Raw genomic sequence first — 57,671 nt, forward strand, 5'->3', positions numbered from 1 at the left:
CGCCCGGGCCCGCATCACGGAAGGCTGGCGATCGGTGGGCACGGTCACATCGCCTGACAGCGCCGCGGCGATCCCGGCGTTTTTCTTGCTGCTGGTTTCGATGCCCTGCCGCGCGGTCTGCGCCTCCAGCAAGGCACGGTCATACTGCGCCTGAGAGGAAATGCCTTCGGTCATCAGCTGTTTCTGGCGCGCCGCTTCACGAACCGCATAATCGAGCCGGTTGCGCGCCGCGCCCAGTTCAGCCTCGCCCTGCCCGTAATTGGCGCGCAGTGCCGCCACCTGCGTGCGGGCATCGGCCAGATTGGCCTCCGCCTCATCCACGGCGGCCTGATAGGGCGCGGGATCGATACGGAACAGCACCTGCCCCTGCCGGACACGCTGGTTGTCATGCACCTCGACAGCCACCACCGGGCCGCTCACATTGGCGGCCACCGACACCAGACCGGTCTGGAAATAGGCGTTGTCGGTGCTCTCATAGCGCCCGCCATGCAGGTAGAAAAAGAGCGAGGCGGCCAGCGCGGCCACCACCCCTGCCGCCAGCAGCGGAGCCCGCAGACGCTGGCGTCGCGTTGCGGCGGGCTGATCCTTCGTATGGTCTTGCAATCCCCGTTCCACTGTCATGGCTTCCGTATGTCGCGGCGCTTCAATCTGTCCTTGCGCTCTAAAGCCATGGCGTCATAAATCGAATGATCATTCATCAGCTTAATCATGAACAGAATTCATGTCGGACCTCGATCTCAATCTGCTGCGCGTCTTCGATGCCTTGATGGAGCTGCGCTCGGTGACGAGGGTGGCGCAGCGTCTGGGGCTGACCCAATCGGCGGTGAGCCATGCGCTGGGCCGGTTGCGACGGATGCTGGACGATCCGCTGTTCGTGCGTGGACCGCGCGGCTTGCAGCCATCGGCAAGGGCCGAGCAGATCGCACCCGGGATCAGCGTCAGCCTGCAGCAATTGCGCGATGCGCTGGCCCCGGCCCGCTTCACGCCCGCCACGGCGGTGCGCAGCTTCACACTGGCTGCCGGGGCCTATTTTTGCCGGCTGATCGTGCCCGGGCTGGTCGAGCAGTTGCGGCATGAGGCGCCCCAGATCAGCCTGCGGGTCGTGCCGCTGATCGAGGATGGCGCGGCCATGCTGGACCGGGGCATCATCGACCTCGCGCTTGGCGCGGTGCAGACTTTGCCCTCGCGTTTCGTGATCGAGCCCCTGTTCGATGACGATATGGTCTGGATTGCGGCACGCACCAACCCGCTGGCCAGCGGCAAGCCCGACCCTGCGCTTGTCCTGCGCGCCCCCCGCATCCGGATCGCCACCCAGCGCCCCTTTCTGACCCCGCGATCGCCCGATGGCGAGGCCGCGCCCTCACCGGATCAATTCGTGGAATGGGACCCGCAGCCGGTCGAGCATGCACCGGCCACCGTCTATGACTCGCAAACCGCAGCGGCGATCATCGCCCGGACCGATGCCGTGGCCTGCGTGCCCCGCCGCATCGCGGAGCGAGAGAAATTGCGCGAAGATATCCTGATCCTGATGCCGGCGGCCCGCTCACAGATGATCAGCCTGGCCATGATCTGGCATGGGCGGCACCGGTCTGATCCGGCCCTGACCTGGCTGCGCGCCTTGCTCCTGCGCATTGCGGAGGCATGAGCCCAGCCTGAAGGCCGGTCGCTTAGCCAGACTCGCGCCAATGTGATCGCAACCATAGCAGCCCCGCCGCTTTGGGATTGTGGCTTTCCGCGCAACCGGCAAGGCACAATCCGCCTTGCCAGCCTCCACAAACACTGCAATGATAGCGCTATCAAAAAAGACATGGGTGAGCGCTGAGGATGAGGCCTTTCTATCGACTGTCGCGCAGGCAGCTGCTCTCGGGCGTTGCCAGCACAAGTGCCCTGCTGCCTGTGGTTCCGGCCCTCGCATGGGGCGCCGGATCGGGCAAGGCTGCCGACTTCCCCCTCATCGCGGCGGGCGTTCCGGCAACCATCGTCGTGGAAGACAGCGCCAACTCCGCCGTGCGTTACGCGGCGCAATGCCTCGCCAGCGATATCAAGCGCAGCTGCAGCACATCGCCCCCATGGCGTGCTGACCCACGGCAGGCCGGCGGCCCGATCCTGATGGTCGGCGTGCTTGGGCAAAGTCCTGCCCTTGACGCTCTGGTTGCAGCGCGGCGGATCGATGTGTCGCGCCTCAAAGGGCAATGGGAAAGCCATCTGCGGCTGGTCGTCGAACGGCCTTATCCGGGCGTGTCCGAAGCCCTCGTCATCATCGGCTCGGACCGCCGGGGCGCAGCTTTTGCCCTTTACGATTTGTGCCAGCATGTCGGCGTTTCGCCATGGCACTGGTTTGCCGATGTGCCGGTGCCGTTCAGACAGAATGTCTTCGTCTCAAGGCATCCCCATCTTGATGGTCCGAAGGTGCGCTATCGCGGTTTCTTCATCAATGATGAAGACCCATGCTTCAGCGGCTGGGCCAAGAAGGCATTCGGCGGCATCAATTCTGCCATGTATGTGCATGTCTTCGAACTTCTTCTGCGCATGAAGGGCAATTATCTCTGGCCCGCCATGTGGGCGCCCAAGGCTTTCGCTGCCGATGACCCGCAGAACATGGTGATCGCCGACAGGATGGGTGTGGTGATGGGCAACTCCCATCATGAGCCGATGCTGCGGGCTCAGTCCGAATGGCACCGCAATCAGGAGCTTGGCGTCACCGGCGGCCCCTGGGACTATGCCAGAAACGCCGACAATCTGCGCCGTTTCTGGCGCGGCGGCATCGAGCGCATGGTCTCCAAGGGCCATGGGGAGGCTTATGAATCCCTTGTCACGGTGGGCATGCGCGGCGATGGCGACGAGGCCATGGCCGAAGGCACCGCCACCGATCTGCTTGAGCGCATCGTGACCGATCAGCGCAGGATCATCGCCGAGGTCACCGGAAAGCCGGCCAGCGAGATGCCGCAATTGTGGGCGCTCTATAAGGAAGTTCAGGATTACTATGATCACGGCATGAAGGTGCCGGACGATGTCACGCTGCTGTTTTCGGATGACAATTGGGGGCAGATCCGCCGTCTTCCCAAGCCGGGTGCGCCGCCGCGTTCGGGCGGATACGGAATCTATTATCATTTCGACTATGTCGGCGTGCCGCGCAATTACAAATGGATCAACACCAACCAGATCGAGAAGACCTGGCAGCAGATGGATCTGGCCTACCAGCGCGGCGCGCGGCAGATCTGGATCGCCAATGTCGGTGACATCAAACCCATGGAATTCCCGCTCGGCTTCTTTCTGGCCATGGCCTGGAATCCCGAGGCCATGACGCCTCAGGCCCTGCAGGCCTATCCGCGAGACTGGGCAGAGGCCACTTTCGGTCGCGATCACGCCGATGCCATCGCCCGGATCATCACGGCCTACAGCCAATTCGCCGCACGGCGAAAGCCCGAACTGATCGATCAGGACAGCTTCCCCATCGGCAAAGCGACCGCAGAGGCGCTGGACGGCGGCGAATTCGGACAGATCGTGGACGCGTGGGACGAGCTGGAAGCGCGCATGCTGGCCGTGCGTGACAGACTTCGCCCGGACCAGATGGATGCCTATTACCAGCTGGTGGAGTTTCCCGTCTCTGCCATGGCCAATCTTTACCGGCTCTATTACGCCACGGCCTGGAACCGCGCGCTGGCGACAACCAACGATCCGCGCGCCAATTATTTCGCCAACGAAGTCGAGACGGCCTTCGCGCGCGACCGCGCCCTGACCGAGCGCTATCACACGATCCATGGCGGCAAGTGGGATGGGATGATGAATCAGGTGCATATGAACTATGTCACCTGGAACGACCCGACCCAGCAGACGATGCCAAGCATCATGCGCGTCGGCGCCGACACGCCGGATGACCAGCGCCACACAAAGCCCGCCTTTGTAACGCCCGCGTTGCGTCAGCCCGGTATCGTGGCGCGGGACGCGGGAAGCTTCGATCGCGCCCACCATGGGCCGAACCTGCGCTGGACGGTCATCCCGCACCTCGGGCGAACAGCCGGTGCGGTGCTTGCTCTGCCACAAGGTCAGGGCGCCACGACCGGGAAGGATGGCGTTCGCCTGGACTATGACATGATCGTGGACACCCCCGGCCCGGCATCTCTCACACTGTTCACCACGCCGACGCTCGACACGCTGGGCGAGGGCGGCGTCCGGATCGGGGTTTCTGTCGATGACAGGCCGATGCAAATCCTTACAGCAGACCTCGAAGCGACCGGCGGGGGACAGAAAACACCGGGCCAGAAACGCTGGGCGCAGGCGGTCGAGGATAACATTGTGCGCCTGACGGCCGATCTTGGCCCCATGGCGGCTGGCAAGCATGTGGTGACCTTGTGGCGCCTCGACGACAATGTCGCGGTGCAGAAGCTGGTCCTGAGCACCGTCCCCCTGCCCCCCTCCTATCTTGGGCCTGACACCGCCTGATCACCGGCAAGCCCCGCAAAATCCACGGTTGTTCTGGCGATCCACAGCTTTGGCTGGAACAGGCGGCCTCCTCAAGCGCTTCATCTCCACAGGGGCCGTGGACGCCGCCTGCGCGGCATCGTCGGCCCGGATGGAACGGCATGGAGCGAGACGATGGCATCAGCCCCCCCTGTGGTCCTTGTTGTCGAGGATGAACCGATCCTGCGGATGGCAGCGGTCGAGATGGTCAAGGACAGTGGTCTGACGGCGCTGGAGGTGCCCGATGCGGAAACGGCGCTGGCCGTGCTGAAAACCCGCCCTGACATCAGGCTGGTGTTCACCGATGTGAAGATGCCCGGCAGGATCGACGGCATGCGGCTGGCCGGGCTGGTGCATGATCGCTGGCCGCTGATCGATGTGATTGTCACCTCCGGCGAACTCGCGCCCGGAGAGGTCCCTCTGCCTGCCGGCGGGGTTTTCATCCCCAAACCCTATGATCATGGCAAGCTGGTCCATCTGATGCACCGGCTGGTGGATTGATGGGCGGGATTCCATCCGTAAATGTGATGAGTATCCCCTTTCCCCGGAACCTTGCATGGCCCAGGGGATTATCGCTTTTACGGGGTACGCCAGCTGTCGCCGTGCCGGAAGGGAAACGAGCGCCATGGTCCACGCATCACACAGCACTCAGGTGCTGCCAATCACCGATCTGTCCGATAAGGACTCCGGTGAGCTTTCCGACATCGACCTGCTGCACCGGATCAGCGTGGCCCTGATCGGCGAGCAGGACCGTTTCGAACTTTATGGCAAGATCGTCGAGGCGGCGGTGACGATCACCGGCTCGCAATTCGGGACGATGCAGCTGCTGTGCCCCGCAGGCGATCCCTCCGGTCACGGCGGTGAGTTGCAGATGCTGGCACATCGCGGCCTGCCGCCCAAGGCTGTCGCCTTCTGGCAATGGGTCAGCCCGGCGGCCTACAGCAGCTGCACGCTGGCACTCAAGCTGGGGCAGCGGGCCATCATCCCCGATTTCGAGGCATGGGCCGACATTGCCGGCACGCCCGATCTGGAAGCCTTCCGCGCGGCCGGGATTCGTTCGGCCCAGACCACGCCCCTGCTCTCACGCCGGGGCAAGCTGCTGGGCATGATCTCGACCCATTGGTGCCAGCCACATCAGCCCTCGCAGCGCGATCTGCGCATGCTCGATATTGTGGCCCGGCAGGCCGCCGATCTGCTGGAACGCACGATCGCCGAGGAAGAGCTGCGCCGCCTGAACGAAACGCTGGAGGTTCGGGTCGAGGAACGCTCACGCGAGCTGCTGGCCACCGAGGATCAGCTGCGCCAGCTCCAGAAGATGGAGGCGATCGGCCAGCTGACGGGCGGCGTCGCGCATGATTTCAACAATCTGCTGACGATCATCCGCTCCTCCGCCGAACTGCTGGCCCGCCGCGAACTGCCGCGTGACAAGCAGAAGCGCTACATCGACGCCATCATGGACACCTCCGACCGGGCAGCACGGCTGACCGGCCAGCTTCTGGCTTTCGCCCGCCGTCAGGCGCTCAAGCCGGAGGTGTTCAATGCCGCGCTCAAGGTCGCCACGGTTGCCGATATGCTGCGCACGGTGGTGGGCTCGCGGATCGATCTGACCGTCGATCCGATCTGCCCGGCCTGCTGTGTCGAGGTCGATACCAGCCAGTTCGAGACCGCGCTGGTCAATCTGGCGGTCAATGCCCGCGACGCGATGAACGGGGAAGGGCGCATCACCATCGCGATCGAGGCCGCCGGATCGATCCCGGCACGCGGTGGGCGCAAACCCGCGACGGGAAACTTCGTGAGGGTTTCGGTCAGCGACAATGGCTCGGGCATGCCGCTCGACCAGATCGACCGCATCTTCGAACCTTTCTTCACCACCAAGGAGGTGGGCAAGGGCACCGGCCTCGGCCTCAGCCAGGTCTATGGCTTCATCAAGCAGTCGGGCGGCGAGATCGATGTGGACAGCCGCCTTGGCGAAGGATCGACCTTCAGCCTCTACCTGCCTCGCGCGGAAGCCACGGTGGCTCTGGGCGGCTCCTCACCGGACGAGCCGCTTGCCGCCACGCAGGCCAGCGTCCTGATCGTGGAAGACAATGCCCAGGTCGGGGAGTTTGCCTCCCATCTGCTGACAGATCTCGGCTTCATGACGCGGCGGGCCTGCAATGCCGGCGACGCGCTCGCCATCCTCGAAGAGGATCACGCCAACATCGACATCGTCTTTTCCGACGTGATCATGCCCGGCATGAACGGGGTGGAACTGGGCGGGGAAATCCGCCGCCGCTGGCCGGATCTGACCATCATCCTCACCAGCGGCTACAGCCATGTTCTGGCCGACGATACGGGGCACGGCTTCGCGCTTCTGCACAAGCCCTATTCCGTCGATGGCCTGTCCAGGGTCTTGCGCAGCGCCTGACCATGGCGGCCATCCATAGCGAACCGCTGGTTCTTGGGGCCCCGGCATCAGGCTCCGGTTGATACCCAAGGCTCCACCGTGTTCCCGCCAAAGATGCGGTCGCGCGGCAGGTCGAAGATGAAATAGGGGTTGAGCATGGGCAAGGCACCGGCAGCGTCAAGGCGCGCCTGTTGCTCGGGCGAGATCACGATATCGAGCGAGGCGATGTTCTCCTCCACCTGCTCCGCCCGGCTCGCGCCGATCAGCACGGACGACAGGCCCGGCCGGCCCGCCAGCCATGCCAGAGCAACCTGCGCCATCGGACGCCCGATCTCCGCCGCCACCGTCCTGAGCACATCCGCAATGGCAAAGTTGCCTTCGGTGAACAGCATACCGCCATAGGGATTGTCGCCGTTCAACCGGCCATCGCTGCCACCCTCAAGCGTCTGTGCCGAGCGGTTGGGCAGGCTGCCCGCAGGCCCCGCATCGGCGAGTTTCTCCCGGCCATATTTGCCGGTCAGCATCCCGGCGGCCAGCGGGCTCCACGCCACCAGCCCCAGTCCCAGCGCATTCCCCGCCGGAACGAGGTCCAGTTCAACGCCGCGATCGATCAGCGAATAGGAATATTGCAGCCCGATCGGCTGCGGCAGGCCATGCGCCCGTGCCAGCGTGGCGATCTGCGCCACATACCATGCGGGCGCATTCGAAAAGCCGTAATAGAGGATGTCCCCCCGGCGCACCGCATCGCTCAACGCCCGCAGCACCTCCTCGGGCGGCGTGGTGCGGTCCCACACATGCGTCCAGTAGAGGTCGATGAAATCGGTGCCCAGCCGCCGCAGTGATCCCTCGATCCCGTCGCGGATGTTGCGCGCGCCATTGCCCCCGGCCAGCGGCGTATCCTGACGGCGGGGAAAGCCGGATTTGGTCGCGATCACCAGCCGGTCGCGCGCGCCGCGCTCGGCCAGAAAGCGGCCCAGCATCGCCTCGCTCTCACCGCCCGAATAGACATCGGCGGTATCGAGGAAATTGCCGCCGGCCTCGACATAGGCATCGAAGATCGCGCGGGACCTTGCTTCATCGGCGCCCCATCGCCCGGCTCCGAAGGTCATGGTGCCAAGTGCAAGCGGGCTGACGACCAGCCCGGAGCGACCAAGGCTGCGGTAATTGGTGAGGCTCATTGCTGCATCTCCTGCTATATCCGCGTCAAGATAGCGGCGATGAACCCGGGCGATTAGGCCCTTTGGGCCGCAAGGGCTTGTGAAGGATATGCAGCAATGAAGCGTGGCGAGTTGGACGATCTGGCAGCCTTCGCCGCCGTGGCCCGCGCCCGCAGCTTCACCCGCGCCGCCGCCGAGCTGGGCCTCTCACCCTCGGCGCTCAGCCATGCCATGCGGGGGCTGGAGCAGCGCCTTGGCGTCCGGCTGCTGGCGCGCACCACCCGCAGCGTGGCCCCCACTCCGGCGGGAGAGCGGTTGCTGCGCTCGCTCGATCCGGCGCTGGAGGAAGTGGCACGCGGCCTTTCCGCGCTGGCCGACTGGCGCGGCGAACCATCCGGCCACCTTCGGCTGACCACCTTCTCCTCGGCGGCCCGCATGGTTCTGGCCAACAGGCTGCCGCAGTTCCTGCGCGATCACCCCGAGGTCTCTGTCGAGGTGAATGTCGACAGCCGGTTGGTCGATCTGGTCGCGGAAGGCTATGATGCCGGCATCCGGCTGGGTGACAATGTCGAGCGCGATATGGTCGCGCTCCGCGTCGGCCCGGATATGCGCACGGTGGTGGTCGGCACGCCGGGCTATTTCTCGCTCCATCCGCCTCCCACCGTCCCGGAGGAGCTGGAAAGCCATAATTGCGCCAATTACCGGCTGGTCGGCGGCGGGCTGCTGCCATGGGAGTTCACGCGGGAAGGCCGCGACATCCGCTGCCGCCTCGGCGGCCAGTTGATCGTCAATGATGAGACTGTGGCCGCTGCCACCGTCAGGGCGGGCGCGGCGCTGGGCTATATGTGGGAGAGTGACGTGGCGCAGGACATTGCCGAGGGGCGGCTGATCCAGGTGCTCGACGCTTATTGCCCCGTCAGCCCCGGCCTGTTTCTCTATTATCCCAGCCGTCAGGTGACGCCCGCGCTGCGCGCCCTCGCCGACAGGCTGAGATGGCGGGGTGAATGACGGCGCATCGCGCGCCAGGGACGATCCCCTCGGGCGATGGCCAGCTGTCAGGACAGGGCATTGGTGGCGCAAGCCATGGCGAACCAGTCAGCTTTTGGCGCGAGATGTCCGCTTCTTGTCCCTCCCGGGCATTTCGCCTTGAAACAGGGCGCCTAGGATGGTTCACCTTCACCATCCATGGAGACAGCCATGTCCGACACCGCACTGCTCGTCATCGATGCCCAGGAATCCTTTCGCCATCTCGACAGCTGGCAGGAGGACCAGCTCCCCGCCTATATCGAGCGCCAGCAAAGGCTGATCGACGGGGCCAGGGCCGCTGGCCTGCCCATCCTCCAGATCTTCCATATCACCGACGCGGGCCCATTTTCCGAAGCCTCCGGTCTGGTCGAGACCCTTGCCGACCTGAAGATCAGCCCTGACGCCATCTTCAAAAAGCGCCGCCACAGCGCGCTGGTGGCCTCGGGTCTGGATGTCTGGCTGACGGAACATGGCATCCGCCGCCTGATCGTCTCGGGCCTGCGCACGGAGCAATGCTGCGAAACCACCACGCGCCATGCCTCCGACCTTGGCTATACGGTCGATTATGTCGCCGAGGCCACGCTGACCACCCCCATCACCGACGCCACCGGCCACACTTGGAGCCCGGCGGAGCTGCGCGCCCGCACCGAAGCCGTGCTGGCCGGGCGCTTCGCGCGCATCGCCACGGTGGAAGAAGCGCTGGCCGCCGTCCGGGACAGGGTGGCGGCGTGAAACAGGCACCGCATCCTGTCGCGGTGCCGGTCTTTGTCGTGGTGCCGCCGCATGTCCTGCTGCTCGATATCGCCGGGCCGATGGAGGTGCTGCGCAAGGCCAATCTCGAACAGGACGCGGTGCGCTTTGCGGTGACCTATGTCGGCCCGCAGCCCGCCACCGACAGCTCGATCGGCCTTGGCGTGTCGGGCATTGCGCCCCTGCCCGCTCATCTTCCCGATGATGCGCTGGTGGTGGTGCCCGGCAGCGCCAACACGCCGCCCGATGACCGCGAGGCGGCCCGGCAGGGCGCGGCGATCATCGACTGGCTGAGGCAGGTGGTGCGCCCCGGCATCCGTCTGCTCTCGATCTGCGCGGGGGCGCTGATGGCGGCACGCGCGGGCCTGCTCGACGGTTATGACTGCACCACCCATCACGCCTGCACACAGGATCTGGTGCGGCTGGCCCCCCGGGCGCGGGTGCGCGAAAACCGGCTCTATGTCGAGGATCGCGACCGGCTGAGCAGCGCGGGGATCACGGCGGGCGTCGATCTGATGCTGCATGTGGTAACGCAGCTGGCCGGGCATGGCGTGGCGCTGAACATCGCGCGCTATCTGGTGGTCTATCTGCGCCGGGGCGGCGGCGATCCCCAGCTCTCACCCTGGCTGGAGGGGCGCAACCATATCCATCCGGTGATCCACCGCGTTCAGGATGCCGTTGCCGCCGATCCCGCCGCACCATGGTCCGTTGGGCGGCTGGCGGATGTGGCAGCGGCCAGCCCGCGCAATCTCTCGCGCCTGTTCAACGAGCATACCGGCATGAGCGTGGGCGATTACGTCAGCCGCATGCGCGTGGCGCTGGCCCGCGACATGCTGGCCGGATCACGGCTGGACATGGAAGGCGTGGCCGAACGCAGCGGCTTTGGCTCGGCCCGCCAGCTGCGCAGGGCATGGGGGCGTTTCCATGACCTGCCGCCCAGCCGGATGCGTGCGCAGACACAGGTCTGACGGGGCGCAAAACCCCAGCCTCACGGAGCGCCGCGATCTCAATATGACAGTCTGGGATACCAATCCGTGCCCCGCCCCTGCGGGGTCAGATCCAGCACCGACCAGAGGCTGGCAATATCGGGATAATCACGCGGGTCCTGCCCCGGGTCAGCCATCTCCCGCCGCATCTGGCTCATCCAGAACAGGCGAATGGCTGAGCCGTCTTTCCTGAAAACCACCAGAGCGGGATTTTCCGTGCCATCCTCGTTCAGCAGGCCCAGATCACGGGCATAATCATCGCCGACGGTCTGCACGAAATCGAGATGCCGCCAGCCGCGTTCCTGCGCGAAGTCATACTGCCGGGCAACCGGGGAGCGACCGAAAATCTTCAGCGCGACACGCTGTTTGATATCGGCCGCATTGCCATTCACCGCGCCAAGCCAGTTGGTGCACATCGGGCAAGGCCGCTCCCGCTGGGGGCCATACATCCAGAAATAGGCGACCAGCGTGTCGTGATCGCCGAACAGATCGGCCAGCGTGGCATCGAAGCCCTGCTCGTCCTTGAAGCGATAGGGCGCGGTGATGACGGGCCCCGGCGGCAGAGCCTGCCGCTGCTGCGCCAGCCGGGTGGCATGCCGACGCAGCTCGATTTCTTCAGCCAGCAGCCCCTTGCGGGCCTGCAGGTAATCCGGCGAGGCGCCGGGGAACGCCATTTGCATGCCCTCGGCCAGGTCCCTTGCGGGTGTCAGGCCGTCAGATGTGTCGGGCGCCTTGATCGCCATGATGATGCTCCTCTCGGCAGATCAACCCGGCGACACCCAAGCGGTTCCAGCCGCCTCCCACGGCGCCAAACTTCGGAACTTTCCGATCGAGGGCAGCCGATCTGTTTCAGCGGGCGCCGAAAGCCTGATCCGCATAGCCGCGCGCGCGCTGGCCCTCTTCCTGCGCATCGGGGGGCAGCAACCATCCCTGCGCCTGCAACCGGGCCAACCGCGCATCGAATTTGGCGAGATAGTCCGCCTTGCCGCCCGGATAGGTTTTCGCCAGCAGCGCCGGATCGACCGGCAGGCGCTTCAGATTGCGGATCGGCACCACCCCGCCGCAGGCCGAGGCAGGCGCTTCGGCATAGGTCACCAGCGGCACGTCGAGCTGCGCCACCCGCACGCCCCCCAAGGGGTTGCCGAAAGCATCGCGGACATAATCCTTGCCGTCGCTCTGAACCTGCATGCGGCTGGTGCGTGGCGGCGCCTTGCCGGTGCTGACCCATATGTCGATGTTGGCCATGGCGGCCTGCGCCACATCGCGCATCGGCACATCGGTGTCCTCCACGGTGCAGACCGGCGCCTCCTTGGCGGCGGGGTGATGGCGGGCGATCAATTGCTCCGTGGCGGGCTTGAACTGGGCGTGTGTGCCCTGATCCAGATGGCTGACCCCGCCCAGCTCATAGATGCGATGGCCGCCCTTCACCGCGTCGCTTTCGGGCGCCTGAGGAAAGACATTGGTGATCGCCTCCATGGATGAGGTCAGTTCGATCACCGGCACGTCGATCTGGCGCAGCATGTCACGGCGATGATCGACATGCGGACCGGTGGAATTCAGGGGGACATGCCCGGCCTCCACCGAACCGGCGGAAATGCCGATCAGATAGCCGTCGATCACCGGCGAGCCATCCTTGCGGCGATAGCGGTCATGAAAGCCGAAGTTGATCCAGCTGCGGATCGTGCTGCCAAGGAAAGACCAGCCCGAGACATAGACGCGCCTCACCTTCAGCCCGGCGAGCGGCCCTGTGCTGCCGGGGTCGCGCAGCAGGCTGGCGGTCTGGCCGATGATGTCCCAGCGGATGCCGTCATCCTCGGGCACGTCGAAGGCCTTGTAGCGCACCGGATCATACCAGCGCGGCAGATAGGGCGCCGAGACCGGGAATTGCGGCGAGCCCAGCTTGCGGCTCGGCGCATCGCCACCATTGATCACCACGGCATAGGCAGAGCCCGTGCGCAGCACCAGCGTATCGATCCGGCCCCATTGCGTGCCGGCAAGGCTGGGATGCTGGAAGGCGAATTGCACGATGCCGTTGAAGTTTTTGGGGTCGCGCGGGCGCACGATCACCACGCGGGTGGTGTAGGGCACGCCTGATTTCGCCACGCTGATCGGGCCGCCTTGGGAGCCCTCGGCATAGATGTTGCCAGTGCCGGAAAGGAGATACTCCTCCTGCACGTAATCGGCCTTTTTCAGCGCCTCTTCATCCGCCGAGCCGGGCAGGACGATGGGGGCGAAAATATGCGAGTTGGCGGTTTCGGGCAGTTTCTGGCCCCAATGGGCGCCTTCGGCATGGACGGGCAGCGCGCAGGCCAGCGACAGGCCTGCCAACAGAAGGCTACGTGTGAAGATCGTCATCGTCATCATCTCACGAAAAGCGGGCCGGGAAGCGTGTCGCCGCCCGGCCCGGAATGGATCACTGCGCCACCACCGGCAGGCTGACGGTGGAAGGATGCGCCTTGTCGCTGATCAGCGTGATCGTCCGGGGCTGAGCCTGAGGATCACGCGCCCGCTCGCGATGGTCCGAACCGGTGAAGGTGAACTGCACCTTGTGGCCCGGCAGGAAAACGTAAGAGGTGGGCATGATGTCGAACTGCAGACGCGTTGGCTCATTGGGTGTGAGAGGCTGCGCATCCTCGGCATAGGCGCGGTGCCAGGGGATGCCGGGCAGCGCCCAGGGCGCCTTGTCCAGCTTGCGCAAGGACGCCTTCAACCGCCCTTCCGTCACCACGCGGACCTTGCCATCGGGCGCCACATCCTCGACCAGCAGGAAGAGGTTGGCGTCCTTGGTGTCGGCGGCGATCCAGACATCGGCCAGCGCATGGCCGGTGATCTCCAGCGGCTGCGCCAAGGGTTTGCCCGCGATCGAAAGCCCTTTGCCCGGCAGATGGCAGGGCTGCACCGTCGATCCCGAACCGCCCTCGGGGCAGGTCACGGTGTAATCGACCGGGAAGGCCTGATGCAGCGGTTTGGCAGGCGCCGTGCCCGCCAGCAGACCGGCGGGGCTGATGACATAGGGCGTCGGCTTGCTCTGCGGCAGGGGCCAGTCCTTCGCCTCGCGCCATTCGCCCTTATGATCCGCGCCCGCGTTCACCACGAAATAATGGATCGGCGCCTGAGCCTCCAAGCCCGTATCGATGCCTTTCAGATAGCGGTCGAAGAAGCGATGGATTTCCTCCACCAATGCGAAGCCGTCATTCTGGCAATGCAGCCAGTCGCCGATCAGGATGCGCGTGCCCGGGATGTTCATCCGCGCAATCAGCCCCTGATCGCGCAATTCATCGCGCCAGCCGCCCATGATGTAGAGCGGTGTACCCGAACGCCGCACCTGCTGCGCATAGGAGGACACGCTGCCCTCCTGCCAGAAGGTGGACTGCACCGAAGGCGCCCAGCTGTCGCGATAGGGCATGGACTTCCACAGATCGAACAGCGGCGTGGCGCGTTGATGCTCCAGCGCGGCGGCGTGGAGCAGGGTCTTGTCCTTGTCCTCATCGACCGGGGCGATGGCCATATCCTGCGCCACGGTGCGCGTGGGGCCGGTGCCCCATTGGGCAAAGATGCCGCCCCGGCGCATGGCATCATACTTGTTCCAGGAGAAGCACCCGGCAAACACCGCCTTCAGGTGAGGATTGTCCCCCGTCAACGCATGCATCGCCGCATCGCCGGTGTTCGAGCAGCCATATTGCCCCACGATGCCGTTCGACCAGTCCTGTGTGCCCAGCCAGTCGATCATTTCATAGGCATCGGCATCCTCGTTGCGCTCATGATAGCCGCGCATCGTGCCGAAGGACTGCCCATTGCCGCGCCGCGCCACCTGCACCACCACATAGCCGTAATCGGTGAGCGAGGGGATCGAGCGGAACCCCGCCGCGCGCGGACCGGTGCCATCGGCAGCCTCCTGCGTGGCGGAAAGCGTATGATGCCAGATCACCGGAAACTTGCCCGGAGCCGCCTGCCCGTTCACCGCCGGGCGCGCCACCGTCACCCCCAGCCGCGTGCCATCGCGCAGGCGGACATAGAAGGTGGCATGCACCTGCTCGGTAAACTGCTTCGGAGGCTGATAATGGCCGAAGCTGGAAGGCGCCGCCGCAGCCTGCAAGGCAGGAGCAGCGGGTTGGGCTTGCGCCTGCCCTCCGCCCATCACGGCGACCAGAGCAGCAAGGCTGGCACAAAGCTTGAGAGGCACGCGCATCAGAACGTCTTCCTTGCAGAGACAGCGATCAGACGGCCCACCGGATCGGTGGCGGTGGCATCATAGCCGCCGCCGCCATTGCTGCTGGGCGCCACATTCACATAGGGCGGGTTCACATCGAAGAGGTTGCGCACCTCCAGCCCCAGCGTGAAAGGCTTGGCCTTGTCACCCACGCGGAAGCTGAGGTTGAGGTCGATCGGCGTGTAGCTGGCCACCTTCTGCACCGGCGTGGCGGCGGTGTTGGCATAGCCGCCCAGATGGTTGGCCCGCACCATCGCGGAAAAACGCCCGATATCCCAATTCACACTAAGCCGCGCCTTGAACTGCAACGGCTGATAGATCTGGTTCAGCAGATTGAGGAAGGGCGCCGTGGGCGTCTGCTGCGAGAGATATTGGGTGAGATAGGTGCCCGCCAGATTGAAGGTGAAATTACCGATCCTGTCGGTGGGCAGCAGGTAATTGGCCGAAAAGTCGAAACCGCGCGTGATCGAGCGGCCCAGATTCTGGCTGCGCCCATCGACAAAGGTGGTGACATTGGCCGCGCTGCCCCCCGGCAAAGCGCCCGAAACCGCCATGCCGCCAGCGATATAATTGGCCACGATCTGCGAGGCCTGCGTGCCCTGCACAATCAGCCCGGTGCCATTGTACTGCGCGGCGCGCGTCAACACCGAAAGGTCAGACAGCAGCGCGATCACCTGATTCTTGTAATCGACATTCCAGTAGGTGAGCGACAGGCGCAGATTGCGCACCGGATTGTAATCCGCACCCACCGACCAGGTGCTGGCGGTTTCCGGCTTCAGCCCCGGATTGCCGCCCGACAGCGCCACACCCGTGATCGGCGCGCCGCCTGTGGGGTTCTGATAGCTCTGCACATAGAGCTGGCTGGTGTTGCCATAGATCTGCGGCAGGGTGGGCGCCCGGAAGCTGGTGCCATAGCTGCCGCGCACCGTCATCCGCTCGATGGGTGACCAGTTGACGCCGAACTTCGGATTGGTGGTGGCGCCCACATCGGAATATTTGTCGTAACGCACCGCGCCGTCCAGCTCCAGCTTGCGCAGGCCGGGGATGGCATTGGCGCCGCTGAACACCGGCACCACCAGCTCGGCATAGGCGGAATCGACGCGGCGACCCGGATTGGTCCAGCGATAGGCCACGCCCGGCACGCCATTCTGCGTGCCCAGCGACATGTTGAACTGCTGCCCTTCATAGCCCAGCGCCAGCTTCACATCGCCGCCCGGCAGATGCAGCAGCGAACCGTTGAGCCGCGCCTCGTAACCGGTGAAGCGGCCAATGGTCGGGTTGATCGAGACCTGGTTGAAAATCCCCGCCAGTGTCGCCGCAGTGGTGCGCCCCAGCCCATAGGGATCGAAGGCCGTCGCCGCATTGCTGCTGGCCAGCGCGGCGGTGAGCGCCGTGTTGTTCAGCCCCGCCGTGGAGCTTGAGATATCATAGGTGCGGCCCTTGTCGAACAGCGCCTCGAACTGCCAGCCATGCGGCAGCTTCACCTTGAGGCCCGGCGAGATCTGCCAGCTTTCCGAATGGCCCCAGCTCATGTTGCGCTGGCTGTCATTCATGAAGTTGTAGTCGATGGTGTAGCTGTTGCCGGTGAAGCCATTGGGGCGCACGAAGAAGGCGTTGGTGGAGGGCACAGTGATCGTGGCATTGGCGTAAGCGGGCAGGCGCTGGAAGGCCCGATAGGAATAGAAACCGTCGGCGGTGAAGCTCAGCCAGTCATTGATGGCGTAATCGAAGGTGCCGTTCATGCTGTCATAGCGCTGGCGCGGGATCAGATCCTGACCCTGCAAATCGTTGCAGCTGTTCGATGTGCCCGCGACCAGACTTCCGGCATTGGCCTGCGTCAATTGTCCCGGCATGGCATAGGATACACCGCCTGCCTTCAGCGTTCCGGGCGCACATTTCGTCACCGAATAATTGTTACCGCCCGAGCTGGTCTGGTTGGAGCGGAAGAAGCTGCGGTCATTGCCGTTGAGATTGCTCTTTTCGACATGCTCATAGGCCAGCGTGAATTGCCCGCCGTTGAACTTGTGGCCGAAGGCAGCGCCCAAAGTCTTTTCGGTGTAGACGCCATCATCGGAAATACCGCCGCGCGCCACCATTTCCAGACCATTGAAATTGCGGCGCGGAATGAGGTTGACCACGCCCGCCACCGCATCCGAACCATAGATGGCCGACGCGCCATCGGCCACCACCTCAACCCGTTCCACGCCCAGCGTCGGAAGGATGGACGGATCGATCGAGCGGCCATTGTTGGTCACGCGATGCCCGTCAACAATGATCAGCGTGGCATTGGGGCCAATGCCGCGCAGGTTGATCGAATTGCCATAGACGATGTTGCCCGCGCCGCCCGTCTGGCCGCGCGACCCTTCCGAAACGCCCAGATTGAAGACCTGCGGCAGATCCTGAATCGCCTGCTGCAAGGTCACGCGACCGGCTTGCGCAATATCCTTGTTGCTCATCGCCACCACCGGCGAGCCAATCGGCGCCACACCGCGCACGCGGCTGCCGGTGACGATGATGTCGGCATCGGCGTGCGTTTCAGGGGCGGCGGGCGGCGGCACGGCAGCCGGAGTCGCTGCCTGATTTTGGGCCTGATCCTGAGCATGAGCCGCCGGCGCGATCAGGGTCAGCGCCAGTGCGGAACTCATCAGGGTTGCGGCCCGAAACGCGGTTATGTTCATGATTATCCTCCCGCTTGCAATGCATGCACGCGCAGATGGACAGCACGAGGGTAAGCGGAGGCCTTACACAGGCCCCCTATGGTCATCCTCTCCCGACGGCCGCATTCAGCCTATCGGCGCTGCACTCTGCTTCTGCCGGGAAAGATGCTGATAATGGTAGAATGAGTCAACCTTATTTTTTATCACCTATTTTACAGCCTCCCCACCATCCTCCGCCACACAGACAGCATACATGCGATCAAGCAGCTCGCTCAGCAGCAGCAATTCCGCCGGAGACAGCTGATGCAAAACGGCATTTTCCGTCTCGCTGACCAGTGCGAACATCTCTTCCAGCTGCGCCTCGCCCTCAGGCGTGACATAGAGCGCATGGCGCCGCCGATCAGTAGGAGAACGCTTGCGCTCGGCCCAGCCGCGCCGCTCCATTTCATCCACCAAAGTCACCGTGACCGACTTGTCCATGGCGATTTCCCGCGACAATTCGGCCTGAGACAGCCCCGGATTCGCGGAAATCAAAGCCAGCGAGGAAAACAGGCCAGAGCGCAGTCCACGCTCCGCCGTCACCGCCGCGAAATCGCGTGAGAGCTGATTCTGCACGCGCCGCAAACGGAAGCCGACAAAATCGCCCAGCCGCCCCAGTTTAACGCCCGTGGCGCTCTCCACAACGCGGGTCTGAGCCACCCTGCCGCCACCTGCCACCTTACTGGCCATAAACCGGCTCCGGCTGCAAATTGGTTGACATCATCAATTATCTTCCTAATCTACCATCTACTGGATAGGGGTATTAGACGCCTTGACGGCCAGCCTGTCAACGCCGCCCGCCAGCACCATGCGCCGCAGAGCGCCAGAAGGGAAAGAGGACATCATGCCCCCAAGCGAGGCCGGCGATACTGCGCCCGAGCGCCCTGCTCCATCACGATGGAGCCGCATGGCGATGCTGGCCGCCTATACGCCCGGCGCGCTGGGGCTGGTTCTGGCGGCGGGCTCCGATGCGATTGCCGTGGCCGGGCGCCATATCGGCCTGCATCTGCTGGGCTCGATCGAGATCACAGAGGCGGCGATTGTGCTGCTCTCCACCTCGGCCATGCTGGTGGCCACGCTCGATTTCCATCACGCCAGCGTGCATATGCTGACGGCGCGCCTTTCGCCGGAAAACGCCGGGCGTCTGGCCCGAGTCGCCGCTTTGTTCGGCGCGCTGCTGTTTGTGCTGCTGGCGCTGGGCACGGCACGCCTCAACGCCGAACTGTGGAGCGGCTTCGAGCAGACCGAATTGCTGCATATCCCCCTGCGCTGGCTGCGCGCCCTGTGGCTGCTGACCACCATCGCCATCGCCGCCCTGTTCCTGCGCCGCGCCATCAAGGGGCCGCAGGCATGATCGCGCCCGAACTGATCGGCACTGCCGGCGTCGCGCTTCTGCTGATCCTGCTGGCAGCGGGCGTGCCCATCGGCGTCGGCCTCGCACTGGTTGGCCTTGGCGGCATGGCCGTGCTGATCTCGCCCGAGGCGGCACTGACCAAGGGCGCCGTCACCTCCTTCGACATCATGAGCAAATATGAACTCGGCGTGCTGCCGCTGTTCCTGCTGATGGCGCATATCTGCTTTGCCGCCGGGGCCAGCCGCGATTTCTTTGAAGTCGCCGCCAAATTCGTCGGCCATCGGCGTGGCGGGCTGGCTCTGGCCTCCATCGCGGGCTGCGCGGGCTTTGGCGCGATCAGCGGATCGTCGCTGGCCACCGTCGCCACGATCAGTTCGGTGGCGCTGCCCGAAATGCGCAAGGCCGGATACCAGCCCGGTTTCGCTGCGGGCGCTCTGGCTGCAGGCGGCACTTTGGGTTCGCTGGTGCCCCCTTCTGGCGCGCTGATCGTCTTCGGCATCATCGCCGAGCAATCCATCGGCAAGCTTTTTGCCGCCTCGCTGATCCCGGTGGCGACTCAGGCGATCAGCTATCTGGCGACCATCATTATCCTCTGCGCGTTCAAACCCGAACTGGCGCCCGCCATCGCCCGCGCGCCCTGGAGCGAACGCCTGCGCGCCCTCACCAAGATTGCCGACATCGCGCTGCTGATCCTGTTCGTGCTGGGCGGGCTGATGATCGGCTGGTTCACGCCCACAGAGGCCGCCTCGGTCGGCGTGGTGGCGGCTCTGGTGATCCTGACGCTGCGCGGAGCCTTCTCGCTCGGCGCACTGGCCAAGGCCGCGCAATCCACCCTGCGCACGGCGGGCATGATCTATCTGGTCATCATCGGCGCGATGCTGTTCGCCACCTTCGTCTCGATCAGCGGCATCACCGAGGCGATGTCGAACGCCGTCATCGGCCTGCATGCCAGCCCGGTGCTGGCGATCATCGCCATGGCCGCCGTGCTGCTGCTGCTGGGCAGCTTCCTCGACGGCGTGGCGCTGATGCTGCTGACCACCCCAATCTTCCTGCCCATCGCCCATACGCTCGGCTACAGCCCGATCTGGTTCGGCATCTTTCTGGTGCGCACCATGGAGCTGGGCTTTGTTCACCCGCCGCTGGGGCTCAACATCTATGTGCTTCAGGGGGTGGCCAAGGATCTGTCGCTGGGCACGATCTTTCGCGGGGTGATCCCCTTCCTCGTCGCAGATTTCCTGCATCTGGCCTGCCTGATCGCCATCCCCGCGATGGCGCTGTGGCTGCCCTCGGTGGTGGGAGCCTGAACCATGCGCAAGCTTATCATCGCCATCAGCCTGATACTCGCCGCCTGCTCGCCCAAACCGGCAAGCCACGCCGAATACACGCTGACCTACGCCAGCCCCTATCCGCCCACCCATCCCTTCAGCAAGGCCGACATCGCCTGGATGAAGCATGTGGAGCAGGCCAGCGGCGGGCGCATCGCCTTCAAGCCCTTCTGGTCGGGCGCGCTGATCTCCTCCAACATGAGCATCAGCGAAATCCGCCATGGCCTTGCCGATATCGGCCTGATCACGCCGATCTACACCCGCGGCGGCGTGCATCTGCAACGCACGCAGGCCGGTTTCTACGGCGGGGTGAAGACCATGGAGCAGCAGGTCGCCGTCTATGACTGCCTCGCCGCCCGCTTCCCGCAATATAATCAGGAGTTAGCCGGGCTGCATGTGCTGGCGGTGCAGGCGGGCAATTTCCCCGGCCTGATCACCCGCGACAGGCCCATCCACACGCTGGCGGATCTGAAAGGCCTGCGCCTGCGCGCCCAGACCGACAGCATCGACACCTTACGTGCCCTCGGCGCCGATCCGGTCAACATGCCGATGGCGGATGTCTATTCGGCCCTCGCCAAAGGCGTGATCGACGGCGTGGTCGCCCCCGCCGACACGATCAAAAGCCTGCATTTCGCCGAGGTGGCGCACCACTACACCACCCTGCGCCTGAGCCGTGGCGGCTATCCCGCCCGCGCCATGTCCGATCTGGCGTGGCGCCGCCTGCCCGCCGATCTGCAAAAGCTGCTGGCCGAGTCCAAACCTTATTGGGAAGCCCAGCTCAACACCCAGAACGCCAAGGCCGAGCAGGCCGGTTTCGACTTCGCTAAAGCCCATCACGTCGAGGTGATCCCCCTGCCCGCGCAAGATCAGGCCCGTTTCGACACCCTCTACAACCGTTTCGCCCTGGTGCAGGCGCGCGACCTCTCCCGCTTCGGCATCGATGGAGAGCCCGTCTTCCGCGCCGCCCAATCCCTGATCGCGCATGGCACTGCAGATTGCGCCGCCCCTTCCAAGGAACCCGCCCGATGACCGCTCAGCAAACCCGCCCCCTCGAAGGCCTCACCGTCATAGATCTGACCCGCGCGCTGGCGGGCCCCTATGCCACGCTGCTGCTGGCGGGCCTTGGCGCCAAGGTCATCAAGGTGGAGGAACCCCATGGCGGCGACCTCGCCCGCGAAAACAGCCCCTATCTGGGCCGCGACGGCATTCTGGTCGAACGCGCGCATGAGGATGACATTTCGCTGTCGCACATCACCCGCGCGCGCGGCAAATATGGCGTCTCGCTCAACCTCAAACATCCCGAAGGCAAGAAGGTCTTCATGGATCTGGTGGCCAAGGCGGACATCGTGGTCGAGAACTTCACCGCCGGCACCGCAGACCGCCTCGGCGTGGGCTATGAGGCCTGCCGCGCGGTCAACCCCGGCGTGGTCTTCGCCTCGCTCTCGGGCTTTGGCGCGAACAACCATTCGGGCAAGGCGATGGATGTGATCATTCAGGCCCTCTCCGGCGCGATGTTCACCAGCGGCGAACCCGGCCATCCCCCGGTGCGCATCGGCATCCCTATCGCGGACATGCTGGCCCCGGTCTTCACCGTCATCGGCATTCTGGCCGCCATCGAACAGCGCCACCGCACCGGCGAGGGCCAGCATGTCGATGTCTCGATGCTGGGGGCGCTGACCTCCTTCGTGGCGATCGAGAACTGGTCGGCCATGGCGGCGGCGGGCATGGAGGCGCGCACGGGGCTGACCGTCCAGCGCCTGTCGCCCTTTGGCGTGTTCGAATGCGCCGATGGCTATGTCGCGGTGGTGGCGGTGCATGAGCCGCTGGCGCGCGGATTGTTCTCCGCCATGGGCGAGCCGGAATTGGCCCAAGACCCCCGCTTCTGCAACCGCGACGCCCGCGTGGCCAATGCCGAAGTTCTGGAAGCCCGCATCAACGCCTGGAGCCGCACTTTGCCGGTGGCCGATGTCGTGGCCGCGCTGGAAGCACGTGGCGTGCCCGTCGCCCCGGTGCGCCACCCCGAGGATGCTCTGGTCGACCCCCGCGTGGTCGAGCGCCACGAAACCATGGCGGTGGAGCATCCCACCTATGGCTCGACGGTCGATCTGCGCACCTCGGGCGTGCCGATCCAGTTTTCGGCGGCCACAACGGGTTTTGACGACGCGCTGCCGGTCAGCATCGGCCAGCACAATGACGCGATCTACCGCGACCTTCTAGGCTATTCCGACACCGACATGGCCCGCCTGAAAAGCGACGGCGTGCTGTGATCGCCCCCTTCCTCGCCCAGCCGCCCCAAGGCACGCGCATCATCCGCACGCTGGGCTTCGATGCCCCGCGCGCGCTGCTGCTGGGCTGTGGTTTCCAGCCCATGCGTCTGGTCGCGCCGATCATGGAACAGACGCCCCGCGCCGACGCCATCATGGGCACCACCGCCATGAGCCAGCGCGGCCGCGCCCTGCTGGAAACCCTGCTGGACGAGGCACTGGCCGAAACCCCGATCCTGATCACCGCCGCCGACAGCGAACAGGCCCAGCTCTACGCCGCCCTGCGCGAACTGGCGCGGCAAGGCGAGCCGACGCCGAAACATATCCATTTCCTCGATCTGCTGCATATGGATCGGGCCTCTTCGCAGGCCTACAGCGCCAGGCGACTGGCCCAATTGCAAAACTGGCTGATCGCGCTGGGCGGCCATGCACCACGCAATCTGCCCGAAATCGAAACCCTGCTGGCCCGCCAGACCGCCCTGCTCGATGCCCTCGCTCCGCACCGCGCCGCCGGGCGCCTATCGGGCAGCGATGCGCTGACCATCATCGCCAGCGCCGCCATCCTGCCACCTGCCCAGCATATCGCCGCCCTGGAAACCCTGCTGGCCAAACTGCCGGAAGCCCCCATCCTGCCGGGCAAGCGCGTGCTGGTTTGCGGCACCGCGCATGAAAGCGACGCGATCTACCGCGCCATCGAAGCGCAAGGCCATCTGATCGTGGGCGAGGATCACCCTTGGGGCGCCCGCTTCCCGCACGGCCCCATCCCCCCGCTGGTGGAAGACAGCACCGCCCCCGCCGCCCGCCTCGCCGCTCTGGCGCAAGCCACCAAGCCGGAGGCTATCCTCCATATCGCCATCGGCGGTGACGAGGCGGCACCATGGGACATCGCCGCCCTGCGCAAGGCCGTGCCCAATATCCCCTTCACCACCATCCGCTGCCCGGCCCATGGTGGGGAGAAACTCACCGCCGCCCTGCACAACCAGCCCGCTCAGCCCAAGCCGCAAACCGTACCCAAACCTGCGCGCGCCGCACCCGCTCCCCCGCCGCGCAGCCGCAAATCGCTGACCTCGGTGGCCAGCTTCAACGCTTATCAGCGCGACTGGTTTGCAGGCATCCGCCAGCAGGTGGCCGAGGGCAGCCCCTTCGCCATGGTCAATGCCAATGCTCCGCAGGAAATCCTGCGCGCGCTGGATATCCCCTTTGTGGTCAATCAATGGTGGGCCTCGATCGTGGCGGCCAAGCAACAGTCGCGCCGCTATCAGGGCCTGTTGCGCGACCACCATTACCCCTCCGATGTGGAGGCCTATTCCGCGCAAGGCCTCGCCGCCCATTTCGATGAGGATGCGGACAACGCCCCTTGGGGCGGCCTGCCTCACCCCGATTTTCTCCATGCCGTCGCCTCTTCCGAACCGACCGCGAAAATCTTCGCCAACTGGGGCCGAGAAACCGGTGCCCAACCCTTCGTCTACGAAAAGACCAGCGACCCGCGCTCCGATCTCTACAGCGACTGGTGGCGACGCCTGCCCGACCAATGGGACACCGCGCTGGAAGAAGAACGCCTCGATCTGATGACCGAGGAACTGCGCGCCGTGATCGCCAGCCTCGAACAGGCCACCGGCCGCAGCTTCGAGCCCGAAAAATTCCGTGGCGTGATGGATCTGGTCAACGAGCAGGAGGGCTATTACCGCGCCACCCGCGATCTGGTCGCCCGCACCGTGCCCGCGCCGATTGGCGTGGTCGATTCCATGCCCGCCACCATGGTGCCGCAATGGCATCGTGGCACGGTCTGGGCGCGCGACGCCGCTCGCGCCTTCTATGAGGAGGTTAAGGCCCGCGTCGATGCCGGGCTTGCCGCCTGCGCGCATGAAAAAATCCGCCTGCTCTGGCTGGGGCGCGGCTTGTGGAGCGATATGGGCTTCTACCAGAAATGGGAGGAGAGCCATGGCGCGGTCTTCGTCTGGTCGATGTATCTGGCACTGGCGGCGGATGGCTATATCCGCGATCTGTCGGGCGGGCGCGATCCCTTGCGGGCGCTGGCCTCGCGCTGCATCACCATGGGCGACGAGCTGCGCATGCCAACATGGGCCGGCCCATGGTATGTGCATGAGGCTGACACCCATGCCGTGGATGGCGTGGTGGCTTTATCAGACGCCGATCCCTTTGTGGTGCGCGCGCTGCAGGCGGCTGGCTATCCGGTGCTGCAGCTCACCACCGACAACTTCAACCGCGAGGGCGAGGATGCCGCCGCCACCGATGCGGCGATCACCGCCTTTATCGAAGGCCCTGCCGCCGAACGCTCGGCCCAGCGACTGGCTTCGGTATGACCGCGCTGACGGGCCTCTCCATTGTCGATTTCAGCCGCTTTCTGCCGGGCGCCTATGCCAGCTGGGTGGGTGCCGACATGGGCGCGGATGTGATCCGCATCGAACACCCGCGCGAACTTGCCAAGCAAGCCGCCATGTTCGGCGAGGATGCCAATGAAGCCGCCGCCCTGCGCCGCCGCGCCCGCCCCAGCTACACCCGCAACAAGCGCAGCCTGAAAATCGATCCCGGCGCCACGCAGTCGCGTCCGATCCTCGAAAAACTCATCGCCAAAGCCGATGTGCTGATCGAGGATTACCGCCCCGGCGTGCTGACCGCCATGGGCTATGGCGTGGAGGCGATGCTCAAGCTCAATCCGCGCCTGATCTACCTTTCGGTCAGCTTTGCCGGGCAGACGGGGCCTTGCGCGGACCGCGCCGGGCATGATCCTGCGGCTTTGGCACTGGCGGGAGCATTGTCGCGACTGAACGGCCTGCCAGAGCCTTCGCTGCCGGGGCTGCAGGTGGCCGACGTGCTGACCGGCGCCCATGCCACCATCGCCCTGCTGCTGGCCCTGCAAGCCCGCGCAAGGACCGGAAAGGGCCAGCATGTCGATGTCGCCATGAGCGACGCCTGCCTGCCTTTGCTGGCCGTCTCGATGGGGCGTTACGACGATCTGGATGCCATGCCTCCGCCCGGCGCATGGCATCCCAAGGGCGGGGTGTGGCTCTGCGCGGATGGGCAGTATCTCTGCACCACCGATATGGAGCCGCGCTATTGGCAGCGCTTCTGCGCCGCCATCGGGCGCGAGGATCTGGGGTCTCTGCAGCACCGCACAGACCTCCACCTCCAGATGCAGGCCGAGATCGCCGCCATCATCGTCACCCGCCCGCGCGATGCATGGTTGGAGTTGCTGGCACAGGCCGATACGCAGGCCATGCCCGTGCTGACCCCGGCGCAGGCCGCCTCCCATCCGCATCACCGCGCGCGGGGCCGTATCATGGAGGTGCCGCTGCCCGGTCAGGCGCCGCTCACCCAACTCGCCCTGCCCTTTATCCTCAGCGATACGCCCGGCGTCCCCCCGCGCCCTGCTCAACTGCCCGGCGCGGACACAGCGCAAATCCTGCGCGAACTGGGCTTTGATCCCGCTCTTCAGGGAGACGCCGCATGATGCCTCTCGCAGATATCAAGGTGCTGGATTTCACCCATGCCATCGCCGGGCCCACCGCCACGCAAATGCTGGCGCAACTGGGCGCTCAGGTCACCAAGGTGGAGCCTCCCGGCACAGGCGACAGCTTCCGCCATTATACCGAGCATGCCGGGCTGCCCGGACTGTCGATCCCCTTTGCTGCGGTCAATGCCGGGAAACGCTCGCTCACGCTGGATCTGAAAGCGCCCGAAGGGCTGGCCATCGCCCGCGATCTGGCCGCGCAGGCCGATATTCTGGTCGAGAACTTTCGGCCCGGCGTGATGGACAGGCTCGGCCTCGGCCCTGAGGCCCTGCGCGCGCTCAACCCGCGCCTGATCTACCTCTCGCTTTCCGGCTTCGGGCAGGAGGGGCCGCTCAAGGATCGCGGCGCCTATGACCATATCGCGCAGGCCACATCGGGCATGGCGATGATGAACGCCACCCCCGAAGGTCCGCTGAAAATCGGCATTCCGGTGGTGGACAGCTTCACCGGCTATCTCGGTGTGATCGGCGTGCTGGCCGCACTGCGCCGCCGCGACCTCACGGGCGAGGGCGAGCGTCTGGATGTGGCGATGATCGATGCCGCGCTGAAAATCATGGGCTCGGCGGCCTCGGTCTGGTCCTATACGGGGCAGGCGCCCAAAGGCACGGGCAATCGGGGCTTCCGTCTGGTCGCGACGGCGGAATATTACGCCTGCCGTACCGGCTGGATCGCGCTGGGGGCCAACCATCAGCACCAGATCGCCGCGCTGTTCACCGCTCTGGGCCATCCCAAGCTGATTGAGGACGAGCGTTTCGCCACCCATGCCGCCCGCGTGACGCATTATGCCGATCTGAAAGGCTGGCTGACGGCCCAGATGCTGCTCCACGATGCGCAGGCGCTGGATGAAACGCTGGCCGCCGCAGGCGTGCCCGCCGCCCGCATCGGCGAGATCGGCGATATCCTCTCCCATCCGCATATCGCCCAGCGCGGGCTGCTGCACAGCGCCACGCTGCCGGGGCAGGAGAAAGCTCTGAACATTCTCGGCCCCGGCTTCGGCCCGAGCTTCCCTCGCCCGGAAGGTCCCGCCACCGTGCCCACTCTGGGCGCCGACACCGACGCCATTCTGGCCGAACTGGGCATGGACAAAAGCGCCATTACCGCCCTGCGCAACGCCAAGGTGATCTGAATGACCGCGACCCAAATCCTGCTGCTGGGCGATCTGATCCTCGATGTTCCCGATGCCGATCACTGGCTTTCGGGCCTTGCCCCCACGCTGCGTGCCGCCGATCTGGTCATCGGCCATCTGGAGGTGCCCCACACCACCAGCACCGAGGAGGTGCCCGGAGACGTGCCCGCCCCCGGCGCCGATCCTGCCCATCTTGATGCTCTGGCCCGCGCGGGGGTCAGCGCCGTCAGCATGGCGGGCAACCATATGATGGACTGCGGCGATCAGGGTCTGGCCGATACGATGGCGGGGCTGGACCGCAACCACATCGCTCACGCGGGTGCAGGTCCCGATCTGGCAACCGCCCGCGCCCCGCGCCTGATTCCAGGGGGCGAGCGGACCATCGCCCTGCTCAGCTACAATTGCGTCGGCCCGGAGTTGAGCTGGGCGGGCGAGGACAAGCCGGGCTGCGCCTATGTCCGTATCCTGCCCGAGGATGGCGGCCCCTCCCGCCCGCAGGCCAATCTGGTCACCATCGATCCAGCGTCTCAAGCGCTGATGGAGGCCGATATTGCGGCGGCCAAAGGCAAGGCCGATCTGGTGGTGGTCGCGCTTCACAAGGGCATCACCCATCGCCCCGCCGCTCTGGCCCCCTATGAGCGCCCCTTGAGCGCCGCCGCCATCGCCGCCGGAGCCGATGTGGTGGTGGGCCACCACGCCCATATCGCGCGCGGCATCGAAATCATCGACGGCAGGCCGGTGTTCCACGGGCTGGGCAATGGCTGCGTGGTGACTCATGCGCTCTCCCCCGCTCAGGATCACCCGGCCCGCGCCGAATGGGTCGAGCGCCGCAAGCGTATGTTCGGTTTCGAGCCCGATCCGGCCTATCCCCTCTCCCCCTTCCACCCCGAGGCGGTGAACGGCATGATCGGCCAGATCCTCTGGCATGAGGATGGCAGGATCGAAACCGGCCTGCTGCCCATCTGGTTCGAGCCGCCCGGCCGCCCCGTGATGGCGGGCGAGAAGGCAGGCGATGTTGTCGCCTATATCCGGCGTATCGGCGAAGCAGCAGGCCTGCCGCCGCTGCAATGGCACAGCAAGGATGGGGTCAGCTTCAGCCTTGGCTGAGGACAGAGACAGGAAGACGGGGCGTTTTCTTGCCCTTGGTGCGCCCGGTCAGATGAAACATCCCGCAACGGTCGCAGCGATAGGGGCGCAAGGGATAGGCGGCGCTGAAAACGACCTCAAGCGCCTCCGCCTCGGTGCGATAGCGCTTTTTTCGCAGGCAAATGCTCAGACGGGTCCGCATTGGGGGAGAATAATGGCTCGGCAGGCGGGATCAAGGGGAGGCTTGCCCCCAACGATCCCGCGCCGGCACCTGATTCAGACCAGCAGCGAGAGGAAACCCTGCTGCTGGCTGGCATAGGCCTGAGTCAGCAATTGCGTGATCTTCGCCCGTGTGGCGGCCGGGTCCGTCGTCGTGGAGGTCGAGGTGTCGCTGCCCGTGCTGTCCGTGGTCGAGCCGGTTGTGCTGCTGCCATCGGTACTCGTGCCGGAGGCGCTCGTGCCCGTGGAGCTGGTGCCCGTGCCTGTCGTGGCCGTGCCTGTCGTGGACGCGCCCGCAGCCAGCGATTGCGCCAGCGAGCTGATCTCGGTCAGCAGGCCTTGCGTGGTGTCATAGCTGCTGCCCAGCAGCGCGCTCAACGCATTGGTGGAGGTCGAGGTGGTGTTGGTCCCCAACAACGTCGCAAGATTGGACGCGCTGGAATCGGTGCCGTTGATCATGGAGATCAGCGAAGTGGCATCGCTGCCATTGGTGGTCGATCCGCTGGTGCCGGAACTGAGCTGATTGAGATAGGTCGACAGAGCGCCGACGGCACTGGTGGTGCTGGAAATACTCGTCATGCTCCAAGCCTCCTTGCCAAGCCTTTGAATCCAGAGCGAGCCTGTTCTAGCGGGAAAATCCCTTTGCCGGGTGGCGAGGCACCCTAGGACAATCCCCTAATTTCCACCTCCGAGCGCAACGGGGGCACGCTCCACTGGCCTTATTCCGCATCGATCCGCAGCGCCTGGGCGCGTTTGAACAGATCGAGGATCAGCGGATCGCTCTCCCCCGCGCGCATTGCCACCTGAAACAGAATATCCCGCTCGGGCGCGGGCCAGACCTCGACCAGAGCGCCCCGGGCCATCGCCCCGGCGGTCATCAAGGCCGGCAGCAGGGCGATCCCCTGCCCCGCCGCCACCGTATCGATCAGCGTCTGCACATTGTTGCAGCGATGGACGATGCCGGGCTCCAGACCTTTTTCAGCCAATGTTTCCAGCATGATCCGATGCAGCGGCGAATGGCGCGGCAGCGACCAGACCGGCACCTTGTCACTCATGCCAGCCGCCGTGGCCGGGCTGCCCGCCCAGACCAGCTTCACCGTGCCGATCGAGGCCACCTTTAGCCCCGGCGCCGCCACCGGCCCGGCCAGAAACACCAGATCGCTGACGGCGCTGAGCAGATGCTCGATCAGATGGGCCGTCAGCTCGATCGAGACATCCATGGTGACGCCGGGGAAATCCTGTTCGATCCCGGCCAGAAAGCCCGGCATGCAGGTGGCGGCGGCAATTTCGCCCGTGCCGATCCGCACCGATCCGGCACGGTGGCCGCTGTCCAGCGCGCGTTCCAGTTGAATCCAGATCGGCTCGCAATCCTGCACCAACTGCCGGGCGCGGGCGGTGAGCAGCATGCGCCGCCCCTCGCGCTGGAACAGCGGATAGCCCAACTGCCCCTCCAGCTCGCGCATGCGCGCCGAAATCGTGGGCTGGGTGGTGTTGAGCCGGGCCGCAGCGGCATGAAATGTGCCCAGCCGCGCGATCCACAGCAGCGTTTCCAGATGATAGAGCGCAATGCGGTTCATGGGCCATCCGATAGGCTTTATCTATCGATAAAGGTAAAAATCTATTATTAGAGCAAATGTTTTGATCCTGCTATCCCCACGCTCAACAAAAGCCAGGAGAAGGATGTCCGGATGTCCGGCAAGATTTACCCCGACGCCGCGTCAGCTTTGGAAGGTGTGCTGTTCGACGGCATGTTGATCGCGAGCGGAGGCTTTGGCCTCAGCGGCCTGCCCGAGCGCCTGATCGATGCCATTCAAGCCGCCGGCACGAAGGATCTCACCTTCGCCAGCAACAATGCCGGCATCGACAATGAAGGCATCGGCAAGCTGCTGCGCACGAAGCAGGTCAAGAAGATGATCTCCTCCTACGTGGGCGAGAACAAGGAGTTCGAACGCCAGTATCTCGCCGGAGAGCTGGAGGTTGAATTCACCCCGCAAGGCACGCTGGCCGAACGCATGCGCGCTGGCGGCGCTGGCATCCCCGGCTTCTACACCAAGACCGGCGTCGGCACGATGGTGGCCGAGGGCAAGGAAGTGAAGAGCTTCAACGGTCAGGATTATATCCTCGAAGAAGGCATCTTTGCCGACCTCGCCATTGTGAAGGGCTGGAAGGCCGACACCACCGGCAATGTCATCTTCCGCAAGACCGCCCGCAACTTCAACGTCCCCGCCGCCACCTGCGGCAAGATCACCGTGGTGGAAGTGGAAGAGATCGTCGAACCGGGCCAGCTTGACCCTGACGCCATCCATCTGCCCGGTGTCTTTGTGCAGCGCCTCGTGCTGGGCGCGCCTTACGACAAGAAGATCGAATTCCGCACCACGCGCAAGCGGGAGGACGCATAATGCCCTGGACCAGAGATGATATGGCCGCCCGCGCCGCGCGCGAACTGCAAGACGGCTTCTATGTGAACCTTGGCATCGGCATTCCCACGCTGGTCGCCAACCATGTGCCCGCTGGTGTAACCGTCACGCTGCAGAGCGAAAACGGCATGCTCGGCATCGGCCCTTTCCCCTACGAGGGCGAGGAAGATGCCGACCTCATCAATGCTGGCAAGCAGACCATCAGCGAACTGCCCCAATCAGCCTATTTCGACAGCGCCACCAGCTTCGGCATGATCCGCGGCGGCCATATCGACCTGACCGTCCTTGGCGCCATGGAGGTCTCCGAGAACGGCGACATCGCCAACTGGATGATCCCCGGCAAGATGATCAAGGGCATGGGCGGGGCGATGGACCTTGTCGCAGGCGTGAAGAAAATCATCGTGGTGATGGAGCATAACGCCAAGGACGGCTCCCCCAAGTTCATCCCCGCCTGCACCCTGCCGCTGACAGGCCTTGGCGTGGTGGACATGATCGTGACCGATCTGGCGGTGTTCCAGCGCCCGGATCACAGCTCGCCCTTCAAGCTGCTGGAGCTGGCGCCGGGGGTTTCCGTGGAAGAGGTTCGCGAGAAGACTTCGGCGAAGTTTGTCGAGTAAGGGGAAAAGGGAAAAGCGAGGGGGTTACCCCCTCGCGCTCCCATAACGTCTTCCGACGCAAGGGCAGTGGCGCCCGATCATAGCGCCCCGGCTCTCCACCTGCGCCACCTCAAGCGCCGCAGGCTTTAAAACCGAAAGCACTGCGCAATGAATATCTGCCTGCGGCGCAGCGACCTTGGCGCCAAGGCCGAACCCGAAGCGCAACATAGACATTAATGGGAGCGCGAGGGTGTAACACCCTCGCATTTCTCTCCTTCAAACCTTCTTCAATGAACAGGCGTCAACCCCAGATAGGCCGAACTCCAGAGCTGGGCGGCGTTCGACTCATCCGCATCCCCGGCGCCTGCACCGAAGGCCACCACCTTATAATGGCCGTTCTCGAACGCCCATGACCACAGTTCGGAACTGGCCATATCGCGATGCGCCTCAATGCCCTTCCACAACGCCGTCCGGGCCGCCACCAGATGGGTACGGACCGGAACCGACAGATCACGGCGCTTCAGCTGGCGATCCAGACCAGCGGCCAGCAGGGCCTGCTGCCATGACCAGACCACCAGACCGTGATAGGCGCTTTGGGTGAAGCGACCCTTGTCCTCGGGCGTACCGTAGACGGCATTGGCGACCAGCAGGCCCACATCCGTCATCAGGCCAGCCGGAAAGGGGCGCATCATGGCGGTGACGTCGCGATCCAGCACCACGGGGTCAGGGCTGCCGAACATCAGCGCAAAGCCGGGATCGGAGTTCACCACGCGGACGGGTGCCCCATCGGCGTTGAGAGACAGGGCATGGAAGCGCAGGGGCTGGGCACCCACGGCCTTCAGCGCGGCTTGAGCGGGCACCTTCAGCGCGGCGGCATAGGCGGTGACATCGGCCTTGGCCTGAGCGGCGGGGACGGCCACATCGAAGAAGGTGGGCGCCTTGCTGGCCCAGATGTCGGCTGCGGCACCGGCCCTGGCGAAGGCGGATTTGTCCTCGCCCGACATATAGGGCGCCAGCACGCCGGAGGCCGTCAGGCGCTGGATGGCGCGCAGGGCGGCGGGGGCGAGGACGGCGTTCACGTCATAGGGATAGCGGCCGAGACCAAGGCCATCATTGCTGTCGCGCCATTCGCCGGTGGTGCGGCCATCCTTGATCGCGAGCAGATGCGCGACCGAGGGGTTTTGCGCGAAGGGCTGCGTGGTGGCCAGCACATAGCGCAGGTTGCGCATCAGGGCAGCACCTGCGGTTTCCTGCGCATCGCCCGCCTTGCCGCTGGGGGCGGCCAGAAACGCCCTGGCGCGGGCCATACCGGCGGGGCTGCCCAGCAGGGCGCGCTCGACCAGCGGGGCCAGCATATAGCTGGAATCGATCATGGCGTAGTCATATTCGGGGGCGTCGGTAAGGGGCTGGTGGTGACGCAGATGGTCCAGCACGGCGAATTCGCCAATGCCTTCCTCATGCGCGGCCTCACCCTGCGGCGACAGGCGGGCGATCACCGAGCGCAGCCCGCCCTCGATGGCCTCGGGCTGCAAGGCAGGCATCAGCAGGCTGAGCGACATCATCGTGTCGCGCCCGAAATAGGTGTTGAAGCGCCATGACCCGGCCATGAATTTCTCGCGATAGCTCAGGAAGCTGAGCGTGTTGCGCGCGGCGGGATCACGGTTCGCCTTGGGCGAGAGCAGCGCATCGCCTTGCAGCGGGGTGAGCGGGGTTTCGCCGCTCTGCGCCTCGATGCGCAGGGTGATCTTGCCGTCGGCGCCTGCCGTGATGCGGCCCATCGCCAGCGTGCCCTGCACCACCGTCACGGCAAGGCGATAGCCCGGCGCGCCATCCAGACGATCGCGCTGCCAGAGGATGGTCTGGCCGCTGATGCTGGGAGTGGTCTCGACCTCGGGGGTCTTGATGCCGTCGCTCTGGTAATCGCGCAGCACGCGCACCGAGGAGAGGACCGCCTGCTTCACCTGCAAGGCGGAGGCGGTGATTTCAGCTGTGGCGGTGATGCCATAGAGCTTGCGGCCCTTGGCATCCTCCACCGTCTGCGCCGTGGGCGGGGTGACCATGCGCCATGTGGCAGTCTGGCCAAGATGATCGAACCACAGGCCAACGCCGCTGTTCCCCGCCGGAAAGGCCACCAGAATGCGCGGATCGAGACCAGAGCGCAGCAGCAGATGCGCCGCGACCGGACCCTGCCGATAGAAGCTGTTGAGATTGTTCCCTTCCTTCACCTCGAACTGCAGCGGTTGAGCAGCGGGTTGCGCATGGGCCACAGGCACGGCCAACAAGGCAGCGGCGGCAAGCGAGAGGGAAGATTTCAAAAGCATCGATAGAACTCCGATCAAGCCGAATGTATGGCTCTGCGGTCAAAATTGGGTCAGCGCGGCGCTTGGGGCTGCAATCGCTGGCGGATCACATCCTCATGCCGGGGCAGCTTTGGCGTGGCGGCGGCGATCTCGCTGCGGATGCGGGCCAGATGCTGGTCATTGGCAGCAGCCGGAAAGCTGTCCATCAGCGGGTTGTAATCCTGCGGGATCAGCCCCTGCCCCATCATCACCGCGAACCAGCTTGCCTCGCGGAACAGCTCATCGGTACCCAGCACGATCCGGCCCGTGCGGGTGAACTGCTCTTCCTTATAGGTCAGGCTATCGGGCAGGCTCATGGTCTGGCACTGGCGCCACAGGGGTTCATCGCGGCCCTGCGTGCGGTGGTAATGCAGGATCAGGAAATCGCGCACGGTTTCCACATCCTGCCCATAAACGCGGTTGAACTGCTCGGCCACCAGCGGGTCGCAGCCGCGCGTGGGGAAGAGCGAGAGCAGCTTGGCGATGGCGCTCTGGATCAGATGGATGCTGGTCGATTCCAGCGGTTCGAGGAAGCCGCTGGCCAACCCCATGGCGATGACATTGCGGTTCCACACCTTGCGCCGCCGCCCGGTGGTGAAGCGGATCGGGCGCGGATCGGCCAGCGCCTTGCCATCCAAACGGGAGAGCAGTTTGGCCGCCGCCTCATCATCGCTGAGATGCTGGCTGGAATAGACATAGCCATTGCCGATGCGGTGCTGCAGCGGAATGCGCCATTGCCAGCCCGCCTCGCGCGCGGTGGCGCGTGTGTAGGGCGTGGGCGGCCCGGCGCTCTCGCAGGGCACCGCCAGAGCGCGGTCGCAGGGCAGCCAATGCGTCCAGTCCTCGTAACCGGTCTTGAGCGTCTGCTCGATCAGCAGCCCGCGAAAGCCCGAGCAGTCGATGAACAGATCGCCCTCGATCACCTCGCCGCGCTGGGTGGTGAGGCGCGTGATAAAGCCGTTTTCGCCATTCTGCTCAACGCGCTCGACCTTGCCTTCGATGCGCTGCACGCCCTTGGCCTCGCATTGGCGGCGCAGGAAGGCGGCATAGGAGGCGGCGTCGAAATGATAGGCAAAGCCCAAAGTGGAGAGCAGCGAGCGCGGATCGTTCGAAGGCGGCGCAAACCGCCCGGCCCGCGCCAGCTGCGTGGTCAGCGAGTAATCTTCATGGCTGTGCATGTCGCCAGCCAGATGTGCGCGTATCCAGCGGTGGTAGAACATCGGCCCATCGGCAGGCGCGCCATAGCGGCCGAAGGGATGGAAATAGGCACTGCCCTCGCCATTCCAGCCGGCAAATTCGATGCCCAGCTTGTAGGTGGCGTGGGTCTCACGCAGCAGGGCGGCCTCATCGATGCCCGCCAGCTGGTTGAACCAGTGGATGGTGGGGATGGTCGCCTCACCCACGCCGACGATGCCGATCTCGTCGGATTCGATCAGCGTGATGTCGAAGAGTTTCGGGCTGTTGACCTTGGCCAGAGCGGCGGCGGCCATCCAGCCCGCGGTGCCTCCCCCCAGGATCACCACCTTGCCGATACGCTGGTCCATCACGCCTCTTTCGTCAGGAAAAACAGGCGGCAACCCCGCGCCGGGGATTGCCGCCTGCTGGTTTACATCAGTCCGCTCAGAACTTGTACTGCAGCGAGACCATGCCGTTGGTGCCGACAATGCCACGGCCATAGAAATAGCCGTTGACCACCTGCTCGGACAGACCTTGACGCGGGTTACCCTCGGTCAGGCCCTGCGTGTTGGTGATGTTGTCCACGCTGGCATTGACCGTGATGCGGTCAGTCACATTCAGCTCGGCGCCCATCGACAGCACGCCATAGGCGGGCAGCGGCAGCGTGCCGGTCTGATCGGCGAAGATCTTGCCGATGTACTTGTAGCGCAGATAGATGCTGCCCAGATGATGCGGCAGATCCACCGCCGGAGTGATGGTGTACATCACCTTGGGCGTGCGGCCCGGCGTCAGGCCATCAGCCTGCGGATAGGGCGCGCAATTGGACAGGATGCCGTTGCTGATGCTGCCAAGGCAGGCGCTGGCATATTTCGGGTCCTGGAAGGTCGCCTGACCACGGATCGAGAGGAAGCGCAGCGGCTCATAGGTCGGGCGGTAGGACAGGTCGAGGTCGACACCATTGGTGGTGATGTTGGCGACGAAGCTTTCCGAGGTGCTGGTGCCCGCATCAAGGATCAGACCGTTGAAGCTCTGGTTCTTGAAGATGGTGCGGAACGGACGGACCGACCCCACAAAGCCGTGACCGGCATAGGTGATGCCCGCTTCCCACAGGGTGATCGCGGTGGCACCGTTCGAGTTGTTGCCATTCGTCTGATAGGAATGGGCGTAACGACCATAGACCGACAGATGCGAATTGTGGGTGTAGTTCACGCCCGCTGTCCAGTTAAGCGGGTTTTCGGCATAGCCTGAGTTGACCGAATAGGTGCCGTTGAAGGCATTCGGGTTCTGCTGCAGCAGGCCCGTCGTGCCCGGCGCCACAGCCGAAGGCGAGCTGTTGCCGCTGTAGCTGGTCTGCTTCTCATGCTCATAGCGCAGGCCCACGTCGAAGTGGAACTTCTCGTGCCAGGTGAACTCGTCATTGGCATAGACCGACTGCGAGCTCTGGTCGAAATAGCTGATGCCCGCGCCCCAGTCACCATAGCCCAGAAGGCCATTGTTGGTCAGCGTGCCGATCACCGCACCAGCGGAGTTCAACGCCACCACATCATAGATGTTGGAGTTGTTGGTGACATCGTTGAGCAGGTTGGAGACCGCCGACTGGTCATTGTCCTGCCGCTGGTGATAGATCATGCCGCCCACGGTCAGGCTGTTCTTCCAGCCGCTGCCGCTGGCATCCCACTTGGCGCCGAAATCGCTACCCACGTCATGGATGTTGATCGTTTGGCGGTTCAGCCAGGTCTGCTGCAGCAAGCCATTGCCGTTCAGTCCATTGAGCGCGGCGGTGTTGGAAGCCGCGATCACCTGACCCGTCGTCAGATTGCGGACGCCGAACTGGGTGGTGCCGGGGAAGGCCGTCAGCCCCTGCTGAAGCAGGCTGTTGATCGGCGAGGTGCAGCCTGCCGTGGGGCAGGTGGCCTGATAGGTCAGGTAATCGGTGGCCGAAGCCAGGCCCGCATTGCCGCTGCCGCTGCCCGCGAAAACGCCGTTGAAGTCCCAGTTGGTCTGGGTGTAGCGCGCCTTGGCGAACAGGGTGATGCCATGGCCGACCGGCTTGTTGACATCGATGCGGAACTGATTGCCCTGCGCGTGAATGCCTTCCTTGGCGCTGAAAGTGCGGGTGCACTGGCCCACGGCGCAGCTGTTGGGCATGGTGATGGTGCCGAAGCCATTGCCGATGATGTTGCCGTATTGCCCGCTCAGCCCCGGCACGCTGGTGATCTTGCCGTTGACATAGGAATAGGGCTGATCGGCGTAATAGGGATCGTGCTCGTTCCAGCGCTTGTAGGTGGCGCGGATGTAACCGCCATCATCGAAGCGCTTTTCCAGCTGTGCCTTCACATGATAGGTGTCGTAGCGGAACTGGGAATCGCGCTGACCGGGGTTGGAATCGAGATAGCCGCTGACCGCGAAGGCCACATCCGGACCCAGGAACTTGAGCGGGGCCGAATACCAGAAGTCGGTCCGCGCCTCGCCATAGGTGGTGCCGGTGATCTTGAAGAGACCGCCGCCCTGATCGTAATTCAGCTTGCGCGAGATGAAGTTGATCGAGGCACCCGCCGCATTGGGGGTCAGAATGCCCGAAGTACCACCCTGCAGGCCTTCGACATGGTCGATCGAGGCGTCGTACTGGAAGACTTCGTCATCGTTGAGGCCGCCATAGATCGCGGGCATGCCATCTTCGATCAGGCGCACGAACTGCTGGCCGCCGCCGGGCAGACCGCGCACCGAATAGTTGTTCGACACCGGGCCCGCCGTGCCTTCCACGAAGATGCCGGGGATGGTTTCGAGGATGTCGACGGTGTTGCGCGGCGCCTTCTGCGCCAGATCGGCATTGGAAATCTGCGTGATGGCAACCGAGGCGTTCAGCAGAGTACGCTTCGAGGTCGAGCCGGTGACGACGATCTGGTTGGCCGGATCGGCCACGGTGGTGGGGGCTTCGGCCGGCGCGGTTGCGGCCTGATCGGCAGGCGCCGTGCCCTGCGCAAAAGCGGGCTGGCTGATCACGGCGATGGATACGGCCAGGGTGGAAGCGGCGCCCACCAGAAAGCTCTTTTTGGATGACATGTTGCCCACGTTCATCTCCCTCATTTGGTCATTTCCCTGAAATCTTGATTTTATGACGACGTGTATCCCGCAAGCCACAGCAGGCGGAATGCAATCGGACGGTGGATGTTGGATAGGATCAGCGCATGCGGCAAAGGCGCGCGACATCCGCTTCTCAGTCTAAAAAACCTCTCCTCCCAGCAACGCCCTCTTTCCTGGGGCTTTCCATAAGTTTTAAAATGCGAACACAATCTTATCAATGCTTTTGGTGATCGCATCGCTTTGCAATCGTATGCTCAACGATTGGCAAGGCATCGCGTTCCTGCCTCTGAGCCGCAGAAATAAAGGACTTAGCGCAGCCTTGGCCGGGCTTGAATTTGCAGGCTTTAAACCGGTGCTCAAACCCATGCGCGGGGGGTGGAAACAGGCTGCACCTGCTTGAAATGTTGCCTGATTGCCACACTCCATGCGCCGCTGGAGCACCATCTTTGGCCCTTGGTCGTGGTTCAGCCGCTGCCGCGCCGCGCTTATGCCGGTGCGGACAAACTCGTGGGAAGGATGATGATGGAACCGCAAAAGATCGCGTTGGTGACCGGGGCGAACAAGGGCATCGGCCTGGCCATCGCCCGCCAGCTCGGGGGGCAAAACCACAGGGTCTGGCTGGGTTGCCGCGATCTGCCGCGCGGTGAAACCGCGGCACAAAGCCTGCGCGAGGCGGGTTTCGACGCCCGGGCCTTGCAGCTTGAGGTCACCGATCAAACCAGCATCACACAAGCTGCAGCCCGCATCGCCAGCGAGTCGGGCAGGCTGGATGTGCTGGTCAACAATGCGGGGATCATGTTCGCCCCGCCGCCATCCATCGCCGAAGAGTCGCTTGATGAGATGCGGCAGATGTTCGAGACCAATGTCTTTGGCGTTATGCTTGTGACTCAGGCTTTTCTGCCGCTGCTGCGCAAATCGGATGCGGCGCGGATCGTGATGATGAGCAGCGGCCTCGCCTCGCTGGAGGAGGCGCTCGATCTGCGCGGAGAGACCTGGGGCGTGGGCTTTGCGGGCTATTGTGCCTCCAAAACAGCGCTCAACATGCTGACGGTCAAGCTGGCCAAGGAACTGGCCGCCGAGGGCATCAAGGTCAATGCCGTGGACCCGGGCCTGACCGCCACCGATATGACCGGCAACGGCCCCGGCCATGCGCCCGAGGTCGGCGCACGCCCGGCAGTGGCCCTGGCCACCACTCATGCCTATGGCCCCACAGCGGGTTTTTACGCCTGCGCACCCTCAGGAGAGCTGGTGCTGAAGCGCTGGTGAGGCCTCACGCGTCGGAAAACCGCGCCGTCAGCCAACGCCGCACGGGCCGGTCGTAGAAGACAAGGCTGGCATAGGCGATCGCCACCGCCGCCGCGAGCAGCAGCATGCCCCAGAGCGCGCCCTGCTCGGCCGAAACCTTCTTGTCGACCGCCCACTCCGTATAGATGTAGATCAGCGGATAATGGGTGATGTAGAGCGGGAAAGACAGCTCTCCGAAAAAGCGCGCGATGCTCACCGAAAGGCCATCGACGCGCTTTTCACCCGCGCCGATGGCCACGATCAGCGGGAAGATCAGGATCACGCACAAAGCGTCATAGAGGCCGTTGCTCCAATGATGCGGCGTATCGCCCAGCCGGGGGATCGACAGGGCCACAACCAGCAGAAGGCTGGAAAGCGCAAAGGCATGACGGCTTCTGATCCGCTGCCCCAGGCGCATCAGCAGCATGCCCGCGAGGAAAGGATAGAGCAGGCGCGCAAAGCCGATATGCAGGCCTTCAGCGTCAAGCGACCAGCCGCCGATCAGATCGCGATTGGCACCCAGCAGCGCGTAATGCAGCAGGAAAGCTGCGGCGCAAACCACCGCCAGGGTGAGCATGCGCAAGGACAGCCTGCGGAAAATCAGCGCATAGCCGATGTTCGCGATATATTCGTAGAACAGCGACCAGGCCGGGCCGTTCAGCGGGTGAATCTCGTTCCAGCCGCGAATGTCGAGGCTCTTGGGCAGCGGCAGCAGGGTGCAGCCCCACAGCATCACCAGCAGCATCTGCCACAGCGGCGTCCGGGCGATCAGCGGAAACAGCGGCCCCGCCTGAAAATAGAACAGCGCGCCGCCAAGCAGACTGCCGAGCACCACCATGGGCTGCAGCCGGATCAGCCGCCGCTTGTAGAAGCTCCAGCTCGACATGCTGCCCCAGCGGTCATCATAGGCATAAGCGATCACAAAGCCCGAGAGCAGAAAGAAGAAATCGACCGCCAGATAGCCATGGTTGATGATCTGTTTGGTGGGATCGCCGCCCGAGAAGGCCTCGAACAGATGGAAGACCACCACCAGCAGCGATGCGACGCCGCGCAAGCCATCCAGCACCACATAATGACTTTTTTCTTTTATGCCTGGTGTCGGCTTATGCGCATTCATGATCATCTCCTCGCGCAGGTAGCGCGTGGCTGGTCGAGCTGAGTGATTTACACCTAAACCACAAGCCCTTTTCTCGCTTGGGGGCGCTCGAAAACGTCTTTTCCCGGCCTTTTTTGGGTGTGTTCATCAGAGGAAATTTCGTTTTTTCAGTGCTTTAAGAAATGAAAAATGATTTCCCGTTTAGACCAGTCGCGAAGGATCGTGAGAAACCTCTCGGAATAGCGTTTAGCCAATTCTAGCCAACACTAGACGTGCTTGGACGGCTATTTTGTCAGGATTTATGTCATGATTTTATCGGCGCCTGGCATCGAGAGATTCGAATCATGGCTAGGAAAATCGCCTTCTCACCCGCCTCGATTGACAACATGACTTGCGATCAGATGACAGACCCCCTTACCCCGGGGCTATCGATTCAGCGGTTGGGGAGTGGCAATAAACGCTGGCTCTATCGCAGACTCGTTGCAGGCAAAAAAACCATCGCCACGATCTTCGGTGGCCTTTACCCAGCACAGTCCATCGCCGATGCACGCGTGTGGGCAAGGGACCTCAATGCACATGCTGAAGCGGGGCGCGATCCACGCGTTGTTAAGCGCGAGGAAAAAACTCACGCCGAAATGTCGGTAGCATATGCTCATAGCTTATACATGACTGCGGTGAAGGAGGGCCGAGGCTCACGTGCCAAAAGGAAAAATAAGCCGACCACAATTGCCCTGAAATCACACATATATAAAAATTATATAGACTCCAGACTGGGAACCCGAAATATCTACGGAGTTAGCGAAGATGATCTTATAAATCTTGTAGAAGAAAAGGCTCAAACCGGCAGAATACATGCTAATCGTATCGCCAACGAGATATGCGTCTTCTTCGGATAGGCGGCATCTTTAAGAGGAAAATCCGTAGGACTAACCAAGAACCCCTCAACTCGGCTGAAAGACCTTCGGTTTCCCGAGTCATCCCGATCTCGGATCTTAAGCCTACAAGAGCTGGAATGGTTTTTGCAAGCTTTGGCTTTAGAGCATCGCGCCTTCCAGCGTGGTTTTCTGCTCATGTTGATGACCGCTGCGCGTATTTCAAAGGTCATTGGAGGCAGAGTTGATGAATTCTCGAACGGCGTTTGGACGCTACCTCCTGCACGCACCAAAAATTCTGTCGAACATAAGATCGCCTTGGGTCCTTGGGGACAATCTCTTATGCGCTCCAACAGCGAATGGTTGTTTCCTTCAGAATTGTTAGACGGCCCTCTTTCTCACATGTCATGGTATAAGGCTCGCAACCGAATACGAACGAGAATGGAAAAGACTGCAGGCAAGTCAATCGAACGGTTTACACCTCATGATCTTCGCCGCACAGCCCGTTCAAATACAAAAGGCTCGGTGTAGATTTTGATACCGCCGAAGCAATGCTCAACCATACCAAGAAGGGTATGGCACGGGTTTACGATCTATACCAACTGGAAGAGGAAAAGCGTATCTGGTTCCAGAAGTGGGAAGACGAAATAATCCGCATCGCTCAAAGGGCCGGAGTAGACAGGACTTTGGGCGCCCCAACAAACAATAACCTCTTTATATATTCATATTCTTCAAGCAAAATTGACAATGAAAAACAAAAATTGTATAATTTATCAAGGCAAAATGAATAATAATACTAATTTCGTCAAAGTGAAATCCATAAAATTTACGCATGGCATCCAGCACAAAATAGCTGAAGCATTAAAAAATTAGAAATCAAATAATGGCGAGGCTGCAAGACTTATTTCAGAACTTTCAGCCTCACCGCTCATTATTTAAGCCTAACAACCCATACAGCTTGGTCAAATTCGCTCTAAATGTACAACTGCATTGTTGTGGGGAGCGGAACGGCAGGTTCCGAGACCTCAAAGGGCGATAGCTGCCGCTCGCCAAGGTGGTACGAAACCGGCAGCTCCCGATCAGATTACGACGTTCAGATGCGGTGCGAGGAATGTCCGCTTGCGCTTGGACCTGCCGTTTGCCCCTCGAATATGCCGGTCAGGACCCGCTGACAAAGCTGCCTTCCAACAGCAGTTCTATCTGGCTGAATAACATTTCATTATGCTATTTTATAGAGATTATTTTTCATATTGCGTATGGTGTGAAATATACGTCAAATATGAGAGCGGGGGACAGCGGGGGACAAATAAGGACTGAAGCAAGGGTAGATTCCTCTGCCTTCCCCTTGAACCTGCCCGGCGGCGGTAGCACTTTACCAAAACCCGCCGGGATCAATTCTCGCTGGAATCCCAGGTTACATCTCGGTGACAATCAACATAGTGCACGTTCAACATAGTGCACGTTAGACAAGCTCCTCGGGAGGTTCGCTGGACCAACTGCGGAGCATCTGTTCGGCGGTCGCTTCAAGATCATGCGCAAGAATTTCAAGCGCCTCGATCGCGCTCTGAACCTCTCTACCTTGAGGGCGCATTCCAGCCCGTGCGCTTCTGCGACGAGCCAGCGCAGCAACAAACCTCAGTGTGGTAGGACAAAATGGTGGCTCGCATGACATGCATTATCATAAGCATATGAATAATATCATGGCAATGTGAAAGTTAAGAACGATTCATTCGAATAGTTACATAGAGGTTACCCAAGTCAATATTTTACAACCATATAAGCGCAATTCCATAGAATTTCTGCAGATCAATTCCTAAGAAACCGGCAATTCTATATTCCCCACAAACGACTCAGGAAAAATCCTTCACCACAGACTATATTTCGCTATTTTTATTTTATATTCAATATATTGAACACAGAAAGGAACTCGCCCGTCGCCTCTACGCCCACGCATGTTGGGGCAATGGCTGTAGTGCGGAGGAGAGTACCTTTTTTTTACAGCGCTATAGTGAAATTGAACAATAGGTTTGCTCAAAGTCAGGGTAGTGCCGATCATCTCTAAGGGATCGACGCGCGTCTGGCTTCCATCTATCGAAAGAGAGCACCGTGCGCATGCTGTTGACGAAGTTGTTAGTAGTTTAGTGGTTGCGATTGAACCAGATGATCCCAAGGTGGCTTATTAAGTCATCGGATTTCTGCATTAAAGTGAAGAACTAGAGGCTATTTCCCGTTTCCTCCATCATAAAGAAGGCGAAATTGCAGGAAAGCATAGGCTATCATAGTCATTAAAGCATGACGATGAAGTCCTATCCAAGATCGACCTTCGAAGTGATCAAGTCCCAGTTCTTCCTTAAGCTGCCGATGCGCATGCTTGGAAATCGATCGCGCCTTAATGGCCGCGACGACATCCTTGATCGAGCTGTCAGCAGGCAGGTTTGAGAGATAGTATTTGCGCTCCCCGCTCGAAGTTTTCTCGCCTACCAGCCAAACCTCCTCATTGGGGATATGCTGCGGAGCAGAACTTACTCCACATTGTACCTCACCATAAGGCATGCACACACGCATCGCAGCAATCCGCGTGATCAAACGAACCTTGTTTCCCCAGCGCAATCTGACCTGGCGCCACTTGGCATTGTCCAAAATGGCGTGAGCCGGGAACAACTTAATATCCTGCACAAGGTGCAACCGCTGTTGTCCGCGTCTTGCCGCTGGAAAGCCCGGCTGTAGCACGGCAGGATAAAACTTCTGACAGCTGGAAATACCCACAGCCCAGCAAAGCTTACGCGCGCCTAAAGCCTGCAGAAACGGAGTCGACAGCCCGCAGCCTGCTTCAGCTAACACATAGCCGAAGCGCACACCAGAAGCAGAGATCCGATCAATCTCCTCGATCGCGATAGACGACTTGGATTTAGACGGCCAAAATTTTTCAGGAACGCCGGCTTTAAGCATGCGCCCTTCATTTTGGGTCCAACTATCGGGTAGCATGAGACGCAAGCTCAGCATGATGGGAACCTCACACGACGTCAACGCCACAGCGAGCATGTTCTGGCAATTAACCGGTTTCCCCAGAGGCGTGACATGCTGGGGCGCCACGCCAACCGAGCCGTTACCTTGCTTGAGCAGGGTGATATCGTCGATAATCAGCCAAGATTTCTCGCCACCCGCCAGGGCATCGGCTTGTCCCCATAACTCAGCCTCCACGGGCAGACTGCTCCATACCCCTTCACTAATAAAATGGTGCAGGCGATGATAACTAATATCGCCGTATCTGGCAGCCATCGGCTGGATGCTCTTGCGGTCACCAGGAGCAATGAGCCCCCCAATATAGGCTTGGCACATGAGGCGTCGCGTCTTGTTTCCCAAATGATCGAGGAATGGCGCGAGCCAACGGTCTAGGTCGCCTTGCAAATCTGTGCTCATCACCGGCCTCCGTCAGAGCCTGTTCCCTATGGATTATGCACTTAAGATCAAGGGAACTTCAAAAAATCAAATACCGTCCAAAATCGCACCGCGCAAAGCCGTCAAATGACGCAGAAACTCAAATCACTCCATTTTACAATAATTTAATTGAACATCTGGCGGATCTCTATCTCTGAAAAAACATTTTGAAATTTACTAGATAGTTAAACTAGAAATATACGAACAAACCAGTACATATATTTATAGATTATTCTAATTTTATTATTTTCCTTCAACTGCAATATTTTAAATTAATGCGAAAAACTCTCACTTCCGCTTTTTAATTGACCGCAAAGGCAAACGAATCAAATTCCTCATTTGCGCCGGCCGCTTCGCCGAATGCGACCACACCGCCCCCGCCCCATTACACCAACGGTCAGGGCACAATCAAATCCAAGGGGGGAGAAAATTGTTCCCGTTCAACAGTGTAATCAGGAAGATGCGCTACGATAGTGCGGTTAATATCGCTCACGTCTGCGCAAGCGGCAGGCAACATGCGGTGGCTAACCAAGTAGCCCTGCGACAAATCAGGTAACGAATACCGACCAATGTCCAAGGACCCGTCACACCACGGAAGGCCCCGCCTAAGGCGGCTATTTCTGACGGATGGCGGTGGCCAATTACGAGGAGGCTTTCCCTTTTTCCTCCCTATGTGAGGCGAAATCTGATTTCATACGTTTGTCATGGACAGAAAAACACAGGAGAGGGCCATGGTTGCGCCCCTTGATCATTCATCTCTAACTGCGCCCAAATCGCGCGACTCTAAGGAACTGAAGCAAAATCCGAGCGAAGAAGGGGCGCCTCCGCAGGCGGTTCACCACTCAGCGCCGGCACGCAGCATCGTGCTCGGGGTTATCCTGGGTGCAATCTTGTGGTTAGGAATGATCGCGGCGGCGATCTATTTCCTCTGAGCCAATGCGGGCCTTCCTGAGCAGCGGGTGCAAATGCAAGCCCTTCAATTCATCACAAGGTTGGCCCGGCGGATGGACAATCGGGAAGGCCGTTCGCCGGGCCATCACGCTGATACCAAAACAGAATTAAAATTTGTAGTTTCCTAGAAGCGAATCCATCTCCCCTGACACCCCCCGTGCCTGACTGGCCACGCCCCTCTCTCAAGATCTCTCAAACATGAGATACCAGTGACGCGGCAAAATAGCCTTACCAGGGCGTCAAACAATCTCCCACCCACGCAACCAAATGACCTTGTTCGAGAACAGGTCGTTTGCGGCATTCTCATATGCTGCTGATCGGAGAATAACTTCGATTCTGCACTGCCAGCTTCAATATCCTCACAACTCGCGCAAAAGATTGCACGATCTGAAATTTCCACGCAACAAATCTGTATAAATATAAAATATCTTGATCAACGAAGGACTGAATCATGCGTGGTTTCATCATCGCAGTTCCCATCGGGGTTTTGCTTTGGTGGGGTATAATTGCGATCAGCTGAGTGAATTGTTTATCCGGACAGCGGCCTTGGGTTTCCGGACGGGATACAGAAACCAAAAGTAGGTCGTTGCACCAGAACCTCGGCATATGCCATGCTTGATATCTAATAAAGATAACAAAAATGAATACATTTCCCGCCGGGCAAATTGGATCGCAACTGGTACAATTTCATGACCCGTAAGGTTTCTGGCACCCTCTGCTACGCACAGTATCCGCAAGGTATTCGGCGCGGCTCAGCGTATCTCCGATGCAGTATTTCGCTGTCGAAATCATTTCCGCCGATTTTGGTGGACTCCTAGGTAATTTTACCAAAATTCCCGACGAATGCCCAACCACTTTATCGCCAATAATATTATTGATATGCACCGATGCTTTATAATATTCTAACCATCAAATTGAAATGACCTAAAATATATTATCACCTTTAATTTAATAATTTCCTTCGATAGGAAAATCTTCCATATCAACCTCGCCGATGATCTTCTCTGATTGTCAAAATTTCATAGTCCCAAAAAATTATATGTTCGATCTTAGGCGTCTCCCCTGGAATGCGATGCGCATAAAAAAGACAACTACCGTGATTTGAGGCGCACCTTAAGCTGAAGATCTCCGCCGCGCCTTCGTCCATAGCGCGATCTGCCTCCAGAAATATTTGATCTGATGATAGAAATAGTAACCGATGATGCACTACGGCTACCCCCCGACAAAGCGTGGAGGCAACAAGCGCACAACACCCAACCCGTCTCGGAATCTAAGACCTTCGCGATCTACTCCGTTTCGGACGACTCCATGGCGAAGCGTTGGCCGCTCATATGTTCAAACAAGGTATTGATCAGTTCCAGCACCTGGTTGTCTGTGCTGATCGGCAAGTCGCTCCAACGATCGGCAGTTGCCGAGACGATAACTTCGCAGGCGATCTCCTGCACCGGGTCGCCGATTATTCTGTCTAGCAGGTCTTCGAATAGGTCCAGCGCAACTCCAAGCGCATCGCTCGTCAGCACCACCGATGCCCGACAAGATGCACCAGCCTCATCTTTCTCGTTTGCGCAGAGGTGTTCGACATCCATAGTCCGTCCCCTCAATGGTCCGATTGACGGTCGAGAACAGAGGCAAATACATGACACCCTTGTGTATCAATGCATGCCGCAACCCTGGCATAATCCTGTGCAAATTCCGTAGAGTCTCGAACCATCTGGCCTAGCATCCCGCCAAACTCCTCCCAGAGCAGAGTTCGTTGAGCTCAAACGACATCGCAAAGCCTGTCGGCATTGGCAGAAGCTGCAGAACAGCATCATCGTCCATCGGGTGATCTCCCAAAAACCAGAGGATAAGGATGATCCAACTCGATGCCGGCGCCTATTCAACAAAAGGGGTATAGCCAGTATGGCACGCGTTCAAGGAGATGAATGCGCGCCCCGTTCGGTTCGCACCATCGAGCGAAAGAGCATCGAGTCAGCCATTCACGCCCCAAGTGGCCAATCACTCGATATGTTACACCGATACACTGTAAATACCACGCTGAACAGCATCCCTCAAACCAGGGGGCGCTTCAAACTCCAGCTCATGCCACCTCGGGGTCTCGGACACCAAGAAAATAGGAAACATAAAATCACAAAAGCGTCACAAATTTTTATTTAATCAATTTACAATCACAATCTTCCCCCAATTTTCTGGGTCGATCTTGCCTTCATTCTAAATAATTTATATATATCAATTATCTTTCATTGGCAATTAACCACGCTTGCGGCCAATGAATCGATCCGATAATTTGAACGCATGGTGATTCTTAGCATCAAAAATCCTCGGAAGGGATGGGCGTGATAGCTCTCTGGAATTGGTTGAAGCGACAGCGCGCTGACGCAGATGTTGACGCAGCCAGCCTTGTGGCAGCTATGATGATGCTTGAGGTTGACGACCTTGAATTTGATTTCTTTTCAGATATTTCCGAGGGTCGCTTAGCGTCGCCTTGGAAATTCAACAGTGTGATGAAGATAAACTCCGCCGTCGAAAACGGCGAAATATTTCATCTCGCTCTGGAACGCTCCATTGAATACCAATCCAACCTATCGCAACTTGGGGACGAAGATTTCCTAAGCATACAATTCGATCAAGGAAATAAGGTTGTAATGTATGCCGCTACAAGAAAAGGGAAATTGATCGGTGCCTTTCCTCGCAAAGGCCCGCTCTCTGAAGCAATCAAAAGAGGCATGATACCCGCAACTGTAGAACTCGGCTGGGTAAAAGAACCATATGGCAGAAACGATCTATACACAGCTTTTGTTATTGTTTCATGCATACATCGCGATGATTTCTACGAAATAAAGAAATATATTGAAGAAAGTTCACAGAGCATAGACCTAAAAAGAAAAACCTGCACTCTCTCCGGGAGCGATCTATATTCACAGGCGGTCAACCTCACAAAGATTGGGGAGGTTATTGAATTTCGTCATGAATTTGACAATCTCAATAGAAACGATGCTATTGTCGCCCGAAGGATGAATGGCGAAAAGCTAGGTTACGTTTCAAATGAAAGCTGTATTTTTGGCCTCCTCGTGAAAGAAAATAGGAAATATAGAGCAAAGATATCATCCATTAAAAAATATAAAAAATCGAATTTCCGAGTTGACGTTTCCGTAAGCATAGGAAGCAAAGGACTCGACATCCCATTCATAAATAGAATTTTTTAGATTTTTAAAAAAATATTCGCACTCATTGAAATTGTCAACTTGCGCAAAAATTGATCCTTTAACAACGTTACTTTTGATAAATTACAATTTTTTGCAGATACATTTGACAATGTGCCAATTCACTGAAGCCTAATATTAGTCCGTAATATTGAGATCAGTGACCAAAAGCGCATCCTCTGGATTCGACTACCACTTACATTTTATCCCTGCGGTGGATTGACCACCAGATGATGGCTGCTACTTTTCCCGGATACACTCCGATGTCCAGTGAGCGCGCCTGTTCATAGCGAGCAAAAGCCCAGGCACGCATGGCAGCAAAGCGTAGCACCAAGCCCCTTTGGTTCTCCGACGCCAACTCGCCTGCCGGCATTTGCCATTCTCCAGCATAGCGTGCGCCGCAAGAAACTTGAAGCCGCGCACACATGGCGTAAGCGCGCGCCTCTACGCCCCGCCAGGGAGAAACCAGTTGCACATCGCCAGGGTATGCCCCCCCTCACCGACAACTGGACTATTCCTGATTTGAGTTTTTCGCAGCAACCTCCCTGCCTGCGAGGAGCGAAGAGCGACGAAAGCAGCCCAATTCGCAGACGCCCAGGAGGAACTTGTTCTCAAACAGTGCCCCGATGGCGCTCCGGTCGCGGAAATCTGCCACAAGACAGGTATCAGTCAGTCAGCGTATTTCAGAAATATGAAGGCATGCTACCGCCGGCCATGCGCCGCCAGAAGCAATTCGAGGAGGAGAACACGAAACTGCGCAAGCTGGTGGCAGAATTGCCCCTCGACCGTGAATGCTTCAGGATGTCATTCTCGAAAACTGTAAGGTTGCTCACAAACGCGAGCTCGTGGATGGGATCCGTGTGACCGGGACATGTCGATGCGCCGACCCTGGCAGGTTTTGAAGATGGACGCCCCGGCCTATCATTATAAGTCCTACCACCGCGAACGGGCCGGCCTCGAAGCCTGCATCCGGGATATCTTTGCCCCCCAATCAAGCTGATAAATCCCGGTGGCATCCCCAGACTGTCACCATGAATGAGCCGGGCAACTCCGACCTCGGATGGTTCAGAGAATGGTGTCGGATAAAAAGCTGCCGGGTTCTAATCACTCCTGGCCTGAAGCTGGGTTGGACACGTCATACTGATTGAAACAAATCTATGGCAGACCTTGATTTTCATATCATGATACATGGAAAAGAATTTTATTCCAGAATTTTAAATTGACAATATTTTATGATTGTAATTCTGAGATAAATTAAATTCAATATCATCCAGCAGAAAATTCGTTTATCCATCGCTTCAACCGGGTGCGCAATGAACAATTTTAATGATACAATTAATACAAGCCATATATTGGAAGAAATATTGGCATCCGATGGCAACATATACATAAAAATAATAAAAAAAATATCGGCCGTAAAATCCCGTCATTTCCTGGCCATCATGTACAAAGTCAGTGAATTAAAAGTGGATGGCGATCTGCGTGAATACTCATCACTGCCCAAAAGAGGATCAATTATCTCCTTATTTAACATAAGAGAGACATCAATATCATTTTTATCACAAAATTTCCACGAAGATACAAGCTCTATTCAAAGCAATTTTTACCACATGTTCGGGAAATCAACCCATATTTCCTGGATAAATTCTTAAATTTATAGATTCAATGAACGATCTATTTCCACAGATCGCCATACCCTTACGGATTATTTTTAAATACATTCATTTCACAAAATCAGAGAAATAATCTCTTTTCCGTGAATCAAGACAAGATCTATCATTTGCGCCTAAACGCATGATATACTAAATAAAAAGATGGTTTCTTAAATTTAGTTCCGGCAATCGTAAACTTCCGATTATTTCAATAATTGGATTTGAATTAAAATCTTTTGCTTATAGCGCCCAAAAGCCGCAGCTGTGCTTCGAAGCCAATCGAAAAATGAAAAAATAAATGCCCAGTCAAGCCCCACTCAAACCGGCTGCATCACCAGCGCCAGCCCGTCATCGGCGAAGCTGGCGCGCCCCAGCCGCATGGCGAGAGCACAGCCACCCGGAGCGATCACCTCACCCGCGATATGCACCTCACCCTTCAGCGGCGCCACCAGCACGGGGCGATCCCCATAGCGCGCCACCAGATCGCCGCCGGGCACGCCCTCCAACCGGTCCAGCCGGAAATAAGGCCCATCGACCAGCGCGGCATTGCCATGCTCACCCACATGTTTGTGCCAGCGTGACAGGTCATAGACCTCGCCCAGCGACACGGCGATGCCATCGTCCAGATGCAGCTCGCGCGGGCGGCCATAGTCATAGAGGCGATAGGTGATGTCGCTGTTCTGCTGCACCTCCACCACCGTCACCCCCGCGCCGATGGCATGGACAGTGTTGGCCGGAATGTAGAAGAAATCGCCCGGCTTCACATCGTGCCAGACCAGCTTTTCCTCGATGCTGCCGTCCAGAGCGGCTGCATCGCCTCATGGCTGATGGGCTCGCGAAAGCCGATGCCCAGCTGGCCACCGGGCTCGGCGGCGATCACGAACCAGCATTCCTCCTTGCCCTGCTTGCCCAGACCGCGCTCCAGCGTTTGCGTGTCGCTGGGGTGGACCTGCACGGAAAGCTTGTCGCTGGTGAAGATGTATTTCACCAGCAGCTCGGGCAAAGCCGGGGGCGGCTCGAACCAGATTTCACCAATCTGGCGACCATCAGGCGCGGTGAAAGGCGGGGGCAGATCGGTGCGCCCCCAGGGCTTGTCCACCAGCTTGACGCGCAGTTCGCCCTGTGTCGCTAAGATGCTCATCGCTGGACCTTATTCATGCCGCCTGATTGGCCGCGCCATACAGCTTGCCGACCTTCTGCACGCCGGCCACCGAGGTGATCATCACATCGGGCCCATCGACCACGACGATCGCATCCTCCAGCCCGATGACCGAAACATGCGCGCCATCACTCTCAACCAGAACGTTGCGGCATCCCACGAGTTCCGCCTTGCCGATCACGCTGTTGCCCGCCGCGTCACGATCACGCGCTTCCCACAAGGCATGCCAGTTGCCGATGTCGCTCCAGGCCATGGCGGCGGGGACGACGGCGGCGCGCTGGGTCTTTTCCATCACCGCGTAATCAATTGATTCGCTGGGCACCTGCGCGAAAAGCTCCGCATCCGGGTGGAAGCGGCGGCCATCCTCATGGCCTTGCGCCACGGCGGCGCGCACGGCCTGCGCAATATCGGGCCGATGGGCTTCCAGCTCGCGCAGATAGTCACCGGCGCGGAAGGCGAAGATGCCACCGTTCCAGCTGTAGGTGCCTTCGCTCAGGAACTGCATGGCGCGTTCCAGATCGGGCTTTTCCACGAAACGATCAACCTTGTAGCCGCCCGTGCCCACGATCCCTTCGCCCTGCTTCACATAGCCAAAGCCGGTTTCCGGCGCCGTGGCCGCAATGCCGAAGGCCACCAGCCAGCCCTGTGTGGCAAGCGCCTCGGCGCGGCGAGCGGTTTCCACGAAAGCTTCGGGATTGCCGATATGGTGGTCGCTGGGGCAGACCAGCATCACGCTGTCCTCAGGCACACGCAACGCGGCCAGAGCGATGGCCGCAGCCGTGTTGCGCGCGGCAGGCTCCACCACCACGCCGGCATCGGGCGCCAGAGCCAGCTGGCTTTCCACATGCTCCAGATGCGCCTTGCCGGTCACGATGATCGGCGCGGCGAAAATCTCGCGGTCGGCGGCGCGGTGCAGCGCAGCTTCAAACAGGGTGCGGTCCCCCACCAGCGGCAGGAAAGGCTTGGGCTTGGCTGCCCGACTGCGCGGCCACAACCGCGTCCCGCTTCCTCCGCACAGAACCACTGGGGTAATCATCTCAATCAGCTCCCTAAAACCGAAGTCAACCGATCACAAATATCACCGCTTGCAACGCAATCAATGCGAAACATCGTCTTAAACAGGTCGATGAAATTTCCTGAATAATGAGCTCTTATTCACCCCGATCATCTTGTCCTGAAAATCAGTAAATGAAATTTCAACGTACTAACTTATCGACATATTATCAGACAAACCTAAACGAAGTAAAGTTTCCGTTATTTTTAAAATAGTTATGGAATATAAATCCATAACAGAATAAAAAATACCCCACTTCATTCAACGCCCGCTACCCGCGGCAAATTAAAGATCGCCGTGGAGAGAGATAAAAAACGGTCGATAGATAAAAAATTCAAACCATTCACAAATGTTAATGCCTGAAATAAACTTCACCCTAAAACGCCAACGAGATTCACAATAAAAAATTACATCAAAAATTTATGCGCCTCATCTATTAGATTCGGAAATGATATTAATATCTTACGTATTTCTATAAAATCTATAATTAATTTTTAAATTATATGAGAAATACGAGGAATTTTGATTTCCAGACTTAAAGTAAAATAATAACATTTAATGCGTTGATAAGAAATATGGAATATGATGGCGCAAACTGGCTCATCAGAACAGAGAATATTCTATATGCCCCAAAAGAGATTCAGATACTATCTCTCTCGCTGACGCAGATGGCGCCACCGCCATAGAATATGGGTTACTACTTGCATTCGTGGCCATTGTCATCTCAGCCTCGATAGGAAGCATTGGTAGTCAAATTTCTACGAATTTTAATGGGATATCAAAATCATGGATCATCAATCCTGCAGCGTGAATTAACGCAATCGAAGATACCATTGATATTATCTACAAAACTATAAATTTCGAAATAATACCCCTAAGGGACCTTATTTTCTCCGAGAATACAAAATGCACGATTTTTATGAAACATTAATTCTATAAACCAATATCTTTCACATTTGCATTCTCTTGATACTTGACCTAGCCGTGATTACAATTCCCTAGAAAAACCTTCAGTCAAGAAGATCGGACGCTTCGAGAGAAAAAGCCAACGCCTTTGGGATCGAACGCTAGCCTAGAGCACCGTAGCGATAGCTAGGGCTTGGGCTATAGGGACCGTATTCGAGCTCAAGAATGAGCCGAGGATTGGAACAAGCTACCGATCCAGTATGGAAAACAAAAGGGTCCTCGGAAAATCCGCTTCCGGCAGGTCCAGTAATCAATCTAAAACGTTCAACCCCAAAAAACGCTTCAAGATCCGCGCGCTCCTTGCCGTGAAACGGTGTATACTGATGCCGTAGACTGCGCCGACGGTGACTACCCCTGACATAGACATGCGGTCCAGATTGTTCATCTACATCAGTAATATAGAAAAAGAATTTTAGCGTACGCCAGTCATTAAGGTCAAAATGAAACCGATTCTGTGCAGCACGTCGCAGATCGCTATCGTCGAAACGCTGGGCGGGAAAACTCCACCACAATCTAACTCGAATATTTTTTGCCTCTTGGCCAATGTAATTTCTTGCTGCAGACATAAGTCGCGGATCAGAAAGCAAATTGCGTATAGCATCGCAATTTTCAACAGATGAAAAATAATATCCTGCCAAAATATCCTTGGATCTTATATTGTTTAATATAGCAAAATCTCTCGCCAAAAAACCTTCCTTTTCATCGTAACTTACATAGCATTTGTTTGTTTCCGCAAAGCAACGTATCTCATCAAGAGTTTCTGATGCGAGAACGAAACCTTCGCAAACACCATCCTTATTTAAGCGGTCGCTCACCTCGCTTGCATCAGGTGAAGCAACTCGCCCACTTGCTGGCAAACTGGTGATTGGCTGATTTCTCGTACGCAACCGCCGTTCGATCCAGCGTGCCCACTTCAGACGGCCAAACAAGAGCAAAATTAGCCATGACGGCCGCTCAAACACGTAGGTCGCGTATGAGGGAACTCTGACAGCAATGCGTCTAAGTGAGGCAGACATCAGAAATCCTCATTGATATATGTATTTTTTAGCCGCTCCGTTTAATCGCGTCAATCATTGGTTAACAAGGACCAATACCAACTAAATCGAATTTAAACCAAATTGGAAATATCAATGATAAAATAAGAGGCGATTTGGATAATCTAAAATATGAATCACCAATCCACCTTATTGCGTAGGAATACTTTGGCAGTATTTCACAGTTGATTGCGCTCAACAGGTATGAAATTTCGTACATGCCTCAGGACGACGCTAGCTGACGCATCAAATCACCCCCAAAGCTTAGCTTAGGTGCTTATCAAAAGTTCCGTATTCTGCATTTGGGGCTCAAAGTCAGATGATCATGTGATGTTTGCGGCCTTTTCCATTCGACGGGCCGGCAAAATCAATAACTGCCTTTTGAGTTTTGGAATGGTTTAGGTGGCAAGGAGGGTTACACAGGAGAAGTGAGTTTTCCTTGCCACTCCGTTTAGAAGAAGCGTTCGCTAATTCGGATGGTATCACCTGGCATGAGTGCGACAGGCCCGGCCTTGGCGTTGACGATGCTTTCGGTGGTTTCGCCTTGATGGCGCAGGAAGACCTTTTTCAGATTGGCGCGATAGGTAAATCCTCCGGCAGCAGCGATGGCTTGCTGCAGCGTGAGATCGATCGCAAACGGGTACTTTCCGGGCTTTTGAACTTCCCCAAAGATGTAGAATGGGCGATAATCGACGATTTCGGCGTTGACGCGCGGGTCCTTGATGTAGCCCCGCGCCAGTCGCTGCTCGATCGTGGTGGTGATGTCCTTGAGTGGATGGCCGCTGGCAGGGACCTTACCGGCGAGAGGGAAATCGATCACGCCCTCATCGGTAACACTATACTCGCCTGTGATCCCATCCTCGCCATAGACGATGATCCGGATGCGATCGCCTGATGAAAGCTTGTAATCGTCCAATGCGGCAGGCCCGCCAGCCGATTTCTCAGCTGCCGGCGCAGGCGCGCCAATTGCTGCCTGCGCACAAACCGTGGATGCCAAAATTGCCAGGGTGGCTTGAATGATGCATTTGCGCATGCGAGGCATATCAAATTCCAAAAAAGAACTACGATTCGGGTTTTTGACCTTGATGCTTAGCGTGCCGGTTTCATGCGTCGAAACGCTTCTTCAAGCAGCATCTTGATCAAAAATAGCGTAACTGGAAGGGATCGTGAGAAAGTTTTGGCGGCGGCAGCAACGTTGCGATGCTTGACCGCTTCAATCAGAAGACGCCATTGTAGCCGACTATCCACGCTCGAGTAGTGATTGTCGAGTGCCTTTCGCTGGGCGCTGCCCAGTTTTGGGATTTGGCCGAGTTGAATGTCGCAATCGCGCAACATCCGTAATGCCTCAATGGTATGAGATCCACTCAGCGAGGTAGGCCGTATTGTGTAAACATATCCAGCTGCCGGCACGAGGATCAGGCGCCCACCGAGCAGGAGCATCCGCGTGTATAGTTCGTAGTCCTCACCCAGCCAAAGGGCTTCATCAAAATGAAGCCCGTGCCGCGTGAGTAGATCTCTTCGAATCAAGGGCTTGATAAAACCAAGATCCCGGCGTGATTTCTGTCCATGGCTGATGTTGCCTTGAATGAAAGCCGCCGCGCTGAGTGTCTGTACCTGTGTGACAGGCGGCAGAAACATGGGGCGCTGTTCTTGCGCCGTTTCATCGCGCACAAGCAGGTCGTCAGCGATAAGGTCGGCATCATCGCTATGGCCCAGCAGCGTCGCAAGCCTACCGGGCAGCATGATGTCATCGGCATCAAGAACGGTGAACCATTCCGCGGAACCGTCTGCCAAGCCGCGATTGCGCGCGCGTGAAGGGCCTCCGTTGCGTTCTTGGCGCAGGATTCTCAGTCGCCCTGTGCCGTCATCGCTGGCTGCTGCCACCTGACAGGTCTCGTCGCTTGATGCATCATCGACAACCACGACGCTGGCTGCTTCGGGTTGCGCGAGCGCAGAGCGGATCGTTTCGCCTATTGTTGCAGCTGCATTATAGGCAGCGATGACAACATCGACCTTCGCCATGTGCGCAACTCTTCCGGCCGTTTTGTCGACTGCCCTCATAGCGTCAACGCCAGGCCAAGCGAGATAACGCTTCCTTCAACTGGCTGGTAAAGACCAGCGCTTCGATTGAAGTAGCGGTATTTCCCGGTGAGAGAAAACTGTCGGTTGAACCGGTAAATGGCTTGAAGAGTGGCTTCCTCTTCGTTGTTGGATCCGCCAATGCCGATTGCTGTAACCCGGGAAAAGCGGAAGCCTGGGGTAACGATCAATTGGCGCAGCAGCTCGTAGCTGGCGCGAATCTGTGCTGTTGAGCGCAAGTTGCCCGGACTGTTTAACGTGACCGAATTTTCGATGTCACGGTTGGCTGTCATCCGCACAGAGAGCAAGCGCGTGGGCGTCCAGGCCATGTTCGCATAAAAAGAAACCCCGGATAGATCAGGGTATACAGGATTCTCATTGCTGCGATGCAAATAGCCAATTCTGATATCACCGACGAGCGAATGAGTAATTCTTAAACCAATACCACTCTCAAGACGATAACCGCTGGAGTTACGATCGCCGAAGACCGAGGTACGATAGTCGATCGTGTCATATTGTCCGGCAAAGATCAGCGCAGTGCTATGCGTGAGATCGTAGCGCACGGTACCCTGGTACAGTACGCGCGTGTTGTCGAGACCTGACTCATCAATCGTTCCTGCCGCCCCGAGCGCGTTGTCGTAGGACAGTTTCACGATTTGGACGCCGCCCTGTAAATTGAGCGCGCCCAACCG

Annotated in this window: 45 protein-coding genes (2 of these 45 cut by a window edge); 23 read left to right on the forward strand and 22 right to left on the reverse strand. The window is 60.1% G+C overall.

The genetic code is table 11. The features are described 5' to 3' along the window. A protein-coding gene (locus HGK27_RS22520; RefSeq protein ID WP_206245146.1) for an HlyD family secretion protein crosses the window boundary here: on the reverse strand, window positions 1-621 show its 5' portion. The gene continues 468 nt to the left of window position 1, outside the view; the window shows 621 of its 1,089 coding nt (coding positions 1-621); the start codon lies at window positions 619-621; the stop codon falls past the left edge of the window. 100 nt (window positions 622-721) lie between these two features. Between HGK27_RS22520 and HGK27_RS22525 the strand changes: the two genes are divergently transcribed. The 4 genes from HGK27_RS22525 to HGK27_RS22540 all read left to right on the forward strand — a co-directional run bounded on the left by HGK27_RS22525 (window position 722) and on the right by HGK27_RS22540 (window position 6,868). Continuing rightward, the gene (locus HGK27_RS22525) at window positions 722-1,645 is read left to right on the forward strand and encodes a LysR family transcriptional regulator (RefSeq protein ID WP_206245147.1); all 924 of its coding nucleotides are present in this window, start codon (window positions 722-724) and stop codon (window positions 1,643-1,645) included. Between the two features lie 179 nt (window positions 1,646-1,824). Further along, window positions 1,825-4,443, forward strand: coding sequence for a glycosyl hydrolase 115 family protein (locus HGK27_RS22530; protein ID WP_206245148.1), 2,619 nt, complete (start codon window positions 1,825-1,827; stop codon window positions 4,441-4,443). A 153-nt stretch (window positions 4,444-4,596) separates the two neighbouring features. Then, a complete protein-coding gene (locus tag HGK27_RS22535) occupies window positions 4,597-4,962 on the forward strand; it encodes a response regulator (RefSeq protein WP_206245149.1) in 366 nt (121 codons plus the stop codon). Window positions 4,963-5,086: 124 nt separating this feature from the next. After that, a complete protein-coding gene (locus HGK27_RS22540) occupies window positions 5,087-6,868 on the forward strand; it encodes a GAF domain-containing hybrid sensor histidine kinase/response regulator (RefSeq protein ID WP_206245150.1) in 1,782 nt (593 codons plus the stop codon). Window positions 6,869-6,915: 47 nt separating this feature from the next. Here HGK27_RS22540 and HGK27_RS22545 read toward each other — a convergent pair whose 3' ends face one another. Continuing rightward, entirely contained in the window at window positions 6,916-8,025 is a 1,110-nt protein-coding gene (locus HGK27_RS22545) for an aldo/keto reductase (RefSeq protein WP_206245151.1), read from the reverse strand. A 96-nt stretch (window positions 8,026-8,121) separates the two neighbouring features. Here HGK27_RS22545 and HGK27_RS22550 point away from each other — a divergent pair, with 96 nt between their 5' ends. The 3 genes from HGK27_RS22550 (at window position 8,122) to HGK27_RS22560 (ending at window position 10,748) form a co-directional block, all read left to right on the forward strand. Further along, the gene (locus HGK27_RS22550) at window positions 8,122-9,012 is read left to right on the forward strand and encodes a LysR substrate-binding domain-containing protein (protein ID WP_206245152.1); all 891 of its coding nucleotides are present in this window, start codon (window positions 8,122-8,124) and stop codon (window positions 9,010-9,012) included. A 177-nt stretch (window positions 9,013-9,189) separates the two neighbouring features. After that, entirely contained in the window at window positions 9,190-9,762 is a 573-nt protein-coding gene (locus tag HGK27_RS22555; protein ID WP_206245153.1) for an isochorismatase family protein, read from the forward strand. Then, window positions 9,759-10,748 (forward strand): GlxA family transcriptional regulator, encoded by a 990-nt coding sequence (locus HGK27_RS22560; protein WP_241127748.1) that lies wholly within the window; start codon window positions 9,759-9,761, stop codon window positions 10,746-10,748. Before HGK27_RS22555 ends, HGK27_RS22560 begins: the two co-directional genes overlap by 4 nt. 38 nt (window positions 10,749-10,786) lie before the next feature. Here the strand turns inward: HGK27_RS22560 and HGK27_RS22565 are convergent, their stop codons facing one another. The 5 genes from HGK27_RS22565 to HGK27_RS22585 all read right to left on the reverse strand — a co-directional run bounded on the left by HGK27_RS22565 (window position 10,787) and on the right by HGK27_RS22585 (window position 18,362). Further along, window positions 10,787-11,509 (reverse strand): DUF899 family protein, encoded by a 723-nt coding sequence (locus HGK27_RS22565; protein ID WP_206245154.1) that lies wholly within the window; start codon window positions 11,507-11,509, stop codon window positions 10,787-10,789. Window positions 11,510-11,615: 106 nt separating this feature from the next. After that, window positions 11,616-13,121: an alpha/beta hydrolase domain-containing protein gene (locus HGK27_RS22570; RefSeq protein WP_206245155.1), complete on the reverse strand. Its 1,506-nt coding sequence runs from the start codon at window positions 13,119-13,121 to the stop codon at window positions 11,616-11,618. Between the two features lie 58 nt (window positions 13,122-13,179). Continuing rightward, a complete protein-coding gene (locus HGK27_RS22575) occupies window positions 13,180-14,955 on the reverse strand; it encodes a CocE/NonD family hydrolase (protein WP_241127750.1) in 1,776 nt (591 codons plus the stop codon). Further along, window positions 14,955-17,654 (reverse strand): TonB-dependent receptor plug domain-containing protein, encoded by a 2,700-nt coding sequence (locus HGK27_RS22580; protein WP_206245156.1) that lies wholly within the window; start codon window positions 17,652-17,654, stop codon window positions 14,955-14,957. The genes HGK27_RS22575 and HGK27_RS22580 overlap by 1 nt, the downstream gene beginning before the upstream one ends. A 186-nt stretch (window positions 17,655-17,840) precedes the next feature. Beyond that, window positions 17,841-18,362 (reverse strand): MarR family winged helix-turn-helix transcriptional regulator, encoded by a 522-nt coding sequence (locus HGK27_RS22585; RefSeq protein WP_206245157.1) that lies wholly within the window; start codon window positions 18,360-18,362, stop codon window positions 17,841-17,843. A gap of 154 nt (window positions 18,363-18,516) precedes the next feature. Between HGK27_RS22585 and HGK27_RS22590 the strand changes: the two genes are divergently transcribed. Genes HGK27_RS22590 through HGK27_RS22625 form a run of 8 tightly spaced genes read left to right on the forward strand, consistent with a single transcriptional unit; the run spans window position 18,517 to window position 28,381 of the window. Next, the gene (locus HGK27_RS22590; protein ID WP_206245158.1) at window positions 18,517-19,026 is read left to right on the forward strand and encodes a TRAP transporter small permease subunit; all 510 of its coding nucleotides are present in this window, start codon (window positions 18,517-18,519) and stop codon (window positions 19,024-19,026) included. Then, window positions 19,023-20,330: a TRAP transporter large permease gene (locus tag HGK27_RS22595; RefSeq protein ID WP_241127752.1), complete on the forward strand. Its 1,308-nt coding sequence runs from the start codon at window positions 19,023-19,025 to the stop codon at window positions 20,328-20,330. Before HGK27_RS22590 ends, HGK27_RS22595 begins: the two co-directional genes overlap by 4 nt. A gap of 3 nt (window positions 20,331-20,333) precedes the next feature. Next, window positions 20,334-21,380, forward strand: coding sequence for a TRAP transporter substrate-binding protein DctP (dctP, locus tag HGK27_RS22600; protein WP_206245159.1), 1,047 nt, complete (start codon window positions 20,334-20,336; stop codon window positions 21,378-21,380). Next, window positions 21,377-22,618: a CaiB/BaiF CoA transferase family protein gene (locus HGK27_RS22605; RefSeq protein ID WP_206245160.1), complete on the forward strand. Its 1,242-nt coding sequence runs from the start codon at window positions 21,377-21,379 to the stop codon at window positions 22,616-22,618. Before dctP ends, HGK27_RS22605 begins: the two co-directional genes overlap by 4 nt. Then, window positions 22,615-24,939: a 2-hydroxyacyl-CoA dehydratase family protein gene (locus HGK27_RS22610; RefSeq protein ID WP_241127753.1), complete on the forward strand. Its 2,325-nt coding sequence runs from the start codon at window positions 22,615-22,617 to the stop codon at window positions 24,937-24,939. The genes HGK27_RS22605 and HGK27_RS22610 overlap by 4 nt, the downstream gene beginning before the upstream one ends. Then, window positions 24,936-26,087 carry a CaiB/BaiF CoA transferase family protein gene (locus HGK27_RS22615; RefSeq protein ID WP_206245161.1) on the forward strand — a complete coding sequence of 384 codons (1,152 nt, stop codon included), beginning with the start codon at window positions 24,936-24,938 and terminating at the stop codon, window positions 26,085-26,087. The genes HGK27_RS22610 and HGK27_RS22615 overlap by 4 nt, the downstream gene beginning before the upstream one ends. Further along, window positions 26,084-27,274 (forward strand): CaiB/BaiF CoA transferase family protein, encoded by a 1,191-nt coding sequence (locus HGK27_RS22620; RefSeq protein ID WP_206245162.1) that lies wholly within the window; start codon window positions 26,084-26,086, stop codon window positions 27,272-27,274. The genes HGK27_RS22615 and HGK27_RS22620 overlap by 4 nt, the downstream gene beginning before the upstream one ends. Next, window positions 27,275-28,381 carry a CapA family protein gene (locus HGK27_RS22625; protein WP_206245163.1) on the forward strand — a complete coding sequence of 369 codons (1,107 nt, stop codon included), beginning with the start codon at window positions 27,275-27,277 and terminating at the stop codon, window positions 28,379-28,381. A gap of 255 nt (window positions 28,382-28,636) precedes the next feature. Here HGK27_RS22625 and HGK27_RS22630 read toward each other — a convergent pair whose 3' ends face one another. Together HGK27_RS22630 and HGK27_RS22635 are read right to left on the reverse strand one after the other, a co-directional pair. Next, window positions 28,637-29,158 (reverse strand): hypothetical protein, encoded by a 522-nt coding sequence (locus tag HGK27_RS22630; protein WP_206245164.1) that lies wholly within the window; start codon window positions 29,156-29,158, stop codon window positions 28,637-28,639. A gap of 140 nt (window positions 29,159-29,298) precedes the next feature. Then, on the reverse strand, window positions 29,299-30,156 hold the full coding sequence (locus tag HGK27_RS22635) for a LysR family transcriptional regulator (RefSeq protein ID WP_206245165.1): 858 nt from the start codon (window positions 30,154-30,156) through the stop codon (window positions 29,299-29,301). Window positions 30,157-30,267: 111 nt separating this feature from the next. On the opposite strand from HGK27_RS22635, the gene HGK27_RS22640 reads away from it, so the two are divergent. Continuing rightward, on the forward strand, window positions 30,268-30,978 hold the full coding sequence (locus tag HGK27_RS22640; RefSeq protein ID WP_206245166.1) for a CoA transferase subunit A: 711 nt from the start codon (window positions 30,268-30,270) through the stop codon (window positions 30,976-30,978). Continuing rightward, window positions 30,978-31,613: a CoA transferase subunit B gene (locus HGK27_RS22645; protein WP_206245167.1), complete on the forward strand. Its 636-nt coding sequence runs from the start codon at window positions 30,978-30,980 to the stop codon at window positions 31,611-31,613. Before HGK27_RS22640 ends, HGK27_RS22645 begins: the two co-directional genes overlap by 1 nt. Window positions 31,614-31,879: 266 nt before the next feature. On the opposite strand, the gene HGK27_RS22650 is transcribed toward HGK27_RS22645, so the two are convergent. From HGK27_RS22650 to HGK27_RS22660, 3 genes are all read right to left on the reverse strand, one after another. After that, entirely contained in the window at window positions 31,880-33,913 is a 2,034-nt protein-coding gene (locus HGK27_RS22650; protein WP_241127757.1) for a hypothetical protein, read from the reverse strand. A 50-nt stretch (window positions 33,914-33,963) separates the two neighbouring features. Beyond that, a complete protein-coding gene (locus HGK27_RS22655) occupies window positions 33,964-35,475 on the reverse strand; it encodes a tryptophan halogenase family protein (RefSeq protein ID WP_241127759.1) in 1,512 nt (503 codons plus the stop codon). A 76-nt stretch (window positions 35,476-35,551) separates the two neighbouring features. Beyond that, window positions 35,552-38,194: a TonB-dependent receptor gene (locus tag HGK27_RS22660; RefSeq protein ID WP_206245169.1), complete on the reverse strand. Its 2,643-nt coding sequence runs from the start codon at window positions 38,192-38,194 to the stop codon at window positions 35,552-35,554. 519 nt (window positions 38,195-38,713) lie between these two features. Here HGK27_RS22660 and HGK27_RS22665 point away from each other — a divergent pair. Then, the gene (locus HGK27_RS22665) at window positions 38,714-39,457 is read left to right on the forward strand and encodes an SDR family oxidoreductase (RefSeq protein WP_206245497.1); all 744 of its coding nucleotides are present in this window, start codon (window positions 38,714-38,716) and stop codon (window positions 39,455-39,457) included. Between the two features lie 4 nt (window positions 39,458-39,461). On the opposite strand, the gene HGK27_RS22670 is transcribed toward HGK27_RS22665, so the two are convergent. Further along, window positions 39,462-40,592: an acyltransferase family protein gene (locus tag HGK27_RS22670; protein ID WP_206245170.1), complete on the reverse strand. Its 1,131-nt coding sequence runs from the start codon at window positions 40,590-40,592 to the stop codon at window positions 39,462-39,464. 323 nt (window positions 40,593-40,915) lie between these two features. Between HGK27_RS22670 and HGK27_RS22675 the strand changes: the two genes are divergently transcribed. Continuing rightward, window positions 40,916-41,467, forward strand: coding sequence for an Arm DNA-binding domain-containing protein (locus HGK27_RS22675; protein ID WP_206245171.1), 552 nt, complete (start codon window positions 40,916-40,918; stop codon window positions 41,465-41,467). A gap of 123 nt (window positions 41,468-41,590) precedes the next feature. Next, window positions 41,591-41,974 (forward strand): tyrosine-type recombinase/integrase, encoded by a 384-nt coding sequence (locus tag HGK27_RS22680; RefSeq protein ID WP_206245172.1) that lies wholly within the window; start codon window positions 41,591-41,593, stop codon window positions 41,972-41,974. Between the two features lie 1,689 nt (window positions 41,975-43,663). Here HGK27_RS22680 and HGK27_RS22685 read toward each other — a convergent pair. Next, window positions 43,664-44,863 carry an IS701 family transposase gene (locus HGK27_RS22685; protein WP_206245173.1) on the reverse strand — a complete coding sequence of 400 codons (1,200 nt, stop codon included), beginning with the start codon at window positions 44,861-44,863 and terminating at the stop codon, window positions 43,664-43,666. Between the two features lie 749 nt (window positions 44,864-45,612). Between HGK27_RS22685 and HGK27_RS22690 the strand changes: the two genes are divergently transcribed. After that, the gene (locus HGK27_RS22690) at window positions 45,613-45,813 is read left to right on the forward strand and encodes a hypothetical protein (RefSeq protein WP_206245174.1); all 201 of its coding nucleotides are present in this window, start codon (window positions 45,613-45,615) and stop codon (window positions 45,811-45,813) included. A 1,305-nt stretch (window positions 45,814-47,118) separates the two neighbouring features. On the opposite strand, the gene HGK27_RS22695 is transcribed toward HGK27_RS22690, so the two are convergent. After that, complete coding sequence (locus tag HGK27_RS22695) at window positions 47,119-47,418, reverse strand: hypothetical protein (protein ID WP_206245175.1); 300 nt, start codon at window positions 47,416-47,418, stop codon at window positions 47,119-47,121. A 750-nt stretch (window positions 47,419-48,168) separates the two neighbouring features. Between HGK27_RS22695 and HGK27_RS22700 the strand changes: the two genes are divergently transcribed. Continuing rightward, window positions 48,169-49,038, forward strand: coding sequence for a hypothetical protein (locus HGK27_RS22700; RefSeq protein ID WP_206245176.1), 870 nt, complete (start codon window positions 48,169-48,171; stop codon window positions 49,036-49,038). A 1,966-nt stretch (window positions 49,039-51,004) separates the two neighbouring features. Here the strand turns inward: HGK27_RS22700 and HGK27_RS31375 are convergent. The 3 genes from HGK27_RS31375 to HGK27_RS22710 are packed head-to-tail and all read right to left on the reverse strand — an operon-like array spanning window position 51,005 to window position 52,888. Beyond that, on the reverse strand, window positions 51,005-51,451 hold the full coding sequence (locus tag HGK27_RS31375) for a hypothetical protein (RefSeq protein WP_322099071.1): 447 nt from the start codon (window positions 51,449-51,451) through the stop codon (window positions 51,005-51,007). Then, complete coding sequence (locus HGK27_RS31380) at window positions 51,448-51,828, reverse strand: cupin domain-containing protein (RefSeq protein ID WP_322099072.1); 381 nt, start codon at window positions 51,826-51,828, stop codon at window positions 51,448-51,450. The genes HGK27_RS31375 and HGK27_RS31380 overlap by 4 nt, the downstream gene beginning before the upstream one ends. Window positions 51,829-51,841: 13 nt before the next feature. Next, window positions 51,842-52,888 (reverse strand): mannose-1-phosphate guanylyltransferase, encoded by a 1,047-nt coding sequence (locus HGK27_RS22710; protein ID WP_206245498.1) that lies wholly within the window; start codon window positions 52,886-52,888, stop codon window positions 51,842-51,844. A 721-nt stretch (window positions 52,889-53,609) separates the two neighbouring features. Here HGK27_RS22710 and HGK27_RS31145 point away from each other — a divergent pair. After that, on the forward strand, window positions 53,610-53,711 hold the full coding sequence (locus HGK27_RS31145) for a hypothetical protein (RefSeq protein WP_241127761.1): 102 nt from the start codon (window positions 53,610-53,612) through the stop codon (window positions 53,709-53,711). A 256-nt stretch (window positions 53,712-53,967) separates the two neighbouring features. On the opposite strand, the gene HGK27_RS22720 is transcribed toward HGK27_RS31145, so the two are convergent. The 4 genes from HGK27_RS22720 to HGK27_RS22735 all read right to left on the reverse strand — a co-directional run. Next, window positions 53,968-54,882 (reverse strand): phytanoyl-CoA dioxygenase family protein, encoded by a 915-nt coding sequence (locus HGK27_RS22720; protein WP_206245177.1) that lies wholly within the window; start codon window positions 54,880-54,882, stop codon window positions 53,968-53,970. A 469-nt stretch (window positions 54,883-55,351) separates the two neighbouring features. Further along, window positions 55,352-55,942: a polysaccharide biosynthesis/export family protein gene (locus tag HGK27_RS22725; RefSeq protein ID WP_206245178.1), complete on the reverse strand. Its 591-nt coding sequence runs from the start codon at window positions 55,940-55,942 to the stop codon at window positions 55,352-55,354. A gap of 47 nt (window positions 55,943-55,989) precedes the next feature. After that, on the reverse strand, window positions 55,990-56,922 hold the full coding sequence (locus tag HGK27_RS22730; RefSeq protein WP_206245179.1) for a glycosyltransferase family 2 protein: 933 nt from the start codon (window positions 56,920-56,922) through the stop codon (window positions 55,990-55,992). A 35-nt stretch (window positions 56,923-56,957) separates the two neighbouring features. After that, window positions 56,958-57,671 carry the 3' portion of an outer membrane beta-barrel protein gene (locus HGK27_RS22735; protein ID WP_206245180.1) on the reverse strand. 564 nt of this gene lie beyond the right edge of the window, so only the last 714 of its 1,278 coding nucleotides appear in the window; the start codon falls outside the window, past its right edge; the stop codon is at window positions 56,958-56,960.

It is taken from the genome of Novosphingobium terrae (genome assembly GCF_017163935.1).
Lineage (GTDB): Bacteria > Pseudomonadota > Alphaproteobacteria > Sphingomonadales > Sphingomonadaceae > Novosphingobium > Novosphingobium terrae.

Coding starts and splice junctions, on each gene's coding strand:
- HGK27_RS22660 (WP_206245169.1), bottom strand. CDS start 38,194: ATGAGGGAGATGAACGTGGGCAACATGTCATCCAAAAAGAGCTTTCTG.
- HGK27_RS22625 (WP_206245163.1), top strand. CDS start 27,275: ATGACCGCGACCCAAATCCTGCTGCTGGGCGATCTGATCCTCGATGTT.
- HGK27_RS22540 (WP_206245150.1), top strand. CDS start 5,087: ATGGTCCACGCATCACACAGCACTCAGGTGCTGCCAATCACCGATCTG.
- HGK27_RS22675 (WP_206245171.1), top strand. CDS start 40,916: ATGGCTAGGAAAATCGCCTTCTCACCCGCCTCGATTGACAACATGACT.
- HGK27_RS22555 (WP_206245153.1), top strand. CDS start 9,190: ATGGAGACAGCCATGTCCGACACCGCACTGCTCGTCATCGATGCCCAG.
- HGK27_RS31380 (WP_322099072.1), bottom strand. CDS start 51,828: ATGAGCATCTTAGCGACACAGGGCGAACTGCGCGTCAAGCTGGTGGAC.
- HGK27_RS22655 (WP_241127759.1), bottom strand. CDS start 35,475: ATGGACCAGCGTATCGGCAAGGTGGTGATCCTGGGGGGAGGCACCGCG.
- HGK27_RS22585 (WP_206245157.1), bottom strand. CDS start 18,362: ATGGCCAGTAAGGTGGCAGGTGGCGGCAGGGTGGCTCAGACCCGCGTT.
- HGK27_RS22665 (WP_206245497.1), top strand. CDS start 38,714: ATGGAACCGCAAAAGATCGCGTTGGTGACCGGGGCGAACAAGGGCATC.
- HGK27_RS22525 (WP_206245147.1), top strand. CDS start 722: ATGTCGGACCTCGATCTCAATCTGCTGCGCGTCTTCGATGCCTTGATG.
- HGK27_RS22590 (WP_206245158.1), top strand. CDS start 18,517: ATGCCCCCAAGCGAGGCCGGCGATACTGCGCCCGAGCGCCCTGCTCCA.
- HGK27_RS22630 (WP_206245164.1), bottom strand. CDS start 29,158: ATGACGAGTATTTCCAGCACCACCAGTGCCGTCGGCGCTCTGTCGACC.
- HGK27_RS22535 (WP_206245149.1), top strand. CDS start 4,597: ATGGCATCAGCCCCCCCTGTGGTCCTTGTTGTCGAGGATGAACCGATC.
- dctP (WP_206245159.1), top strand. CDS start 20,334: ATGCGCAAGCTTATCATCGCCATCAGCCTGATACTCGCCGCCTGCTCG.
- HGK27_RS22695 (WP_206245175.1), bottom strand. CDS start 47,418: ATGGATGTCGAACACCTCTGCGCAAACGAGAAAGATGAGGCTGGTGCA.
- HGK27_RS22550 (WP_206245152.1), top strand. CDS start 8,122: ATGAAGCGTGGCGAGTTGGACGATCTGGCAGCCTTCGCCGCCGTGGCC.
- HGK27_RS22640 (WP_206245166.1), top strand. CDS start 30,268: ATGTCCGGCAAGATTTACCCCGACGCCGCGTCAGCTTTGGAAGGTGTG.
- HGK27_RS22670 (WP_206245170.1), bottom strand. CDS start 40,592: ATGAATGCGCATAAGCCGACACCAGGCATAAAAGAAAAAAGTCATTAT.
- HGK27_RS22620 (WP_206245162.1), top strand. CDS start 26,084: ATGATGCCTCTCGCAGATATCAAGGTGCTGGATTTCACCCATGCCATC.
- HGK27_RS22690 (WP_206245174.1), top strand. CDS start 45,613: ATGGTTGCGCCCCTTGATCATTCATCTCTAACTGCGCCCAAATCGCGC.
- HGK27_RS22685 (WP_206245173.1), bottom strand. CDS start 44,863: ATGAGCACAGATTTGCAAGGCGACCTAGACCGTTGGCTCGCGCCATTC.
- HGK27_RS22730 (WP_206245179.1), bottom strand. CDS start 56,922: ATGGCGAAGGTCGATGTTGTCATCGCTGCCTATAATGCAGCTGCAACA.
- HGK27_RS22725 (WP_206245178.1), bottom strand. CDS start 55,942: ATGCCTCGCATGCGCAAATGCATCATTCAAGCCACCCTGGCAATTTTG.
- HGK27_RS22650 (WP_241127757.1), bottom strand. CDS start 33,913: ATGCTTTTGAAATCTTCCCTCTCGCTTGCCGCCGCTGCCTTGTTGGCC.
- HGK27_RS22565 (WP_206245154.1), bottom strand. CDS start 11,509: ATGGCGATCAAGGCGCCCGACACATCTGACGGCCTGACACCCGCAAGG.
- HGK27_RS22645 (WP_206245167.1), top strand. CDS start 30,978: ATGCCCTGGACCAGAGATGATATGGCCGCCCGCGCCGCGCGCGAACTG.
- HGK27_RS22545 (WP_206245151.1), bottom strand. CDS start 8,025: ATGAGCCTCACCAATTACCGCAGCCTTGGTCGCTCCGGGCTGGTCGTC.
- HGK27_RS22595 (WP_241127752.1), top strand. CDS start 19,023: ATGATCGCGCCCGAACTGATCGGCACTGCCGGCGTCGCGCTTCTGCTG.
- HGK27_RS22580 (WP_206245156.1), bottom strand. CDS start 17,654: ATGAACATAACCGCGTTTCGGGCCGCAACCCTGATGAGTTCCGCACTG.
- HGK27_RS22570 (WP_206245155.1), bottom strand. CDS start 13,121: ATGACGATCTTCACACGTAGCCTTCTGTTGGCAGGCCTGTCGCTGGCC.
- HGK27_RS22575 (WP_241127750.1), bottom strand. CDS start 14,955: ATGCGCGTGCCTCTCAAGCTTTGTGCCAGCCTTGCTGCTCTGGTCGCC.
- HGK27_RS22530 (WP_206245148.1), top strand. CDS start 1,825: ATGAGGCCTTTCTATCGACTGTCGCGCAGGCAGCTGCTCTCGGGCGTT.
- HGK27_RS22720 (WP_206245177.1), bottom strand. CDS start 54,882: ATGTCTGCCTCACTTAGACGCATTGCTGTCAGAGTTCCCTCATACGCG.
- HGK27_RS22605 (WP_206245160.1), top strand. CDS start 21,377: ATGACCGCTCAGCAAACCCGCCCCCTCGAAGGCCTCACCGTCATAGAT.
- HGK27_RS22635 (WP_206245165.1), bottom strand. CDS start 30,156: ATGAACCGCATTGCGCTCTATCATCTGGAAACGCTGCTGTGGATCGCG.
- HGK27_RS22615 (WP_206245161.1), top strand. CDS start 24,936: ATGACCGCGCTGACGGGCCTCTCCATTGTCGATTTCAGCCGCTTTCTG.